This is a genomic window from Pseudomonas sp. PB120, from assembly GCF_009761815.1.
In the GTDB taxonomy this organism is placed as follows: domain Bacteria; phylum Pseudomonadota; class Gammaproteobacteria; order Pseudomonadales; family Pseudomonadaceae; genus Aquipseudomonas.
In genome coordinates this window covers 1-57671 of the sequence record NZ_RWIN01000015.1, presented here as the reverse complement: position 1 = coordinate 57671, position 57671 = coordinate 1, and the positions used below count along the sequence as shown (strand labels likewise).

Annotated in this window: 49 protein-coding genes (1 of these 49 running past the window's edge); 21 read left to right on the top strand and 28 right to left on the bottom strand. The window is 59.0% G+C overall.

What is annotated here, in order from left to right; all coding sequences use genetic code 11:
* The 4 genes from EJA72_RS01955 to cysD form a co-directional block, all read right to left on the bottom strand.
* Positions 1 to 270: the beginning of a sulfotransferase gene (locus tag EJA72_RS01955; RefSeq protein ID WP_157709855.1), read on the bottom strand. 918 nt of this gene lie to the left of the window's left edge; only the first 270 of its 1188 coding nucleotides appear in the window; its start codon is at positions 268 to 270; its stop codon lies beyond the left edge, outside the window.
* Positions 267 to 1379: a DUF1214 domain-containing protein gene (locus EJA72_RS01950; protein WP_157709854.1), complete on the bottom strand. Its 1113-nt coding sequence runs from the start codon at positions 1377 to 1379 to the stop codon at positions 267 to 269. Before EJA72_RS01950 ends, EJA72_RS01955 begins: the two co-directional genes overlap by 4 nt.
* Before the next feature lie 75 nt (positions 1380 to 1454).
* On the bottom strand, positions 1455 to 3368 hold the full coding sequence (gene cysN, locus EJA72_RS01945; RefSeq protein ID WP_157709853.1) for a sulfate adenylyltransferase subunit CysN: 1914 nt from the start codon (positions 3366 to 3368) through the stop codon (positions 1455 to 1457).
* On the bottom strand, positions 3368 to 4354 hold the full coding sequence (gene cysD, locus EJA72_RS29075) for a sulfate adenylyltransferase subunit CysD (RefSeq protein ID WP_256679618.1): 987 nt from the start codon (positions 4352 to 4354) through the stop codon (positions 3368 to 3370). The genes cysN and cysD overlap by 1 nt, the downstream gene beginning before the upstream one ends.
* A gap of 1043 nt (positions 4355 to 5397) precedes the next feature.
* Between cysD and cysQ the strand changes: the two genes are divergently transcribed.
* Positions 5398 to 6162, top strand: coding sequence for a 3'(2'),5'-bisphosphate nucleotidase CysQ (gene cysQ / locus EJA72_RS01935; protein WP_178128968.1), 765 nt, complete (start codon positions 5398 to 5400; stop codon positions 6160 to 6162).
* Positions 6163 to 6220: 58 nt separating this feature from the next.
* Here cysQ and EJA72_RS01930 read toward each other — a convergent pair whose 3' ends face one another.
* Positions 6221 to 8293, bottom strand: coding sequence for an acyltransferase family protein (locus EJA72_RS01930; RefSeq protein ID WP_157709852.1), 2073 nt, complete (start codon positions 8291 to 8293; stop codon positions 6221 to 6223).
* Positions 8294 to 8631: 338 nt separating this feature from the next.
* On the opposite strand from EJA72_RS01930, the gene EJA72_RS29070 reads away from it, so the two are divergent.
* The 8 genes from EJA72_RS29070 to EJA72_RS01895 all read left to right on the top strand — a co-directional run bounded on the left by EJA72_RS29070 (position 8632) and on the right by EJA72_RS01895 (position 17826).
* Positions 8632 to 8982, top strand: coding sequence for an epoxide hydrolase N-terminal domain-containing protein (locus EJA72_RS29070; RefSeq protein ID WP_256679615.1), 351 nt, complete (start codon positions 8632 to 8634; stop codon positions 8980 to 8982).
* Positions 8954 to 9793 carry an alpha/beta fold hydrolase gene (locus EJA72_RS01925; protein ID WP_256679614.1) on the top strand — a complete coding sequence of 280 codons (840 nt, stop codon included), beginning with the start codon at positions 8954 to 8956 and terminating at the stop codon, positions 9791 to 9793. The genes EJA72_RS29070 and EJA72_RS01925 overlap by 29 nt, the downstream gene beginning before the upstream one ends.
* A 91-nt stretch (positions 9794 to 9884) precedes the next feature.
* Positions 9885 to 10718 (top strand): oxidoreductase, encoded by an 834-nt coding sequence (locus EJA72_RS01920; RefSeq protein ID WP_157709851.1) that lies wholly within the window; start codon positions 9885 to 9887, stop codon positions 10716 to 10718.
* A 19-nt stretch (positions 10719 to 10737) separates the two neighbouring features.
* Positions 10738 to 11676 carry an AraC family transcriptional regulator gene (locus tag EJA72_RS01915; protein WP_157709850.1) on the top strand — a complete coding sequence of 313 codons (939 nt, stop codon included), beginning with the start codon at positions 10738 to 10740 and terminating at the stop codon, positions 11674 to 11676.
* 149 nt (positions 11677 to 11825) lie between these two features.
* Positions 11826 to 13535 carry an aspartate-alanine antiporter gene (gene aspT / locus EJA72_RS01910; RefSeq protein WP_157709849.1) on the top strand — a complete coding sequence of 570 codons (1710 nt, stop codon included), beginning with the start codon at positions 11826 to 11828 and terminating at the stop codon, positions 13533 to 13535.
* A gap of 36 nt (positions 13536 to 13571) precedes the next feature.
* On the top strand, positions 13572 to 15257 hold the full coding sequence (gene aspT, locus EJA72_RS01905; RefSeq protein ID WP_157709848.1) for an aspartate-alanine antiporter: 1686 nt from the start codon (positions 13572 to 13574) through the stop codon (positions 15255 to 15257).
* Between the two features lie 77 nt (positions 15258 to 15334).
* A complete protein-coding gene (locus EJA72_RS01900) occupies positions 15335 to 17014 on the top strand; it encodes a bifunctional aspartate transaminase/aspartate 4-decarboxylase (RefSeq protein WP_157709847.1) in 1680 nt (559 codons plus the stop codon).
* 146 nt (positions 17015 to 17160) lie between these two features.
* On the top strand, positions 17161 to 17826 hold the full coding sequence (locus tag EJA72_RS01895) for a M24 family metallopeptidase (protein WP_157709846.1): 666 nt from the start codon (positions 17161 to 17163) through the stop codon (positions 17824 to 17826).
* Between the two features lie 37 nt (positions 17827 to 17863).
* Here the strand turns inward: EJA72_RS01895 and EJA72_RS01890 are convergent, their stop codons facing one another.
* Positions 17864 to 18670: a lytic transglycosylase domain-containing protein gene (locus tag EJA72_RS01890; protein WP_157709845.1), complete on the bottom strand. Its 807-nt coding sequence runs from the start codon at positions 18668 to 18670 to the stop codon at positions 17864 to 17866.
* A gap of 278 nt (positions 18671 to 18948) precedes the next feature.
* On the opposite strand from EJA72_RS01890, the gene EJA72_RS01885 reads away from it, so the two are divergent.
* A complete protein-coding gene (locus tag EJA72_RS01885; protein ID WP_157709844.1) occupies positions 18949 to 19362 on the top strand; it encodes a PaaI family thioesterase in 414 nt (137 codons plus the stop codon).
* Positions 19363 to 20058: 696 nt separating this feature from the next.
* On the opposite strand, the gene EJA72_RS01880 is transcribed toward EJA72_RS01885, so the two are convergent.
* Together EJA72_RS01880 and EJA72_RS01875 are read right to left on the bottom strand one after the other, a co-directional pair.
* Complete coding sequence (locus tag EJA72_RS01880; protein WP_157709843.1) at positions 20059 to 21537, bottom strand: DUF1254 domain-containing protein; 1479 nt, start codon at positions 21535 to 21537, stop codon at positions 20059 to 20061.
* Positions 21538 to 21730: 193 nt separating this feature from the next.
* The gene (locus EJA72_RS01875) at positions 21731 to 22846 is read right to left on the bottom strand and encodes an alkene reductase (RefSeq protein ID WP_157709842.1); all 1116 of its coding nucleotides are present in this window, start codon (positions 22844 to 22846) and stop codon (positions 21731 to 21733) included.
* A gap of 107 nt (positions 22847 to 22953) precedes the next feature.
* Here EJA72_RS01875 and EJA72_RS01870 point away from each other — a divergent pair, with 107 nt between their 5' ends.
* From EJA72_RS01870 to EJA72_RS01855, 4 genes are all read left to right on the top strand, one after another.
* A complete protein-coding gene (locus EJA72_RS01870) occupies positions 22954 to 23865 on the top strand; it encodes a LysR family transcriptional regulator (protein ID WP_157709841.1) in 912 nt (303 codons plus the stop codon).
* Positions 23866 to 24038: 173 nt separating this feature from the next.
* Positions 24039 to 24476, top strand: coding sequence for a VOC family protein (locus tag EJA72_RS01865; protein WP_218574345.1), 438 nt, complete (start codon positions 24039 to 24041; stop codon positions 24474 to 24476).
* A gap of 113 nt (positions 24477 to 24589) precedes the next feature.
* The gene (locus EJA72_RS01860) at positions 24590 to 25420 is read left to right on the top strand and encodes an alpha/beta fold hydrolase (RefSeq protein WP_157709840.1); all 831 of its coding nucleotides are present in this window, start codon (positions 24590 to 24592) and stop codon (positions 25418 to 25420) included.
* Positions 25421 to 25612: 192 nt separating this feature from the next.
* On the top strand, positions 25613 to 26362 hold the full coding sequence (locus EJA72_RS01855) for an SDR family NAD(P)-dependent oxidoreductase (protein WP_157709839.1): 750 nt from the start codon (positions 25613 to 25615) through the stop codon (positions 26360 to 26362).
* Between the two features lie 28 nt (positions 26363 to 26390).
* On the opposite strand, the gene EJA72_RS01850 is transcribed toward EJA72_RS01855, so the two are convergent.
* Together EJA72_RS01850 and EJA72_RS01845 are read right to left on the bottom strand one after the other, a co-directional pair.
* A complete protein-coding gene (locus tag EJA72_RS01850; protein ID WP_157709838.1) occupies positions 26391 to 27290 on the bottom strand; it encodes a LysR family transcriptional regulator in 900 nt (299 codons plus the stop codon).
* Between the two features lie 642 nt (positions 27291 to 27932).
* The gene (locus EJA72_RS01845; protein WP_157709837.1) at positions 27933 to 28967 is read right to left on the bottom strand and encodes a sensor domain-containing diguanylate cyclase; all 1035 of its coding nucleotides are present in this window, start codon (positions 28965 to 28967) and stop codon (positions 27933 to 27935) included.
* A gap of 232 nt (positions 28968 to 29199) precedes the next feature.
* Between EJA72_RS01845 and EJA72_RS01840 the strand changes: the two genes are divergently transcribed.
* Positions 29200 to 30303: an acyltransferase gene (locus EJA72_RS01840; protein ID WP_157709836.1), complete on the top strand. Its 1104-nt coding sequence runs from the start codon at positions 29200 to 29202 to the stop codon at positions 30301 to 30303.
* Here the strand turns inward: EJA72_RS01840 and EJA72_RS01835 are convergent.
* The 3 genes from EJA72_RS01835 to EJA72_RS01825 all read right to left on the bottom strand — a co-directional run bounded on the left by EJA72_RS01835 (position 30280) and on the right by EJA72_RS01825 (position 32375).
* Positions 30280 to 30861: a hypothetical protein gene (locus EJA72_RS01835; RefSeq protein WP_157709835.1), complete on the bottom strand. Its 582-nt coding sequence runs from the start codon at positions 30859 to 30861 to the stop codon at positions 30280 to 30282. The two genes, EJA72_RS01840 and EJA72_RS01835, sit on opposite strands and share 24 nt — an antisense overlap.
* 129 nt (positions 30862 to 30990) lie before the next feature.
* Positions 30991 to 31242, bottom strand: a complete 252-nt coding sequence (locus tag EJA72_RS01830) for a hypothetical protein (protein ID WP_157709834.1) — start codon at positions 31240 to 31242, stop codon at positions 30991 to 30993.
* Positions 31243 to 31466: 224 nt separating this feature from the next.
* Positions 31467 to 32375, bottom strand: coding sequence for a TetR/AcrR family transcriptional regulator (locus EJA72_RS01825; protein WP_372240663.1), 909 nt, complete (start codon positions 32373 to 32375; stop codon positions 31467 to 31469).
* On the opposite strand from EJA72_RS01825, the gene EJA72_RS01820 reads away from it, so the two are divergent.
* Together EJA72_RS01820 and EJA72_RS01815 are read left to right on the top strand one after the other, a co-directional pair.
* Positions 32359 to 33198, top strand: coding sequence for a TauD/TfdA family dioxygenase (locus tag EJA72_RS01820; RefSeq protein ID WP_157709833.1), 840 nt, complete (start codon positions 32359 to 32361; stop codon positions 33196 to 33198). The two genes, EJA72_RS01825 and EJA72_RS01820, sit on opposite strands and share 17 nt — an antisense overlap.
* A 51-nt stretch (positions 33199 to 33249) precedes the next feature.
* Complete coding sequence (locus EJA72_RS01815) at positions 33250 to 34020, top strand: class II aldolase/adducin family protein (protein ID WP_157709832.1); 771 nt, start codon at positions 33250 to 33252, stop codon at positions 34018 to 34020.
* Between the two features lie 35 nt (positions 34021 to 34055).
* On the opposite strand, the gene EJA72_RS01810 is transcribed toward EJA72_RS01815, so the two are convergent.
* Positions 34056 to 34940, bottom strand: coding sequence for an NAD(P)-dependent oxidoreductase (locus tag EJA72_RS01810; protein WP_157709831.1), 885 nt, complete (start codon positions 34938 to 34940; stop codon positions 34056 to 34058).
* Positions 34941 to 35058: 118 nt separating this feature from the next.
* On the opposite strand from EJA72_RS01810, the gene EJA72_RS01805 reads away from it, so the two are divergent.
* Positions 35059 to 35910, top strand: a complete 852-nt coding sequence (locus EJA72_RS01805) for a LysR family transcriptional regulator (RefSeq protein WP_157709830.1) — start codon at positions 35059 to 35061, stop codon at positions 35908 to 35910.
* Positions 35911 to 35963: 53 nt separating this feature from the next.
* Here EJA72_RS01805 and EJA72_RS01800 read toward each other — a convergent pair whose 3' ends face one another.
* The 8 genes from EJA72_RS01800 to EJA72_RS01765 all read right to left on the bottom strand — a co-directional run bounded on the left by EJA72_RS01800 (position 35964) and on the right by EJA72_RS01765 (position 42291).
* Positions 35964 to 36254: a hypothetical protein gene (locus EJA72_RS01800; RefSeq protein ID WP_157709829.1), complete on the bottom strand. Its 291-nt coding sequence runs from the start codon at positions 36252 to 36254 to the stop codon at positions 35964 to 35966.
* A gap of 164 nt (positions 36255 to 36418) precedes the next feature.
* Positions 36419 to 37015, bottom strand: a complete 597-nt coding sequence (locus EJA72_RS01795; protein ID WP_157709828.1) for a cytochrome c3 family protein — start codon at positions 37013 to 37015, stop codon at positions 36419 to 36421.
* 9 nt (positions 37016 to 37024) lie between these two features.
* On the bottom strand, positions 37025 to 37510 hold the full coding sequence (locus tag EJA72_RS01790) for a nitrate reductase cytochrome c-type subunit (protein WP_157709827.1): 486 nt from the start codon (positions 37508 to 37510) through the stop codon (positions 37025 to 37027).
* Positions 37511 to 37521: 11 nt separating this feature from the next.
* Positions 37522 to 40026, bottom strand: coding sequence for a nitrate reductase catalytic subunit NapA (gene napA, locus EJA72_RS01785; protein ID WP_157709826.1), 2505 nt, complete (start codon positions 40024 to 40026; stop codon positions 37522 to 37524).
* A complete protein-coding gene (locus EJA72_RS01780) occupies positions 40023 to 40283 on the bottom strand; it encodes a chaperone NapD (protein ID WP_157709825.1) in 261 nt (86 codons plus the stop codon). Before EJA72_RS01780 ends, napA begins: the two co-directional genes overlap by 4 nt.
* A gap of 33 nt (positions 40284 to 40316) precedes the next feature.
* Complete coding sequence (gene napE, locus EJA72_RS01775) at positions 40317 to 40484, bottom strand: periplasmic nitrate reductase, NapE protein (RefSeq protein ID WP_157709824.1); 168 nt, start codon at positions 40482 to 40484, stop codon at positions 40317 to 40319.
* Positions 40485 to 40723: 239 nt separating this feature from the next.
* Positions 40724 to 41344, bottom strand: a complete 621-nt coding sequence (locus tag EJA72_RS01770) for a LysE family translocator (protein WP_157709866.1) — start codon at positions 41342 to 41344, stop codon at positions 40724 to 40726.
* Positions 41345 to 41418: 74 nt separating this feature from the next.
* Complete coding sequence (locus EJA72_RS01765) at positions 41419 to 42291, bottom strand: patatin-like phospholipase family protein (protein ID WP_157709823.1); 873 nt, start codon at positions 42289 to 42291, stop codon at positions 41419 to 41421.
* A 139-nt stretch (positions 42292 to 42430) separates the two neighbouring features.
* On the opposite strand from EJA72_RS01765, the gene yddG reads away from it, so the two are divergent.
* Positions 42431 to 43330, top strand: a complete 900-nt coding sequence (gene yddG, locus EJA72_RS01760; protein WP_157709822.1) for an aromatic amino acid DMT transporter YddG — start codon at positions 42431 to 42433, stop codon at positions 43328 to 43330.
* A 14-nt stretch (positions 43331 to 43344) separates the two neighbouring features.
* Here the strand turns inward: yddG and EJA72_RS01755 are convergent, their stop codons facing one another.
* From EJA72_RS01755 to EJA72_RS01730, 6 genes are all read right to left on the bottom strand, one after another.
* On the bottom strand, positions 43345 to 44220 hold the full coding sequence (locus EJA72_RS01755; protein ID WP_157709821.1) for a phosphate/phosphite/phosphonate ABC transporter substrate-binding protein: 876 nt from the start codon (positions 44218 to 44220) through the stop codon (positions 43345 to 43347).
* On the bottom strand, positions 44211 to 46535 hold the full coding sequence (locus EJA72_RS01750) for an EAL domain-containing protein (protein ID WP_178128967.1): 2325 nt from the start codon (positions 46533 to 46535) through the stop codon (positions 44211 to 44213). The genes EJA72_RS01755 and EJA72_RS01750 overlap by 10 nt, the downstream gene beginning before the upstream one ends.
* A gap of 174 nt (positions 46536 to 46709) precedes the next feature.
* On the bottom strand, positions 46710 to 50984 hold the full coding sequence (locus tag EJA72_RS01745) for an autotransporter domain-containing protein (protein ID WP_178128966.1): 4275 nt from the start codon (positions 50982 to 50984) through the stop codon (positions 46710 to 46712).
* Positions 50985 to 51465: 481 nt separating this feature from the next.
* Entirely contained in the window at positions 51466 to 52992 is a 1527-nt protein-coding gene (locus tag EJA72_RS01740) for a DHA2 family efflux MFS transporter permease subunit (RefSeq protein ID WP_157709818.1), read from the bottom strand.
* Positions 52985 to 54172: an HlyD family secretion protein gene (locus EJA72_RS01735; RefSeq protein WP_157709817.1), complete on the bottom strand. Its 1188-nt coding sequence runs from the start codon at positions 54170 to 54172 to the stop codon at positions 52985 to 52987. Before EJA72_RS01735 ends, EJA72_RS01740 begins: the two co-directional genes overlap by 8 nt.
* Positions 54165 to 54617, bottom strand: a complete 453-nt coding sequence (locus EJA72_RS01730) for a MarR family winged helix-turn-helix transcriptional regulator (protein ID WP_256679613.1) — start codon at positions 54615 to 54617, stop codon at positions 54165 to 54167. Before EJA72_RS01730 ends, EJA72_RS01735 begins: the two co-directional genes overlap by 8 nt.
* Before the next feature lie 149 nt (positions 54618 to 54766).
* Here EJA72_RS01730 and EJA72_RS01725 point away from each other — a divergent pair, with 149 nt between their 5' ends.
* Together EJA72_RS01725 and EJA72_RS01720 are read left to right on the top strand one after the other, a co-directional pair.
* Positions 54767 to 55405 carry a dTMP kinase gene (locus EJA72_RS01725; RefSeq protein WP_157709815.1) on the top strand — a complete coding sequence of 213 codons (639 nt, stop codon included), beginning with the start codon at positions 54767 to 54769 and terminating at the stop codon, positions 55403 to 55405.
* A 94-nt stretch (positions 55406 to 55499) separates the two neighbouring features.
* Positions 55500 to 57359 carry an ABC transporter ATP-binding protein gene (locus EJA72_RS01720; protein WP_157709814.1) on the top strand — a complete coding sequence of 620 codons (1860 nt, stop codon included), beginning with the start codon at positions 55500 to 55502 and terminating at the stop codon, positions 57357 to 57359.
* Positions 57360 to 57671: the final 312 nt, after the last annotated feature.

The following is a 57671-nucleotide window of genomic DNA, read 5'->3' as shown; positions in this document are numbered from 1 at the left end:
ATCGTCGATCGACACCTCGGTTATTTCCGGATAACGGCGCAGGTAGTCTTCCATCACCAGACGGTTGACCAGTTGCCCCACCAGCCGTTCTTCCAGCAAATACAGGCCGGACGGCGACAGCCGGGCTTCTGCGGCCAGGGCCTCGAGCAACGCCTGCAACGACTCGCGGTAGTTGTCGTCGCCAAAATCACTCAGGCCGTTGGCGCGTGCGATGGCGCTGGTCAACAGCTTTTCGACGGTCAGGTCTTCAATGCGGGTGAGGGCGTTCATACGGCCTCCGCCACAGCAGACAGGTTGACGACGCGCGTGGTGGGGTGGCATTGCTCCTTGGCACCGACCCAGCGCAGGCACATTGTGCCTTGACGCACGCCAGCGGTTTGCAGCCAGTTGTTCACGCCCGGGTCGCGCTCGCTGAGCACCAGGGTCACGCCGCCGTTGTCGTCGTATTGGGCCTGGTGTTTGTTGAAGCAGATCTGGTGGTAGCGGTAGTCCAGCGATTCCATCCAGTAGTTGTTGATCTGCAGGTTCCAGAAATCGCAGTCCGGCACTTTATCGATGTGGATGACCAGTGCTTCGTCCTCGGCCAGCGCCCAGTGCGAGTGGTAATAGAAAATGTTCGGGTCGCCGCCCACGGACTGGCACAGCGCCTGGTTGGCCGGAGGCAGTTGATTGCTGTGCGGCAGGTAGCTTTGGCTCCAGTCGGCGAACAGCCTGGCGGTGTTTTCGACGAAGCTCGACACCCGCGCCAGGCCCTGCTGGAACGTCGCCGGGTCAAGTGCCTGCGGCTTGCTGTCGGTGCCGATGCGTTCGATGCTCAGCTTGGCCGGCACTTCGCTGCGACGGTCAAGAAACGTCTGGCGCACGATCAGGGCGTTGGTGGTGTCTTCCATCTTCAGCCAATTACCGGGTTGCGGCTCGGTGCTGAGGATGATTTCGAAATTGCCCTGGGCATCGACGTGCAGTTGGCTGGCGTCGATGAAGCCGGTCTGGATCAGGGTGCCGTCGGTTTCGTAACCGCCTTTCTGGGTGCCGAAGCTCAGGTAGGCCACGCTGCCGCGCTGGCCTTTGATGCGGTATTCCAGCGTGCCGTCCAGGCGCGAGTACTCGTAGAGGTTGTCCGGGTTGTCGGCACCAATCTTCGCGGTCTCGTGGGAGGTTTTGAAGAAGCTGGGAAACGCCGGATCGGCAAACTCGATGTGCATTTCCAGGCCGATGCGCAGCAGGCGCGTGAGGTAGCGGAAGCCTTCGGCACGGGTGGCCGCATCGGCCGGCGCTTCGGGGCGCAGGATCTGCTCGCCGCAGCGCTTGAGGTGATCGCAGAACGTGGCCCAGGTCTGGCCGGTCAATAGCTGTTGTTCGTCAATAGAGCTGATTGTCATTGTTAGACTCTCTTGAGTGAGGCGAGCACCGCCGCAGCGGTGCCCGTTTGAGGCCCGGCGTGCCGGGCAATGGGATTAGAGGTCCTTGCCGATGATGCCGCGCTCGGTCAACACGGCGAGGATGCGATCCACCGCGCCCTCGGGCGTCAGCTTGCTGGTCTCGATGTGGATGTCCGGCTTGTTGGGCACCTCGTAAGGCGAGTCGATGCCGGTGAAGTTCTTCAGTTCGCCGCGACGAACTTTCTTGTACAGGCCCTTGGGATCACGCTCTTCCGCGACCGATAGCGGCGTGTCGACGAAGATCTCGATGAACTCGCCTTCCTGCAGCAGGCTGCGCGCCATGTCGCGCTCGGAACGGAACGGCGAGATGAACGCCGTCAACACAATCATCCCGGCATCGACGAACAACTTGGACACCTCGGCCACCCGGCGGATGTTTTCCACACGGTCGGCGTCGGTGAAGCCCAGGTCGCGGTTGAGGCCGTGGCGCACGTTGTCGCCATCAAGCAAGTAGGTGTGGCGACCGCGAGCGTAGAGGCGGGTTTCCAGCAGGTTGGCGATGGCCGATTTGCCGGCGCCCGACAAACCGGTGAACCACAGCAGCACCGGTTGCTGGCCCATTTGTTCAGCGCGTGCCTTCTTGTTCACATCCACGTGCTGCATGTGGATGTTCTGCGAACGGCGCAGGGAAAACTCGATCAGGCCGGCGCCGACGGTGGCGTTGGTCAGGCGGTCGATGAGGATGAAGCTGCCGGTTTCGCGGTTGTTCTTGTAGGCATCGAACGCGATCGGCTGGCTGGTGAAGAGGTTGCACACGCCAATCTCGTTCAGCGCCAGTTCCTTGGCCGCCAGGTGCTCCATGGTGTTGACGTTGATCTTGTACTTGGGCACCGCCAGGGTGACCGACAAGGTCTTGCCGCCGATCTTCATCAGGTAGGGGCGACCGGCGAGCATCGGCTGTTCGTGCATCCAGATCAGGTTGACCTGGAACTGGTCCGCGACGCTGGCCGGGTCCTCTGCGGTGGACAGCACATCGCCACGGCTGCAATCGACTTCGTCGGTCAGGGTCAGGGTGATGGACTGTCCGGCCACGGCCTGTTGCAGGTCACCGTCGAGGGTAACGATGCGCGAGATGCGACTCTCTTGTCCGGCCGGCAACACGCGTACGCGGTCACCGGGATGAATCACGCCGCTGGCGATGGTGCCGGTGAATCCACGGAAATCCAGGTTGGGCCGGTTGACCCACTGCACCGGCATGCGGAACGACAGTTTCTGCTGGTGCGCCTCGTCGATCTCGACCGTTTCCAGGTAGCCCATCAGCGTGGTGCCGCGGTACCAGGGCATGTGTTCGCTTTGCTCGGTGATGTTTTCACCCCGCAGCGCGGACATCGGAATGGCGGTGACATCGTTCAGGTTGATCTGCTTGGCGAAGGCGCGGTAGTCGTCGACGATGGCGTTGAAGACTTTCTCCGAGTAGTCCATCAAGTCCATCTTGTTGACGGCCAGGACCACCTTGCGAATGCCGATCAGCGAAGCCAGGTAGCTGTGGCGCCGGGACTGAGTCAGCACGCCGCGTCGGGCGTCGATCATCACCACCGCCACATCAGCGGTGGAAGCACCGGTCACCATGTTGCGGGTGTACTGCTCGTGGCCCGGGGTATCGGCGACGATGAACTTGCGGCGGTCGGTGGAGAAGAAACGGTAGGCCACGTCGATGGTGATGCCTTGTTCGCGCTCGGCGGCGAGGCCGTCCACCAACAGGGCGAAGTCCAGATCACCGCCCTGGGTGCCGTCCTTTTTGGAGTCGGCCTCCAGTGCTTCCATCTGGTCTTCGAAGAGCATTTTCGAGTCGTAGAGCAGGCGGCCGATCAGGGTGCTCTTGCCATCGTCCACGCTGCCGCACGTGATGAAACGCAGCAGGCTCTTGTGCTCGTGGGCCTTGAGGTATTGCCCGATATCCTCGGCAATCAGGTCAGATACGTGTGCCATTAGAAATACCCCTCTTGTTTTTTCTTCTCCATCGATGCGGACGAGTCGTGGTCGATCATTCGCCCCTGACGCTCGGATGTGCGGGTCAGCAGCATTTCCTGAATGATCTTGGGCAGCGTGTCGGCATCGGACTCGACGGCACCGGTGAGCGGGTAGCAACCGAGGGTGCGGAAGCGCACGTTGCGAATCATCGGCACTTCACCCGGGTTGAGTGGCATGCGTTCGTCATCGACCATGATCAGCATCCCGTCACGCTCGACCACCGGGCGCGGCGCGGCGAAGTACAACGGTACGATCGGGATGTTTTCCAGGTAGATGTATTGCCAGATGTCCAGCTCGGTCCAGTTGGAGAGCGGGAACACGCGGATCGATTCGCCCTTGTGTTTGCGCGTGTTGTACAGGTGCCAGAGTTCCGGGCGCTGGTTCTTCGGGTCCCAGCGGTGCTGGTCGGAGCGGAAAGAGAAAATCCGTTCCTTGGCCCGGGATTTTTCTTCGTCGCGACGTGCACCGCCGAACGCCGCATCGAAACCGTAATGATCCAGCGCCTGTTTCAGGCCCTCGGTCTTCATGATGTCGGTGTGGATCTGCGACCCGTGCTTGAACGGGCTGATGCCCATTTCAATGCCTTCGGGGTTGATGTGGGTCAGCAGGTCGACGTTGAGCTTGGCCACCATCTGATCGCGGAAGCGATACATCTCCTGGAACTTCCAGGTGGTATCGACGTGCAGTAAAGGGAAGGGTGGCTTGGCCGGGTAAAAGGCCTTCATCGCCAGGTGCAGCATGACCGCGCTGTCCTTGCCGACGGAGTAGAGCATGACCGGGTTGTCGGCTTCGGCGACAACCTCGCGCATTGCCTGGATGCTTTCGGCCTCCAGTCGTTGCAGGTGGGTAAGCGTCATAGTTTTTCCTCTCGCTTTTTGTTGTTGTCGTTTATCAACGTACAACTGCTGCGATTCGGACTTATGCGCGACTTGATGTTTTAACATCAGGCGCAACATCTGCAGCATGGGGTCGCGAGGCAAGGGCGGGACGACCGCTTTTGGCGCGTCGTCATGGCCAATGCGCGCGGCTTGTGAATTGATCTGGGTCGCCAGTTCACGGGCGCCGCACAACATGGCGCTGGCTTCGGGCAGGTGAAACAGATGCAGGCGTTCGGCGCGCTCGCCGGCCCAGGTGATGAAGGTCGCGGCGCGTTGCCAGTGCATGCCCGAGAGCAGGGCAAACACTTTGCGGTCGGCCGAGCGATAGAGGCGGTCGAAGAAGGCTTCCAGGTGGGGCGCGCGCAGTCCGTCCTCGTAAGGCAGCCATAACACCTTGCCGCGATTGCTCACCGCGCGCAGCACGCCGTAACTGAGCTTGCCCTGGTCGTTGCGCGCACCGTAGTCATCGATCCAGTGAATCTCGCCGTTCTGCGCGCGGGACTGTTCGAGAATGTCCCGGTAAGTGCTGCGGTACCAACGCTGCACCGCCAGCGAAGCATTGGCGACGCGCTTGGCCGGGCGCTCGGCATTGAGTTGCCAGCGTTGCAGGTAATGGGCGGCGGTGCGCTCGGGCAAGTCGATACCGTGCAGGCGCTTGACCAGCGCCTGCATCGCTTCCAGTTGCCAGAGCAGGAACGGCAACTGGTGCCGCTCCGGCGGCGTGCTGACCAACAACAGGTAGATGTTCTGTTCCTGCTCGGCGGAAAGGCTGCGGCCTTCACCTTGTTTGCGTCCGCGCTCGCGTACGGGCACGGCACTCCATCCACCGGCTTGCCACGCCTTGTACGCAGAAATGATGGTCGGCGACGAGAGCCCGGTGTCCTGGTTGATGGCTTTGAGCGTGCTGCCGCCGATGCGCAGTTGCACGGCGCGCAGGCGCAGCTTGTTGATTTGCACAACGGACAGCTGATTACCGTGGGGCACAGGAACTCCTGTTAAACATCCATTTGCTGAGTGGCGAAGTTGTGGATGTCTGTACTGTTCCCGGATCCGGAAAACGGCGCATAGGCCGTATGGACCATACGAAGAACAAAAACAGGAGAAACCCCATGAACGCGTCAATGACTGTTCTGCTGGAAGACGTCATCGGCATTGCTCGCGCAGCGGGCGAACTGGTGCTGGAGGTGTACGGCACGGATTTCGAGGTGCGCGGCAAGGTCGACACCTCGCCGGTGACCGAGGCTGACGAGCGTGCCGAAACTTTGATTCTGCAGGCCTTGGCGACACTCACGCCGCAGGTCCCGGTGATTTCTGAAGAGGCTGCCGCTGCCGGTCAGGTACCGGAAGTGGGCCAGCGCTTCTGGCTGGTGGACCCGCTGGACGGGACCAAGGAGTTCATCAATCGCAACGGCGAGTTCACCGTCAACATCGCCCTGATCGAAAACGGCGAGCCGGTGCTGGGGGTGGTGTTGGCGCCGGCGCTGGAGCGGCTGTTTGCCGGTGCGCGCGGTTGCGGTGCCTTTATCGAACAGGCCGGAAAGCGTCGGGCCATTCAATGCCGGACGGTATCGGAAGAAGGGCTGGATGTGGTTGCCAGCCGCTCCCATGGTGATGCCGACGCGCTGGACAAGTTTCTCGACGGGCGCAAGGTGCGCTCACTGAAAAGCGCGGGTTCATCGCTGAAGATCTGCCTGGTGGCGGCGGGCGAAGCGGACATTTATCCGCGCCTGGGGCGGACCATGGAATGGGATATCGCCGCGGGCCATGCGGTGCTGGCCGCCGCGGGCGGGCAGATTTTTACGTTGGCCGGCGATGCGCTGGGCTATGGCAAGGCCGGTCTGGATAACCCGCATTTCTACGCGTGCGGGTTGTAGACCTCACTGGTTTAGCGCAGGAGGCCCGCTTCCGGAATGGGAGGCGGGCTTTTGATGCTTATCGGGAGACTTTCAGCGGGTTGCCGAACCTTTGCAGATAGGTCTCGCCGAACGTGTACGCGGCGTAGTCGGTCATGTGGCCGATGTCGCGATAAAGCGGAATTCCATTCGCCGTGGTCGCACACGTATCGCTGTCGCACTGAAGATCCTTGGGATCGATCAGCAGCAGATTCGGGTATTCAACCTGAAGCTGAGCAAACACCGAATTCATCCATGGGTTTTCTGAATCAACCCTGGGCACTCGCTGACAAGACTCGCTCCGTTCGAGACTGCCCAACTGCCCTCGCAAGACATAACGTTGCAACAAGCACTCATTGACCCCCGCTGGCATCCCATACATGGCCTTGATGAAAATCGGTGCGGCGCCTGAGGCCTTGATGATGTCCAGCGCTTCCCGAATCGCGACCTCAAAACGCTGGTGAGACAGTTCAACACTGCGCGGGTCATCCAGGCTCGTCACGATTTCAGCGTCGGCGTAGCTGTCCCAGATCTGCCCAATCAGCACGTACCGGTAGTGGTTGTTTTTGATGAGCTCGTAGTAGTTCGCGACTTTGTCGTGGCATTTTTTATAAACGGTGCCTTTGGTTTTGCTCCAGTCGTACAAGTAAATGCCAGGCAGTGCCAGGCAGGCCGATTCACTTTGCGCGAGCACTGACAGGTTGGCGTCTTTCGCCAAGGTGTCGACAAAGCCCCAGTACTGATTGGAGAACGAATCCCCCATGAGGAAGGCCCCAACCTGCGCATCAGGCGCCCCGAAAATACAACGCTTATCGGAGCCATCGCTGGCTCCCCCCAGGCAGTCCTCACGGGTGGGAGGCGTCGTTGCCTTGAGCCTGTCGAACACCTGCGACATATCTGCGCCGAAACGCTGGGGCCATCCACCCTTGGCAACGCTCACGGAATACAGCGCGGAAAGGGCGATCGCCGGCAGCACCATCAGCACCGCAAGGGTCATTGGGAACCCCCACTTCGGCTTGCGGAATTTACGCTCGATCGTGACGTAGGAAAGCGCGGCCAACACAAAGGTCGACACCCAATAGGCAACGGTCAGCTCTGTGCTGTGTTTGAAGCCCAGGTAGCTGGCCGTCGCCAGGACCGGCCAGTGCCAGATGTAGAGCGAATAGGAGAGGGTGCCGACAGTCACCAGTGGCGGGAAAGACAACACCCTGGCGGTGATGCTCCTTTCAGAACCGCTGCGCCAGAGCAGCAGCGCGGTGGCCAGGCAAACAACCACCGCGTGGTAATCCGGGAACCCCATGAGAATGTTTTCACGGGTGGCGCAGTAAAACAGCGCAAACACGGACACCGCTCCCAGGATGTTCGTCCAGGTTGAATTGAGCTTGACCTTGTCGGCGTTGAACACCACCGCGCAGGACCCAATCAACAGTTCGAAAATTCTGGAGGTGAAGAAGTAGTAACTCTTGTCCGGGAACTTGCTCGACAGGTAGAGCGACAAGGCGGCCGCGCCGATGGTCAGGCCCAGTACGACGGCTTTGAATACACTTTCCGTGCAGTAACGACGCAACAGCCAAACACCCAGTGGCAACACCAGGTACCACTGCCATTCAATGGCCAACGACCAGGTGTGCAGCAACAGCAGGCTCGACGTATCGTCAGCGGCATACGCGGTGGTGGTGCGCTCGAAATACTGGTTTGAGATGAGCAGCGAGGTGTATCGCTCGCTTTTCAGGAATTGGATGAAGTCGTTCGGCAGGTAGAAAAACGCCGCCAACGCCAGGGTCACCCACATCAGGGCAATCATCGCGGGCTGCAGGCGCCAGATGCGACGCGCGTAAAACCCCGCAAAACTGAACGAGCCACGCTCGATGGATTTCAGAATGATCGAGGTGGTCAGGTACCCGGAGATCACGAAAAAGATATCGACGCCGATGAATCCGGAGGGAAACAGCGACAACCCGCCATGGAAGATCAACACCAGCAGGACGGCGATACCCCGCAAGCCATCGATGTCGGATCGATAGGCCAGGGAGGTGTTTGCGGCTGCGGGAATCTGCTTGTTATTGGATTTAATTCTGTCAGCAACTGCTGAAACTTCCGTATTTTCTAACACCCAAAACTACCTTGGAATTACTGTGATAAATGGCTTAACTTCGGCGTTACAGGCGGCAAAGTAAACCAAGTGCGATATGCCGCGCTACTGGGTTTTTTTGGCGCCTGAAAAGTATTGTCGACGTTCGGTACGAAAATGCCAGTTGGTTAAGCGTGACATCTGGATTGTGGCGAGGGAGCTTGCTCCCGCTGGACTGCGCAGCAGTCCCCTCTTTTTGAGCCGCTACGCACCCGGCGGAAGCAAGCTCCCTCGCCACACGGTACGCGTCGTTTGTTGTATCTCTTTGCTTACTTGCATCAGCCCCGTACTCTGGTTTTTTACATTGATTGGGAACCGTCATGCCCATCCGCCCCTTTACGCTGGCTGTCACTGACGCGCAGCTAAGCGACCTTCGCCAGCGGCTTCGTCATGCCAATTTTGCTGATGCACTCAGTCCGGACAGCTGGGAAGACGGCACTCAATCTGTTTTCCTGAGGCGTTGCCTCGACTATTGGTGCAACGAGTTTGATTGGCGTAGCCAGGAACGGCGGATCAACCAATTGCCGCAGTTCATGACGGAGGTCGACGGCCAGGCCATTCATTTCCTGCACCAGCGCGGGAAGGGGGGACAAACCGATTCCTCTGGTGATCACGCATGGCTGGCCGGGTTCCTTCCTGGAAATGGAACGGTTGCTGCCGCTGCTCACTGACCCAGCGGCTCACGGTAGTGACGCCGCCGATGCTTTTGATGTCGTGGTGCCGTCGTTACCGGGCTACGGTTGCTCACCGGCACCGAACCGGGCCGGCGTCAGTTCAAGACAGATTGCCGGCCTTTGGAAAGGGCTCATGGGGCAGCTTGGGTACGAACGTTTCGGCGCCCAGGGTGGCGATATAGGCGCAGGTGTTTCGATGTGGCTTGCTCGGGATCACGGCCCCCAACTCATTGGCGCGCACGTTAATTACATCCCCGGCAGCTATCGGCCGTCCGTAGGCAATGGCCAGGCTGTTGTGAGCGAGGAAGAACAGGGTTTCCTCGATCGCAGCAGCCATTTTGCGGCGACTGAAGGGGCGTATGCGGCGTTGCAGAGCACGAAACCTCAGACGCTTGCTTTCGCACTGTCGGACTCACCGCTAGGGCTGGCAGCCTGGATGATCGAAAAATTCCAGGCGTGGGTCGATCACCCCGGCGACCTTGAACAGGTGTTGTCGCTCGATACGCTTCTCACCGACATCGCGCTGTACTGGTTCAGCGGCAGCGTCCATGCAAGCTTGCGTCTGTACAAGGAAAATCGACAGAACCCGTTGGCGTTCGCGCCAGGGGAGCGCGTTGTTCCGCCACTTGGTGTCGCGCTGTTTCCCAAGGAAATCCCGATGCCCCCTCGTAGCTGGGTGGCACGGGTGTTCGATGTTCAGCGTTGGGAGCACGTCGACCGTGGTGGGCATTTCGCCGCGTTGGAGCAACCTCAGATCCTGGCTGAGGAAATCAGGGCGTTCTTTCGGCCTTTACGCGGGGCGGCCTGATAGGAATAGGCAATGCTCTGAGATAAACCGGCATAGGTGAGCGAGTTATCGAAAGCTACCATCGCCTCGACCTCACTGATTGGATTTCGCCATGAACAGCAGAAAAACACTATTGATTACGGGCGTGAGCAGCGGCTTCGGCAAAGCGCTGGCGCAAGAGGCGCTCGCATCGGGCCACCGCGTCATTGGAACGGTGCGTAATGAAACCGCATTACAGGCCTTTCAGGCGCTCTCCGTAGATCGTGCGCATGGGGTGATTCTGGATGTCACCGACTTCGCCCGGATTGACAGCGAAGTGGCCGCTGTCGAGGCCACGTACGGCCCGGTCGATGTGCTGGTCAACAACGCCGGTTACGGCCATGAGGGCATCCTTGAAGAGTCGCCGCTGGAGGAAATGCGTCAGCAGTTCGACGTCAATGTGTTCGGCGCGGTCGCGATGATCAAGGCGTTCCTGCCGTATTTTCGCCAGCGTCGTGCCGGTCACATCCTCAATATCACGTCCATGGGCGGCACCATCACGATGCCGGGCATTGCTTACTATTGCGGGAGCAAGTTCGCCCTCGAAGGCATCTCCGACACGCTGAGCAAGGAACTGCAGCCTTTCAACGTCTTCGTGACTGCCGTGGCGCCGGGCTCGTTTCGCACTGACTGGGCCGGTCGTTCGATGCGACGCACGCCCCGAAGCATTGCCGACTACGACGCCGGTTTCGACCCGGTGCGCAAGGCGCGTGAAGAGAAGAGCGGCAAGCAACTGGGCGACCCACAGAAAGCGGCGCAGGCCATGTTGCAGGTCATCGACAGCCCGACGCCACCTGCGCACTTGCTTCTGGGCAGTGATGCGTTGGGCGTGGTACGTGACAAACTGCGTCGTGCGCTCAGCGAAATTGACCAATGGGAAACGCTGACCCGTTCTACCGATGGTTAAGCGCTCCGGGGAGGCGTCAATGGCTCATACCGATTCATGCACCTCACACATGGTGCGCTTGATGGAAAAGCTCGCACCGGTCGAGGGCTACAACCTCAGCGCGCTGGAAGACATCCGTTTCCTGCGCTCGAATCGGCCATTGACCCGCACGCCCGTGTTGTACGAGCCGGGTATCGTGATCCTGTGCCAAGGGCGCAAGCGCGGCTATCTGGGTGAAGATGTTTATGTCTACGACGCCCAGCACTACCTGGTGGTGTCCGTCCCCGTTCCGTTCACCATGGAGACGGATGCCAGCGAGGAGGAGCCCATGCTCGCGGTCTACCTGCGCCTGGATCTGCAACTGGCCAGCGAGTTGATGCTGCAAGTCGATGAAGCGTTCGGGCCAAATGATGCCGAGCCCAAGGGCATGTATGCCTCGCCGATGGACGATTTGCTGCAAGCATCGACGCTGCGCTTGCTCGAAGCGATGAGCCGTCCGGGCGATGCGCACATACTGGGACCATCGCTGGTACGGGAGATTTACTACCGCATCCTGACCGGCGAGCAGGGCGGTTCGATGCGCGCTGCGCTCAATCAACAGGGGCACTTCGGCAAAGTGAACCGGGCGATTCGCAAGATCCACGATTGCTATCAGGAGCGTCTGGGCGTCGTGTCCCTTGCTGAGGAAGCGGGGATGAGCGTGCCCAGTTTTCACCTGCACTTTCGCAGCGTGACGGACTCGTCGCCCATGCAATACCTGAAATCGACGCGCTTGCACCAGGCGCGACTGCTGATGCTGCGCAACTCGATGACCGCATCGATGGCCGCGTTCAGCGTCGGCTACGAAAGCGCCTCGCAATTCAGCCGCGAATTCAAACGGTTCTTTGGGCGGACACCCAACGCAGAGATCGACTGGATGAAGGCGACGTATGCATTGCCTGCGCCTTCCACTCCCTCGATGTATGTCTCTTCGCATTGATGAGTAGCCATCGACCTCACCGGTGATATTCGGCGTTCACCTTGCAGTCCTGCGCTTATCTGCTATTCCTCAACGCTCACCTGTGAAGCGCCTGAACAGGCAGGTTTCACATACGACGAGCGCAACTCGTCTCCCAAGGAACGGATGTCATGGGAAGCGTCGTAGTCGATCTGATCGATCTCTTTGTCCAGGCGTTGCAAGACGTCCCAGGGCTGGCGATTTTCCTCGCCCTTGCGTTCGGGTATGCCATCGGGCAGGTGCGTCTGGGGCCGATCCAGTTGGGCGGAGTGTGCGGCACGCTGATCGCAGCGCTGGTGATTGGCCAACTGGGTATTGCCGTCGACTCCGGCATCAAGAACGTGTTCTTCATGCTGTTCATCTTCGCCCTGGGCTACAGCGGCGGCCCGCAGTTTTTTGCCAACCTCAATGCCAAGGGCATGCAGTTGGGCGTGTTCTGCCTGATTGAAGTCGTGGTTGTGCTGGGTTTGGTGTTATTGGCAACGGCCGTCATGCACCTGGACCCTGGGACCGCTGCCGGCATGATGGCCGGGGCCGCTACCGAGTCAGCCGTGGTCGGCACGGCCACCGATGCCATCTCGCGCCTGCCGCTGCCGGCCAGTGAAATTACCCGATTGCAGGGCAATGTGGTCACTGCGTATTCCATTACGTATATCTGCGGCCTGATCACCATTGTGATTGTCACCAGCCAATTGTTTCCGTTGTTTCTGCGCGTGAATTTACGCGAGGAGGCCGAGAAACTCTGGCTGCAAATGGGCGGCACTGTGGAAAGCGCCGGTGTATCGGCGGTGCCTGCGGTTGTGGGTCGCGCTTACGTTGTGAGGGCGGGCGCCGGCCATACCGTTGCGCAGATTCATGAACGACTGGGGCAGCAGTCCAGCGTGGTTCGGGTGCAACGCAACGGCCACGCATTGTCTGTGTCGCCTTCGCTCAAGTTGCGCCGTGGTGACCAGGTTTTGATGGTGGGCTACCGAGGATCAATTATTGACCTGGGCGCCTCGCTGGGCTCTGAGCTTGCCGATACCAGCACACTGACGGTTGCGCTGGACACGTACGAGGTGGTGTTGCAAGCGCCGGAACTGGCCAACCAGCCTTTGCAAGCATTGACCCTGCCGCCGGGCGTGCATGTGGCCGCCGTACGGCGAGGCGATTCCTTGTTGGCGGCGCTGCCCGCGACGCGATTGAAATTGCACGACGTGCTGCAAATCTACGATGCCAACCATGGAGGAGGGCGAGTGACGGCCCCGATGCTCGGCAGCATCGGCAAAGCGCTCCCCGACAAGCTGACCAGCAACATTGGCATCGTCGGGCTCGGCATCGCGCTGGGCACCTGGCTCGGCAGCTTTACGCTCAAGATCGGCGGCATTCCTTTTTCAGCCGGCACCGGCGGGGGCGTGCTGGTGGTCGGGCTGGTACTGGGCTGGTATCACGCCCGACGCGCGGACCTGCATACGGTCAATGCCGACGCACTGGCCTTGCTCAAGGACCTGGGGTTGGCGGGTTTCATTGCCGGGGTGGGATTGTCGTCCGGCCCGCAGGCCATCGCCCTCATCAAACAATACGGCTTCACGTTGCCGATGCTGGGGGTGGCCATCGCGCTGATACCCGCTTGTGTGTCGCTGTTGGCTGGCCATTTTCTCCTCAAGCTCAGCGCCCCGGTGTTGTTGGGGGCCATTGCCGGGCAGCAATGCAGCACGCCTGCGCTCAGTGCCATCCAGAACGCCTGCGGCAATTCCACGCCGCTGTTGGGTTACACCATTACCTACGCAATTTCCAATGTCGTATTGCCCTTGATGGGACCGCTTATTGTCGGTTTGGCCAGTTCAATCCAGAGCGGTTAGCCGAACGTCTTTCCAACTATTCAGCCGAGGGCTGCCATGAGCTGGCTACACGATCTGTTCCACAAGTCGCCGGAAATTGCGCTGTTTCTGTCCATTGCCGTGGGCTATTACATCGGCAAGATCAAGTTCGGCAAATTCCAGCTGGGTGGCGTGGCGGGCTCTTTGCTGGTCGCCGTGCTGGTCAGCCAGGTGGGTGTTCAGATAGATCCCGGGGTCAAGTCCGTGATGTTCGCGTTGTTCATTTATGCGGTGGGTTATGAAAGCGGACCGGATTTTTTCCGCTCACTGGGCAGGCAGTCGATCAAGGAAATCATCCTGGCAATTGTCCTCGCCGCAACGGGCCTGTTGACGGTCGTGCTGCTGGCCAAATGGTTCGACCTGGACAAGGGGTTGGCCGCAGGCGTAGCGGCGGGGGCACTCACACAATCGGCCATTATCGGCACCGCCGGCGACGCCATTGCCAAGCTGGGGCTGGCTGCCGATGAGGTTCAACGCCTGCAGGGTAATGTCGCCATTGGCTATGCGGTGACCTATGTGTTCGGTTCGTTCGGCGCCATCCTGGTCTGCGTCAACCTGCTGCCCAAATTCATGGGGCGCAGCATCAAGGAAGACGCTTTGCGCGCCGAAACCGCAGAACAGGCCGGCGTGCATGTCTATGGCCAGGGTCAGGAAGCGGCCGCGCCGGATCTGGTCGGGCGGATTTTCCAATTGCCGGCCAATACGGCCACCAGTGTACGGGCGCTGGAGAGCACGCCAGGCGTGTCTATCACGATCGAACGGGTCAAACGCGACAAACAGATTCTGGAGCCCAGCCCGGACATGCTGCTGCAAGGGGGCGATATCGTGCTGGTGGTGGGCCGACGCCCCGCCGTGGTGACGGCGGCGCCCCGCATGGGCAAAGAACTGGACGGTGTGGAAGGCATGGAGCTGACCATGCTGCGCCGCGATGTGGTGATCACCAATGCGGCGTATGACAAACGCAGCATTGGCGATATCCGCGCCGATGCGGCACAGGATGTGCGCCACGGCGTGTACGTGTCGCAGATTTCACGCCAGGGCAAAGCCTTGCCGTTGGCGTCCGACACGCTGGTCACGCTGGGCGATGTGGTCACCGTTGTTGGCGCGGAACAAGATGTGAAACGCATCGTGGAGCAGGTCGGCCACGCCATCGTTCCCAGTGCCAAGACCGACTTTGTGTACATGGGCGCGGGCCTGGTGGTCGGTTTGCTGGTGGGCTTGCTCACCGCTCGCATCGGCTCCATTCCCCTGACATTGGGCAGCGGCGGTGGCGCGCTGCTGTCGGGCCTGCTGTTTGGCTGGTATCGGTCCCGTCGTCAATCCTTCGGCGAAATGCCCAGCGGCGCCGTGCAAATCCTCAAGGACCTGGGGCTGGCGGGCTTTGTGGTCGTCGTCGGCATTTCCTCCGGTCTGCAAGCGGTACAAACCGTAAAAGATCAAGGCGTGAGCCTGTTCGTCATTGGCGTGGTGGTCACGATTCTGCCATTGGTCCTGACCATGCTGTTTGGCCGTTACGTGCTGCGCTATGAAAACACCGCGATCTTTGCCGGCGCGCTCAGCGGCACGCGCAGCGCCAACCCGGCCTTTGGTGAAATTCTGGATAAAGCTGAAAACACCGTGCCCACGGTGCCGTTTGCCATTACCTACGCTTTGGCGAACGTGTTCCTGACGTTGTTGGGGCCGCTGGTGGTGGCACTGGTTTAGATCTTTCATTGGAGGCCAGCCCACCCCTGAGCGGGATTGGTCGTTTGCTTATCAAACAGGCTGCAAGGAGTAGTGACATGGATTTTAGCGACCCGGACAAACTCGCACTGCTGAGCCCCTTTGAACTCAAGGACGCGCTGATGGAGCGGGCCGTTCAGAGCCATCAATTGATGCTGAACGCCGGCCGGGGAAATCCCAATTTCCTGGCCACGACCCCGCGTCATGGTTTTTTCCAGTTCGGCGCGTTTGCCATGACCGAAGCCGAGCGCTCCTATCGGTACATGGAGCACGTCGGCGGCTTTCCGCAACGCGAAGGCATCGAGGCGCGATTCGAGCTGTACACCAAGCAGCACGAAGGTGCGCCGGGCGTGCGTTTTATCGAAGCGGCGGTGTCTTATGTCCGCGACCAAATGGGCCTGAATGCGGGCGATTTCATCTATGAACTGTGCGAAGCGATCCTGGGCTGCAATTACCCGGTGCCCGACCGCATGTTGAAGATGAGCGAGGTCATCGTCGGCAAATACATCCACAAGGAGATGGTGGGGACGTACCCCTTTGTCGGCAAATTCGACATGTATGCGCTCGAAGGTGGCACCGCCGCGATGACGTACCTGTTTGGCAGCCTGAAGGCCAATCACATCATCAAGGCGGGCGATACCATTGCGTTGGGCATGCCGATCTTTACGCCGTATATCGAGATCCCGCAGCTGAGCGATTACAACCTCGTGTCGCTGTTTGTCGAAGCCCCGCAATCCAACAAATGGCAGTTCACCCATGAAGAACTCGACAAGCTGCTGGACCCCAAGGTCAAGGCGTTCTTCCTGGTAAACCCGAGCAACCCGCCTTCCGTCAAGATCGATGACGATACCCTGCGCTACATCGCCGAAATCGTGAAAAAGCGCCCGGACCTGATCATCCTCACCGACGATGTGTATGCCACGTTCGCCGACAATTTCGTCTCGCTGTTCGCCATCTGCCCCTACAACACCATCCTCGTTTATTCGTTCTCCAAATACTTTGGCGCGACGGGCTGGCGCATGGGCATTGTGGCCACGCATGAAGAAAACGTGATCGACGCCATGATCGCCAAACTGCCAGAGGCCAAGCGCAAGGACCTGGACCGACGCTACAGCTCGATTACCACGTCGCCGCGCACGCTGAAATTCATCGACCGACTGGTGGCCGACAGTCGCACGGTGGCGCTGAATCACACCGCGGGCTTGTCGACCCCGGTGCAAGCGCAAATGACGCTGTTTTCGTTGTTCTGCCTGATGGACGAGCCGGGCGCCTACAAGGCGGAAATGAAGCGCATCGTGCTGCGACGAAAAGAAGCCATGTACCGCGAACTGGGCCTGCCCATGCCCCATGACGGCAACTCGGTGCGCTACTACCACCTGATCGACCTGGAAGAGCTGGCGGCTCAGATGTACGGCACCGAGTTTGTGCAGTGGATGCTGGGGCGGCTCAAACCCAATCAGGCGCTGTTCCGTCTCGCCGAAGAAACCGGGGTGATCCTGCTGCCGGGCAAGGGCTTTGGCACACCGCATCCGTCATGGCGGGTGTCGCTGGCCAACCTCAACGAGTACGACTACGCCAACATCGGCAGGGCGATACGCAAACTGGCCCAGGAGTATTACGACCTGTTCGTGCAGGCCACGGGGGCCAAGGTGCCTTCGCCGGCGGCCAAGGCCGTGGACAATGCGAGTGCGAAAGTCGCGGCCAAAGCCAAACCCAAGCGTACGAAAAAGGCAGAGTGAAGACGGGGCGGGCGTAAGGGCTCTTGATGGCGCTGGTCGGGCGACCGATCAGCGCCTGGGCCATGGCTTTATCTTTGGTAATCAGTATCGCAATATACAGTTCTATATAGCGCGTACCCTGCGCTTTCTTACCAAGGGAATGAATGATGAGTACGGTTTTGACCCGCAAAGAAGCGGTAGGTGAGCGTTACGTGCTGGAAACGATGCGCCACGCGCAGCAGATGACCTGGAAGGCTATCGATCAGATCGCCCGTGTCATCACGCCGGGAATGCGCGAGTCCGAGGCGCAATTGCGGGGTAAAGAGATTCTGGCGCAACTGGGCATGGATCGGATCTGGCATCCGCTGCTGATCCGCTTCGGCGCCAACACACTCAAGACCTTCAAGCAGCGCTCCGATGGCGACCCCGAGCTGGGGGCCGAAGACATTTTCTTCATCGACATGGGCGTGGTGTGGCAAGGGCACGAAGGAGACGCCGGCGCGACCTTCACCACCGGTTCAGATCCGGAAATGATCGCCTGTGCCTCGGCGGCCAAGGAGCTGTTCGACAGGGTCGAAAGCTTTTGGCGCAGCGAGCGGGTTTCCGGCGTGGCGCTGTATGACTTTGCCGCCGCTCAGGCCAAGGCCATGGGCTGGACGCTCAACCTCGACATCAAGGGCCACCGGGTCAGCGATTTCCCCCATGCGATTCACCGGGGCGGCGACCTCGGGGATCTGGATCAATACCCGAATACTGGCCTGTGGATTCTGGAAATCCAGTTGGCTCATCCCGAGCGTCGATTTGGTTCGTTTTATGAGGATTTGTTGATCTGAATTTTTCCGGGTGATGCGTCCTGTAATACTGACGGTATCAGCGACGGTCGCGATAGCGTTCGGTCAAGGACTGCACAAGGGTGACGTAGGATTGCGTTTCGGCGTACGGCGGCACCCCGTTGTATTGGTCCACGGACGCTTCGCCGGCGTTGTAGCCTGCCAATGCCAGCCTCTGGTTGCCATTGAAGCGTTTGAGCAGCCAGGCCAGGTAGCGCACACCGCCACGAATGTTCTGTCCTGCGTCGAAGGGATTGTCCACGGCGAAGCGCTCGGACGTGGCGGGCATCAACTGCATCAGTCCTTGGGCGCCTTTATCGGAAATGGCGTTGGGGCGAAATGCCGATTCCGCATGTATCACGGCGCGGATCAGCTCCCTGTCGACACCATAATGACCTGACGCGGCTTCGATCTCCCGCCGATAGGAGTGCGTGTCCAGGCGCAGCGAAGCGACCTTGAAACCCCTCGGCGCCGCACACAGATAGCAGCCCTTGATGTGATAAACCTCAAGGACATCGACCCGTGCCGAGATCCCTTCGGGGCGTCGGCTCACGTACTGACGAACACCGTTGTGCATGAAGGTGTACACCCGAATCCGCATCGCACCCGGGTCATCGCTCCTCACAACGCGTGGCTGGACCAATGCCTTGGCGCCGACACCGCCGCCCGCCGTGCCATTCATACGAGTGCATCGGGCGCCGGCGATGGTGTGGTTGGTGTAGCTGATGGCTCCGTCCCTGGCTTGGCACTTGAACGCGGCGCTCGCGCACAATGGGACAATCAGCAAGGCCAGCTCGATGCCGCCAAGAAAGCTGTTGCGCGCCCATCGCCGTGCTTTGGAACTCATCACATTACTCCGCGCTTGGGGCGCCTGGTCTGGGCGCTGCCTTTGGAGGGTCATTCACGGTGACCCTCTTTTGGATCTGATAGTTATACCCCTCGTAACGAGCCTTTGAACGTTGCGTTGACGTACGGGCTGCCGGCGGCCCCAGGGCGCTCGTTTATCAAGGCAAATTCCACACACGCATAGTCCTTGCCCCACTGCGCGATTACTCATAAACCCTCAAGTTGAATTGAAGTATTCAGGTCAATGACGCCGGTTAGTAACCGGCACAAGGAGAGACCATGAACACCGCCGCAATTCCTGAGGGCTTCACCCCGTTTTCCCGCAGTAGTCCGTTGCTTGATCTGCTTGGCCCGATCTACGCGAGGGGCAGCGGACTGCAATTGGAATTGGGATTACTGACGGACTTACGACATGCCAATGGCCGCGGCACTTTGCATGGTGGTGTATTGGCGACGCTGGCCGATGTGGGTATGGGTTACGCCATGGCATTTTCCAGCGACCCTCCGCAACCATTGATCACGGCGAGCATGACCCTGGACTATCTCGGCGCAGTACACATCAATGAGTGGCTGGAAGTGCGTCTTGAGTACTCTAAAAAAGGACGTCAACTGGCGTTTGCTGCGGTCAGCTTGCATGTAGGTGAGCGAACCGTTGCGCGCGCGAGCGCGGTGTTCGCTGTGCCGATGAGTTGAAATGCGTATTTATCGAGGCATGGGGAGTCATTAGGCTGAGTCATGATGCTCAGTGGGCGAGTGTTTTCGAATCTCTTTGAATGACTGTTTCTGGCCGATTGCTGCCTATCGCGAGTGGCAGAAAACGACCCTTAGCGGACGTTGTCAGTGCACTGAGCATCTAGTAAAAAGGTCATCTCCAGTTCCAGGGACTGAAACGAATTTATGATTACTGGCTATGGTCAACGCGTTTGTAATCGATGCGGCGAGTCAATTACTGCTTACTGTCCATCAATTGAAACACTAGCGATCATCGGGGTTTTCCACGAGAAGGGTGATCAGGCAGTAGTAGATGAAATAGTCCGCCGAGAAAATATTGATCCGGATGTTGTCTGGGAGTATTTCCACCATCGGATGAAGCCCCTGTGCGAGCAAAGCTTGCCCACTGCTCATTCTGCGGAGGGCAGTTGAGGACTTGGCGTGCGCGTCAATGCATACACTGTTTTAGAGACTGGCACTGACGCACAGCGATTATCGAGCTGAGTCTTCATGTTCTGAACCGCATTCTGACGATTTCTGACTGACCGCTTCTGGCCGCTATCTGCCTGTCGTGAAGGCTGCATCCGACACTGAGCAGCACTTTTCAGGTACCGACCAAGCTAATGATGCCGGGAAAAAATGGCCTGTCAGAGTGACCATTAGCGCGGTGTTTGTGCATCATTCCGCTTGCACAACCCCCGGAGGTGCCCAAGTACCGGACCCGGCCGGAAGAATGGAGGGCGCGCCGGTTTTCGGCCAGTAAAGACGCATGACGAGATAGATGGGCCCATCGGGCGCGGGCAACCAGTTCGCTTCTTTCGTTTTTCCGGGAGAGCTTTTCTGGATGTAAAGGGTGAGCGATCCGTCCTGGTTTTTCGTCATGACGGGCAACATCGGCGAGTTAATGAGATAGCGATTGATCGGGTTTTTGATCAGCAGCTGACTTTTGCCGTCATACATCGTTACCGACCAGAAGGCATTGACCGGGGGGAGTTGGCCAGCAGGGAAGGTGAGGGTGTAATTGTGTTTGCTGCCATCCAGTACCTTACCTTTCGTATCCGCGCGGGCAATCGGGTACATCGCTTCGGCGGCATCATTGCCGTAAATGCCGGCCTTTGCAGCAGCGGCACGCTTGAGCCAGTCTCCGTTATAGAAAGCTTCGTCCCCCATCAGTGAACCCACTTTCCAGCCGTTGATTTCCTTCATCCCGCTCGCAAGATACGCCGATACTTTGTCGTCACCTTCCTTCATGCCGAGCAGAACGGCGGCTTTGCGTTCCAGGGAGAGATCTTTTAATTCAACGGTTTTTCCGGGGCCGATGCCGATGCTGGCGAGCCGTGCGCGGACGTCTTTATCGACTGAGGTTTGCGGCACGAACTGAAGTGCGGCGTCGAGGTATTCGTAGAAGTTGTCCTTGATACCTTTTGTTGTCGCCGAGGGGAAATCAATAGGAGGGGCGGCGGCCGGAGCGGGTTGTTTCAGGAACGCAGAAAGTGGCTGCGCTTTGTAGCCTGCCTGAACTTTCACAACACTTGGCATATCGGCAGCGTTGAATAGCTGGGTGCGGAAAATAGTGAGGGCAAAGGGCGTTGTCGAGTGAAAAACTTTTTTGATTGTCGCCGGTACCGTACCCTTCCATTCAGGGCCGACGACCAGATAATCGCCTGATTTACTTCCAGTCGCGCGGCTACCGATATAGCCGAAGTTATAAGTGTTTCCATCGCAAAGCTGTACTGAGTAATAGCGTCTTTTGTCGACGTTCGGCACCGAGATAACCATGGGTTCAGCACGCAAATCGAGCCAGAGCATGGAATAGGGCGTATCGCTGTTCGGCGTAACGACAGCGGTATCCTCGTAGGTAAAGACGCGCGCGTCACTCTTGATTTGATTGAACGGACCCTTGTATTGCCCTGAGTTCTTGTTCAGCGTGAAATCATTCATGACGGCATAGTTCATCACGATAGGCAGGCCGTAGATGAACGCCTCTTCAGCGATGGCTTTAGTCTCGGACATGCCGGGCTCTGCAGTGGCGGACTTTTGGCTGGCCTGAACGGCAGGCTTCTCCGGTTCATTCTTATCGCCACAGCCCGCCAGCAGTACGACAACAATGGCGCTGTACAGCGTGCTGTAAAAAATCCTGCGTGCTGGTGATTTCATAGGGCCCTCTTTGTTAAAGCTGCCTACCGTGGACTGCCGCTCGCCTGTGGGTGAATCGCACCACAGCGACTCACCCGTTTCAAATGAGGGTAGTTCAATCCACCTTCAGCAGCTGCCACGCCAACCCCATGTGCGTAGAACGCTTAATCACACAATGGGCACCCCCCATTGTTCGCGGCCAGCAGGCCAGTGATCAAAGCGCGTACTGGGTTTCTCCGCGGGTGAGGGCGGGGTAGTCGCTGTATCCCTGGGCAGTGCCGCCGAACAGGGTGGCGGGATCAAGGGCCGCCAGTGGCAGGTCTTCTTCCAGGCGCAGCGGCAAATCAGGGTTGGCCACGAACGGTCTGCCGAACGCCACCAGGTCTGCATAGCCTTTGCTGATGACCCACTCGGCGCGTGCGCGATCGTAGTTGCCAGCGACGATGATCGGGCGGCTGAAGCGTTGGCGAATCGCCTGACGGAAGGATTCGGTGAACACCGGCGCATCGTCCCAGTCCGCTTCGACCAGGTGCAGATAGCCGATGCCTTTGGCCTGCAAATACTCGGCTGCCTCAAGGATGGTCGGGAGGATGTCCGGGCAGGCCATGCCACGGGCGGTCAGGAACGGTGCCAGGCGGATGGCCGTACGTTCGGCGCCGATTTCGTCACTGATCGCGTCGACCACTTCCTTGAGAAAACGCAGGCGATTGCTGCGTGAACCGCCGTATTCATCGGTCCGTGTGTTGGACGTGGTGCGCAGGAACTGGTCCACCAGGTAACCATTGGCCCCATGGATTTCCACACCATCAAAACCGGCGCGAATAGCGCGGCGTGCGGCCTGACGGAAGTCGTCGACGATCTGCGCAATCTCGATCCGGGTCAGCGCCCGGGGTGTCGGTGAATCGTGCATGCCGCCCAGTCCAGTGACAGGGTCGACTTTCCAGATTTGCCCTTCAAACGGTTCAGCGGACGGCGCCACCGGCAGCTCGCCCTGATGGAAGTCTGGATGGGACAAGCGCCCGACGTGCCACAGTTGCAGGAAGATGCGGCCACCCTCGGCATGCACCGCCTCGGTCACGCGCTGCCAGCCTTGCTCTTGCGCGTCACTGTAGATGCCGGGTGTAAAGGAGTAACCCTTGCCCTGCGGGGAAATCTGCGCGGCTTCGGTCACGATCAATGCCGCCGAGGCACGTTGTGCGTAGTACTGCGCGTTGAGGCTGTTAGGGATGTCGCCGGGCTGGCTGCTGCGTGCTCGGGTCATGGGCGCCATCACGACCCGGTGAGGGGCATTCAGGCCGGCGAAGGTGATCGGTGTAAATAAAGTGGTCATGGTGTCAGTTCCTGGGCTGATGAGTTGATGGGCTCAGTCTGCAACCGGGGATGAGATTTGATAATTAGGCTAGTCTTTGATGGATTTTCAAAAATACTGGAAGAATGATGGATAACCTCGAAGCGATCCGCCTGTTTGTCGAAGCGGCCCAACTGGGTGGGCTCTCGGCGGCAGGGCGCAAGCTCGGCCTGTCGCCAGCCGCCGCCAGCGCTCGTTTGCTCAAGCTTGAAGCATCTCTCGCCACGCGTTTGTTCGAGCGCACCACGCGGCAGTTAAGGCTGACCGATGAGGGGCGGATTTATCTGCAACATTGCCGTGACGCGTTGCAGTCGCTGGACGATGCCCGAGCGGCGTTGTCCGCGGAAAAAAAAGAAATTCGCGGCAAGATCCGCGTGTCCGCGACCTCGGATTTCGGCCGGCATGTGCTGAACCCTTGGTTCGACGAGTTCACAGCCCGCTATCCCCAGGTCGTTCCGGCGTTGCTGTTGTCCGACTCGCTGTCGCACCTGATCGCCGACGATGTCGACCTGGTGATCCGCTTCGGCGTGCCGCCAGACAGCTCGTTGATCGCACGACCGCTGGCCGCCAATCGCCGCGTACTCTGCGCCGCACCCAGCTATCTGCAGCGCAAGGGCACGCCTGATCACCCGCATCAATTGGTCGAGTTCGATCACATTGTCGCCGGCCAATCGGGGTGGTCCAGCGAATGGCGCTTGCACCGTGGCAAGGAAACGATGCTGTTCAAGGTGCCCATGGAGGCTGCGCGTGAAACCAACGACGGCGCGTTGGCCCGCCAATGGGCGATCGATGGTCACGGCATCGTGCTCAAGTCGATCTGGGACGTGAGCGCTGACCTGGCGGCGGGGCGCTTGAGCCTGGTGCTGCCGCAATGGCAATCGGTCGAAGCGCCGGTGCATGCGCTTTACCCGCGCAGCCGTTACCTGGCACCACGGGTGAGGGCGTTGCTGGATTTTTTGAGTGAACGTTTCGAACAAGCATCCCGTGAGATTGCGTCGTGACACCGACTCTGTAGGAGCGAGCTTGCTCGCGATGGACCTGAGACCTCCACGTTTAACCTGTGCACACGCGTAATCGTTAGCGTCCATCGCGAGCAAGCTCGCTCCTACAGGGATTGGTGTGTGGATATTTCCAAAATTTTTGATAATCCATCAATGGCCAGGCAAATTTTCAAATGCATGCCGTGTTTGCACAATGGATCACTTCATTGGCATCACAGGGCATCCTCATGCATCTGGATCACGTCAACATCGTCATCGCGGATCTCGGCAAAGCCGTTGGCTTTTTCACCGGCGTGCTGGGATTCACTAACGGGCACCGCCCCGACTTTCGGGTGCCGGGTGCCTGGTTGTATAGCCAGGGTCGGCCGCTGATTCATCTATCCCAGGCCACAGGCGGGTTACCGGCCGGGAAGGTGTCGCCCCGGATCGACCACATTGCATTGCGTGTCGCCGACTTTGAAGAGTGGCGCTTCGTGCTCGACCGCGTGAAAGCCCACGGCCTCGATTATGAAGTCAATGCACCCAACGACGGCAATGACGTTCAGCTGTGGGTATCACTGGCCCCGGGCGTCATCGTTGAAATCATCAGCATAAAGGCGCCCATCCGCTGATTTTCGCCAGTTCGCCTATGCTCATATTCCGCTCCAAACAAGCCATGACCTTAACGGTCACGATCAGAACACGATTCTGATCGTGACCTCCATTTCATACAGGAGATGCGAACATGGGGTATGTCACTACGCAGGACGGTGTCGAGATTTTTTACAAAGACTGGGGGCCACGCGACGCCAAGGTGGTCTTCTTTCATCACGGATGGCCACTCAGTGCGGACGACTGGGATGCGCAGATGCTGTTTTTCCTGGCGAACGGCTACCGGGTCATTGCGCACGACCGGCGCGGTCACGGGCGATCCAGTCAGGTCTGGGACGGGCACGACATGGATCACTATGCCGATGACGTCGCGGCCGTGGTCAACCATCTTGGCGTGCAGGGGGCTGCCCATGTGGGGCATTCCACTGGCGGTGGCGAAGTCATCCATTACATTGCACGCCATGGCGAGGACCGGGTGTCGAAGGCCGTCATCATCGCCGCCGTGCCACCGCTGATGGTCCAGACCCCGAGCAATCCAGGCGGTTTGCCGAAGTCGGTGTTCGATGATCTGCAGGCACAGCTGAAGGCCAACCGCGCACAGTTCTACCACGACATTCCTGCGGGACCTTTCTACGGTTACAACCGCCCAGGTGCAAAACCGTCCGAGGGCACCATCTTGAATTGGTGGCGCCAAGGCATGATGGGCTGCGCAATTGCTCACTATGACGGGATCGTGGCCTTTTCCCAGACCGACTTTACCGACGATCTAAAGAGCATCACGATCCCCGTGTTGGTGATGCATGGTGATGATGATCAGATCGTGCCTTATGAAGACTCCGGGCCCTTGTCAGCCAAACTGTTGCAGAACGGCACGTTGAAAACTTACGCGGGCTACCCACACGGAATGCCTACAACGAACGCCGATACCATCAACGCCGATTTGCTCGCTTTTCTGCGAGGCTAGGCCACCCTCCGGGGCGGGTGAAATCCTGCCCCGACTTTCTCCCCTTGTCTGTGCATTCTAATTATCCATGTCCATGGATATAGAAATCGGATTCATCCTGTTTTTCCGCGCAATCCGCAAGCATAGAGTGGCTTCACCGGTTCGAAACACCGAGCTGAAATTCCCACTATGCAATCAATCGGAGATTCAACGATGAGCCACAAACTGGCAGGTAAAGTTGCACTGGTCACCGGCGGCACCACCGGCATTGGCCTGGCCTCAGCACAAGAGTTCGCCGCGCAGGGCGCTACGGTGTTCATCACGGGCCGCCGTCAGGCGGAACTGGACGCAGCGGTTGCTTTGATTGGCGATAAGGCGGTCGGGATCAAGGGCGATGTGGCCAATCTGGCCGATCTGGACAAGGTGTTCTCGGTGATCTCGGCGAAGGCCGGGCATCTCGATATCGTGTTTGCCAATGCGGGTGGCGGCGATATGCTGCCGCTGGGTTCGATCACGGAAGAGCACTTCGACCGCATTTTCAGCGTCAACGTCAAAGGCCTGCTCTTTACTGTGCAGAAAGCGCTTCCGCTACTCAAGGACGGGGGCTCTGTGATCCTGACCGCGTCCACCACCGCCACCCAAGGCACCGAAAACTTCAGTGTCTACAGTGCGAGCAAGGCCGCCGTGCGTAACTTCGCCCGCTCCTGGCTGCTGGACTTGAAGCCGCGAAACATCCGTGTAAACGCCATCAGCCCTGGCCCTGTCGCCACCCCTGGCCTGGCAGGCCTGGTGCCGGCAGAACATCTTGATGGCCTGCATGCGCATCTGGCCAGTCTGGTGCCAATGGGGCGTCTGGGCGATCCGAAAGAAGTCGCCAAGGCCGTGTTGTTCCTGGCCTCGGATGACAGCAGCTTCATCAACGGCATCGAACTGTTCGTTGACGGTGGTGCAGCACAGATCTGATTACCGAGGCTAACACTGGCGGGCTTGTTCACGTTAACGTGGAAAAGTGCTCCACCAGCCAGTCGATGAAAACGCGCACCCGATTGCTGAGATTGCGGTTGGGTGGGTAAGCCACATGAAAGGGGTACGGGGCAGGGCGCCAGTCTTGCAAGACGGGCACCAGCGCCCCGGTCTCGATGAAGGGTTGCACCGCATAATTGAACGTGTGGATCACACCCAGGCCCGCCAGCCCGGCAGCAATGTGCGCGTTGCTCTCATTGACACTCAGTACACCCTTGCCGATCACTTCGATTTTCTCGTCGCCGCACTGAAAAACGGCCGGTACCACTCGACTGGTTCGAGCCGAGTGATAGCTGATGATGCGATGTTCATGCTCCAGATCCCACGGGTGGCCAGGCGTGCCGAAGCGTTGCAGATAGGCGGGTGATGCGCAGGTGGTCCAGGACGCTTGCCCCAGGAACCTTGCCGCCAATGACTGTTCCTGGATGGCGCCACCGCGAATGACACAATCGACGTTGTCGCTGATCAGATCGACATGCCGATCACTCACACCCAGTTCGATCTCGATGTCGGGAAACCGTGCAAAAAACTCAGGCAAGGCCGGAATGATCAGCGCGGTCGCCACGGAGCCGCCGACATTGACATGGATTTTGCCGCGAGGATTGAACAGCGCACTTTGAAAGCCGGCGTCGATCTCTTCCAGGTCCCTGATGATGCGCGCGGTTTGTTCATAGTATTTGGCTCCGTCTAGGGTGACGGTCACGCTACGGGTGGTACGTTGCAGCAAGCGCACGCGTAAAAAGCCTTCCAGATCTTGTATCAGTTTGCTGACGGTGGCCTTGGGCATTTCCAGTGAGTCGGCTGCCTTTACAAACGACCCGGCCTCGACGACGCGGGCAAACACGCGAATGGCTAACAATTGGTTCATGTTTCGTGGGGCCCGGTGAGGTGAGGTGGGTGGCAGTTTAGTAAGTGAACACCGACGATTAGCATTAAAAGCCGTCGGTCACCTACCGTCACACTGTTTGCTCAGAGGTTCAAACTGCGTGGTGCGACTCTAACGGAGGCGTACGACAATGAGCACTATCCTACTGAGCGCGATGACCGCAGCGCTACTCACCGTAGCTTGCCAGACCGCGTTTGCAGACTCATCTACACCGAAAAACTGGGTCAGCACCACGAGCGAACCCACGGCCGACAACACATCGGGATACATCCAGGCCGTCGGGAGAAATGGATCACACTCGATGCACCCCAACGCGCCGTTGGCAGCCGGGCCATTCGCTGACGATGACGCATTTGGGTATACCCAGGCCGTCGGGCGAAACAGTTCTCACTCGATGCATCCCGACGCACCTTTAGCCACCGAACAATTCGCTGACGATGACTGAAAGTTGCTTAAGCTAACTGGAGATAACGAGTCGCCCAGAAGCTATTGAGACCACCACTTGAGTGTTCGAAGCCCGGAGCCGTCATCGGTCGTTGCTGGAGAGATACTCACCCAGCACGGCACCCACAACCCGGTCTTCCCGGGCTTCGATCACTCGCAATCAGCTTTCCTCTATCTTTTTTACAATCGCTGATGTTTGCGCTGCTGTTTAACCTTATACATTTCGCGGTCTGCCAGTTTCGTGGCCTCGTCCACGGTCACGCTACCCGGCATCACAGCCACAACCCCGACACTCGCGCCGGTGTATTCAACGTCCCCCAGACCGTGGCCCAGCTCATAGCGTCCAATTGTCGCTTTGGACAGGCGATCCTGAAGCAATTCGGCGGCATGTTGCCGGTCTTTTTCCGGGTCCGAGTGTTCGGCGGGTGTGCCCAGCGCGATCACGATGAACTCATCACCGCCCGTACGCCCGATGATGTCGCTGCTTCTGAGTGCGTGCTGCAGTTGGGCGGCCACGCCACGCAGTAACTGGTCTCCGGCCAGGTGGCCGCGGGTATCGTTGATGGACTTGAACCCATCCAGATCGATGACACCCATCAGGATGTATTTGTGCTCCCGCTGGGCCAGGGCGAACAGGCGCGCGGCCTCGTTCAGAATGGCACGCCGGTTGGACAGGCCGGTCAGCGGGTCTGTCAGGGCCAGTTTGGTCAATTCGGCGTTGGCAGCCTGGAGTCGTTCAACAAGCAGCCCGCGCTCAAGGGCATATCCCAACAACCCGGACAGCAGCATCAGCAAGGGTTCCACTTCAGAAGAGCGGGCCACCTGATCCGAACTGGCGGCACATACCGTCCCCAGCACGTGCCCGTCCTGGGATCTGATGGGCGCGCTCACGTAAGTCCGGATGCCCAAGGCCGCGGCCGCCTCTGAATCCCCCCAACATTCGGCAACGTTGTCCGAGTACATGCGATTCTCGTCCAGCGCCCGCTTGCACAGCGTATCGGCCCAAGGCACAACCAGCCCTTCAGGAATCACCATGTCGCCGACGTTGCGAGCGAACTCGACACGCTGGACGCCCTCGTCGGTATCGATGGTCGTCAGGTAGGTCGACTCCATGCCAGTGATCTGGCTGAGCAGCACCAGCAGGGGGCGTGTGAGCTGCTCCAGGGTTTGCGCTTTGGGAAGGGTATCGGAGAGAAGAGAAAGAATCTGATCCATTGAGGCGTGCCGATCGCTAAGGGGTAAATCAATTATCGACTAATCGGCGGATTACTGAATATGGCGGCGATGGTCTCGAGGCGGCGTGAGGGTGGCCTTGCACCCGGCAACATGACTTTATTTTCATGTTCAGCAGTCGCGTTAATGTGCCGTCTACACTCAGACCGTATCGGGTACACCCAGCGTAACCGGCAAATTGCCTGCCATTGCGCACCATTCCGAGAGCCATTCAATGAAACTGAATAACGCTCTGCACAGGGATAATAACAATGCGGATTTGCTCCGCCTCGTCGCGGCATGTGCGGTCATCTGGGGGCACGCTTATGCGCTTGTTCCCGGGCCGGTGACGACAGAGCCCATCAGGGGTTTGCTTGGATTCGACTATTCTGGATCGCTGGCCGTTGAATTCTTCTTTTTCCTGAGCGGCATTCTTGTTACCAATAGCTGGCTCACTAATAGCTCTCCACTGAGTTTCATTCTGGCTCGTTTTTTCCGGGTGTTCCCGGCCGTCCTCGTTAGCGCGGTCGCTTGCGTGTTCCTGCTTGGACCGATGCTCACCACACTGCCGCTGAATAGTTATTTTGCTGACAGCTCTGTTTTTGCAGCCATATTTCGGCACCCCTACGTCGAGTACTCGTTGCCTGGTGTGTTTGAACACACCAACAACCCGCTGACCAACGGATCTATCTGGACGATCCGGTATGAACTGATCATGTACGCGATGCTGCTGGCAGCAGGGCTCTGCGGGGTATTCCGTCATAAGATTTTTGCGACGGTGGTGCTCGTTGCAATACTTGTCATTTCAATCGTATTGCCAGACGAAGTTGAAGTGATTGGCCTGATGAACGTGGATATTGGCGGTCGCCTGCCGGCCTTTTTTGCCTTTGGCGCGCTTCTTGCGCTTTATAAAGACCAGGCAAGTATCAACTTCAGTATCGTTTGCGGCTTGATTCTCTTTGCCTGGATCTGCCGGCACGGGCCGGCGTTCCAGTTTGTGTTTTATCCGGCATTCTTGATGACGGCGCTTTGGCTGATGACTACTGCCCCCATCAAGGCATTGCGGTTACCGGGCGACTTTTCGTATGGCGTTTATGTCTTCGGATGGCCCATACAAAAGGCCGTAGTCGCCGTCTTTCCGGCTTTCAGCATTCATGAAAATCAGGCTGTTTCGATTGCCGCTGCTTTGGCGTTGGCCAGTATTTCCTGGTACGTCGTTGAAAAGCCCTGTATTCGATTTGGGCGTCAGTTAAGTCAGTATTTTGCGGCGTATGGCAACCGTGAAGCCAATTCAGAGGCGACGCTGGTGCCGACATTAAGTGAGCGCAAGTCGCTCTAACGCATAATCCTTACCTGCCAACGTAAGTTCAAACGTGGTGTAGCCGAACGTGCCCCTTGTCACCTGATGCTTCACCAGACGTTTGGCCTGGAGTTGCTTCAGGCCGATTTCGACTTCTAACGTACTGAGTGAGACAAGTTTGCAAAGCGAGTCCAGGTTTGCAATTTTTCTGAAGCTCGCATGGTAGGCCAGCGCTTCCATCAGCAGCGTTTCGTTATCGGTCAGCTGCGGAAACTGAGGGTTGTTCTTTTTGTAAATTTTTCGCTCTATCTCGTGTAACTCGCTATAGGCGCCATCCGTGATGCGGGCGTAGTAAATCGCGACAGACAGCGTGCTGATCAAAATCGCGATGATCATCACCAGCGCCCAGTTCGGCATTGACGTTTCCAGCAACACCCAATCTCCAAGACGGAGCAGCCAGGCCGTGGTATCGGCCCACAACGTCGTGTTGAAGTGAGTGTCGAGCAGTTTTATGGAAGCACCAGCGACAAGGCAAATCCCGGCCGAGCAGGCCGCAGCCTTGAACATGAACGGGGAATGATTGCCTTGTTCTGCCATGCTGCTCGTCTCGAATTTAGAAACAGTAGCTATCAGCATAGCAGCGCAAAAGTGGTCGTCGTGAAGCCGACGTGCAAGGTCAGCTTCTGACGGTTCTCTGGCGGTCCTGTTCGCGGACTGGCGCGCGACTCAGTATTTGATGTCCCGGGCTCTTTCCCGCCCTTGCTGTTTGGTCTGGCGTTTGGTCTGGCGGCATTTGGAGTTGCTTTGCTGGTCGGCCGCGCGGCAGTTCTGCTTGGTCTGGCGCGCATCCTGGCGCGTTTCCTGGCGAACGTCTCGTGCAGCACGTCGCTGTTGACCTTGCTCTGTCGCCCAAGTGGTTCCCGCCGAGCACACCAGCAAGGTCGCCGCGATCAAAGCGCAAAGTCGAAGAGTGGGCATGAAATGATCTCCTGCGGGCAAGGTACCGGGATTGTTCGGTACCGCTGATTTTTCTTTCGCTTGAATGGGAGCAATACAGGTGAGGGAATGCCCCATGATTGTAGATCGCATTCCAAGCGCAGCATGAAGCCGACGCCAAGCGGTTGATCGATCATCCGGAAAAGCCGACGTTCTCTCTGCCTTGCCGAGAAGCGTTTGCCAAAGGGCCGCGCAAGGTCAGTGTGTTAATCAACTCCCGACGGCCGTAAACAACCAACCGCCATGGCAACAAGACTATCGAGCAAGGCCGGTTGCTCCAGCTGCGCCGGCATGTCCTCCAATACCGACCGGATAACACTGCGCAGCCCCTGCCCGAGCAAATAAGCCGCCAGGGCAGGGTGCTCTGTGGTGATCTCGTGCTCGTACAGATGCAGGAGCGGCAGCCAGGTCGCCTCGATGAATTCAGCGGTCGTGCGGTAAGGGCCGCGCCACATACCCAGGTGAAGGGCAGAGTGGTAACGCAAGTGAAAGGCCTTGTTCAGTTTGAACAGGCGTGTTTCGACACGAATGATGTTGGCCAGAATATCGCGCAGCGCCTCTTTCAACGGCACGCCCACCAGCTTTTCGCGCACCCGCAACAGTTCCTCGGACTCCTCGTCGAGCATGCGCTCGTACAGCAAGGCAACCATCGCGTCCTTGTTGGGGAAATATTGGTAGATCGAGCCGACCGCGACCCCGGATATTTCTGCGATGCGGGCGACGGTCAGCGCTTCCTCCCCGGCCTCATCCAGTATCCGCAGGCACGCCTGTTCCACGGCATCGACCAGTGCGCGAGAGCGTGACTGGGTCGGTCGTTTGCGTAACGCGGGTAACTGCTCTGGTGAGGACTTTGAGCTCATTGTGGTTTCGACGCCTTTCTTGTTCATGAAATCCGAGTGCTGCATTTTACGTCGCACCAAAAAACAATTAATTATCAATTGAATCAATCGGTTGCTAGCGGTTTTGGTCGCATGCCGAATGCGAATATTCGAGCCGTTGCGCCGTGAGTATGATCGTTTTCGTCGATCAGACAACGTCCAAACGCGTAGTGATACGCCCCATAAGATCGGATGTTCCAACCCTGCCGGGAGATTGCCCATGTCTTCATCTTTCACCGTCTTGCCCCTTGGCCCAAGCCTGGGTGGCGAAGTGCTCGACCTGGATTCTGCTTCAGTCGTTTTGCCAGAAACCCTGGCCGCCATCGAGGCGGCACTTGTCAAACATGAAGCCCTCGTCCTGCACGTCCCGGGGCTAAGTCCCGAGCAACACCTGGCGATTGCGCGGTATTTCGGCGAGCCGGAAGTGCACACCTTCTATCCCAACCTGGGTGAGGGCTTTGAACAGATCACCGTGATCGACTCCAGACTGGGTGATCGTGCAGACATGTGGCACCACGACGAGAGTTTTCTGCCCAGCCCACCGATTGTCACCATGACCCATGCGCAGATCCTGCCACCCTGTGGCGGAGACACCTGCTGGATCAGCATGACCACGGCCTACGACGCGCTGTCCGAGCGCATGAAGCACTACCTCGAAGGCCTCAGCGCCTGGCACGACATGAACGGCCCCATGACCGCAGCGCTACGGCAAAACGTCGTCACACACGAGCGCTATGTGGAGGTCATCAGCGGGAACCGACGGCACCTGCATCCGCTGGTGATTCAGCACCCGGTAACAGGTCGCAAGGCGCTGTACCTGAGCCCGACCTACACCACCCATATCGACGGCCTGGCCACTTCCGAGAGCGATGCCATCCTTGGCTACCTGCATGCGCATTGCCAACACGTTCAATTCGGTTTCCGCCATCGTTGGCGTGTCGGCGACATGGTGCTCTGGGACAACCGAAGCGTGCTGCACAACGCCATCCTGGACTATCAACCGCACCAACGGCGCATGCAGCGCACCTCGGTCTTCGCTCGCGGGCCTTTCCACGCCTGATGTATTGATGGGTCATCACCGTTTGCGACTGTCGCTCAAGAGGAAACCGCTATGTTGAAGGATTCGCTGAACAAGGATTTGCTGGCCCGCTACGCACCCAAGCCAGGTCGCTACGCGCTGCTGCCCGAACTGACACCCCGCCAGAGCGTGGCACTGCTGTGTCGGGTGTTGTATCGCGAGGGCTATAACGATCACATTGCCGGTCACATTACCGTTCGCCAGGACGACGGCACTTACCTGGCCAACCCGTGGGAACTGACCTGGGGTGAAGTGACCGCCTCGGATATCCTGCGCCTTGATCAACAAGGCAAGGTGATCGAGGGGGAGTGGAACATCACCCCGGCGATCAACCTGCACATCGACGTGCACACCGCCCGGCATGATGTCGGCGTGGTCATCCACAACCATCCCCAGTGGGGATCCGTGTGGTCGGTGGCCGGGCGTATTCCGCCGATCTATGACCAGACGTCTGCCTTGGTTGACTCTGACCCGGTGCTGTATGACGAGTATCAGGGCACGGTGGAAGACACCGAACGAGGCCGCGCCGTCGTCGACGCCCTCGGTACGCAAAAATGGGCGTTGCTCGCCAACCACGGCGTACTGGTGGTAGCCAACGGCATTCGCCAGGCACACTTGCGCGCCATCACGCTGGAGTGGCGCAGTCGCCTGGCCTGGCATGTCGAAACACTGGGCGGCGGCTCACCGTTGCCCGCCAGCGTCGCGCTCGCTACGGGGGAACGCACCGATGCCAATGGCTTCCCGTTCCTGTGGGAAGCCATGGCCCGCGAGGAAATCCGGCGCGATCCAACGGTTCTTGAGTAAAAATCCCTCGTCAATCACGGCGGCGTGGCAGATGTTCACGTCGCTTGTTCGTCGTCCGTCTGCACGCGCATCGGGGCTGTCACGGAAGCGAATGCCGACCAGTCCCTGTTTCCCAGCCCTTGGGCCACAGCCGCCATCATTCTCGATTGCACGACGCTGGCAGCGGGCAAACCGAGGCCTTTGGGGCTTGCGGCATCGAGCGCGAGATTGATGTCCTTGAGGCCCAACGAAAGCTTGAAGCCCGGTTCATAGTGGCTGTTCACGATGTTCTGTCCGTAACGTTGATAACTGGGGCAGGCGAACAGTGTCTGGGTCACCACGTCGGTAAACGCCGCAGGCGCCAGCCCGTAGTGGTCGGCGAGGGCGTTCGCTTCGGCGAGGGACTCGATGGCCTGGGTGATCATCATGTTGGCGGCGATCTTTGCGATGCAGGCATGAACAGGATGGTTGCCCAGCCTCCAGGTCTTTTTTCCAAGCACATCAAAGACGGGCTGGGCTTTAGCGATGGCATCCTCAGGCCCGGCGACCAAAATATTCAGTTCACCCCTGGCCGCCACCGCAGGGACACCCAACACCGGCGCGGCGATCAACCCGATATCCCGTTGGGCATGGAGCGTTTGCAGTTCCTCCATCAACCGGGGTGAAAGCGTCGACATCACGATATGAACACAATGCTTGTCCGCGGCCTGCAATGCATCGCAAGACAGAAGCACTTCCCGCACCGCTGTATCGTCCGCCAGCAGACTGATGACGATGTCCTCCTTGAACGCCGCCGCTGGAGACTCCAGCACGCGCACGCCCGGCAGGCCAGCCAGCGCGTCGCGGTTGCGATTCCACGCAAAGATCTCATGGCCCGCCTTGATCAGCACCGGGATGATTGCCCGGCCCATGCTGCCGACACCGATAAACCCAATGTTCATTCGCTTTCCCCTTTATGGAATGCTGCGCAAAAAAGTGGGGCCCAGTGTGCGAGCGGGGGGCTTGCGAGGGGAGTGCCATTGCTGCAACCTCGGCGTTCATTTTTGTACGAGGTGCGCCATGGACTGGAATGACTTGCGCGTCTTTCTCGCCATTGCCCGAAGCGGATCACTGGGCGGGGCAGCGAAGCAACTGGGCGTCAGTCATCCCACTGTCGGTCGGCGCCTTCATGTGCTTGAAGAAGCGGGTGGTCAAGCGTTTTTCCGTCGCACGGGACAAGGGCTGGTACTCACTGACAGTGGCGAGAAAATCCTGTGCCTGGCTGAAGAAATGGAACGCAGTGCATTGGGCATTGAGCGGCAACTGGCGGGCGATAGCGATCAACCCGAAGGCCTGTTACGGATTTCGTCCGCAGACTGGTTCGCCAGCTATGTGCTGTCGCCCGTGCTCTGTGAACTGTCGCGGCGCTTCCCGATGATCGTCCCCGAAATAATGGCCGGGCACCGACTGTTCGACCTGACGCGAAGGGATGCCGACATTGCGTTCCGAATCGTCCCGTTCACCGAACCCGACATCGTTCAGCGCCGCCTGACAACGATGCCCTACGGCCTGTATACCGGGGCGGCGATGCCGTCTCCCAAGGCAGGTGGCGAAGGCCTTGGCTTGATCACCATGAATACTGCCCAGGCCCATTATCCCGATGTGATTTGGCTTCAGCAGTTGTACCCACGGGCCCGAACCGTTTTCACTAGCAGCAGTCGCACGGTTCAGGCGCAGATGTGTGCGAACGGGCTTGGTGTCGCCGTGCTGCCCCGCGCACTCGGTGACCAGTTGCCTGCGCTTCGGCTGCTTGACGTTGAGGAAGCGCCGCCCGGTCGAGATATCTGGATGGGGTATCACCAGGATATGCGGCAAATGGACCGGCTGCGTGCGCTTGCGGAACTAGCCGTCGAAATGCTTGGGGGCGACTGAGTGGCAGGTGTGGCGCCGATTTAGGCAATCACCCACAACAGCGGGTGGTTGCGCTAGTTGATCTGCACAATAACCGGACCCTCCGTCACGATCGGCGGGTTCGCGTGGATGTGGGATGCATTTTTCTGAATCCAGTCACGTGCGACTTTCAAGCTCGCATCGCTGCCGGCCTTGTCCGTGCAGACAGTCACTGCCGTACCGCCATCACCCGTATTGAGCAGTGTGTAGCTGACGAGACCTGGCACCGCCCGCAGGGTCGCTTCGACGTCGGCATGGCGCGCTTCCAACTCCTCGAAAAGCTGCTTTGCGCCCGTACCCAGGTAGGTTCTTATGACTGCATACATGATCGTCTCCTTTGGGCGGCCCGTCTTGATGCCGATAAAGGTTCGCCGGTAACGGCTATCGTCCAGGTTTCAATTGACCTCGATTTAATAAGTTTAGCCACCCGCTTTCGATCAGCGAAATGCCACGACCACTGGCTGCATCATGGGCTCGGGACCTTGAATAACTACCAACCCTTCACCCCACTCATGTCCGGCAGTTTGTGTGCAATGCCTTTGTGGCAGTCGATGCACGTGGCTTCGCCGTTGGCCAGCGATGTCGAGTGCATCGCCGCGGCACGTTTGCTCTGACGGGTGAAGTCCATGAATTCGAAGTTGTGGCAATTTCGGCATTCGCGCGAGTCATTGGCCTTGAGCCGGGCCCATTCATGTTCCGCCAGTTCACGGCGAAGGGTGAGGAATTTGTCGCGGGTGTCGATGGTGCCGAAGAGCTTGCCCCAGACTTCTTTTGAGGCCTGCATCTTGCGCGCGATCTTGTGGGTCCATTCGTGGGGCACGTGGCAGTCCGGGCAACTGGCGCGTACGCCGGAACGGTTGGTGTAATGGATGGTGTCCTGCAGTTCGACAAACACGTTGTCGCGCATCTCATGACAGGACACGCAGAATTTTTCGGTGTTGGTCATCTCCAGCGCCGTGTTGAAACCGCCCCAGAAAACGATCCCGGCGATAAAGCCTCCCAGTGTCAGAAAGCCCAGGCTGAAGTAAACGCTTGGCCGGCAGAGGATGCCCCAGTAGTCCTTAAGCAGGGCGAACAATGATTTCATGGCGCGTCCTCAAGGTTTCTGCGCGGCGTTGGCGTCGTCTTGCAGGATTTTGTCGATGGTCTCGAAGCTGTTGCCCACCAGTGGCTGCACTTCTTTTTGCGCGACGTGGCATTGGTTGCAGAAGTAGCGGCGCGGCGAGACCGCCGCCAACGCCTGGCCGTCGCGGTCCATGTAGTGGGTGATGCTGATCATCGTTGCCTGGGTCCGCGCGCTGTTGGCCCGGCTGTGGCAAGTCAGGCATTTGTTGCCGTTCTTGTCGATCTGATAGCCACGAATGCTGTGGGGAATGGTGGGCGGCTGGTCGGGGTAGTTGCGTTCGCGTTTGAGGTCCTTGTTTTCATCGTTGGCAATCGGCGGCGCGGGCATGCTCTGGGTGAGGGTGCCGCCGGGCCGGCGCCCGTCCGGGCCGGGTGCATCCAGCGGGTAATCCACCTCGGCGGCAATGACAGCGCCCATCACGGCGAGCAAAACCAACGGCAGAATTCGAAAAGTCATGACGGTTCTCCTCAAGCCACGCTGACCAACTCGATGCGAATGGCGCATTTTTTGTAGTCCGTCTGCTTGGAGATCGGGTCGGTTGCGTCGAGCGTGACCTTGTTGATCAGTTTGTTGGCATCGAAAAACGGCACGAACACCAGGCCCCTCGGCGGCTTGTTGCGCCCTCGGGTTTCGATGCGCGCGCGGATTTCCCCGCGCCGGCTGATCAGTTTCACTTCACTGCCGCGCCGCGCCTTCATCGCCCGGGCATCTTCGGGATGCATGTACACCAGCGCATCGGGCACGGCCTTGTACAACTCCTCGACCCGTTGGGTCATGCTGCCCGTGTGCCAATGCTCCAGGACCCGGCCGGTGCTCAGCCAGAACGGGTAGTCGGCATCCGGCGCTTCTGCCGGAGGTTCGTAGGGCAGGGCGAAGATGATCGCTTTCTTGTCCGGGTAACCGTAAAACTGCACGCTGCTGCCCGCTTCCACATAGGGGTCGTAGCCTTCGCGATAACGCCAACGGGTTTCCTTGCCATCGACCACCGGCCAGCGCAGCCCGCGCTCGGAGTGGTAAAGGTCGAAAGGAGCCAGGTCATGACCGTGGCCACGACCGAACTGGGCGTATTCTTCGAACAGCCCTTTTTGCAGATAGAAACCAAACGCCTTGGCTTCGTCATTCTTGTAGTTGGCCTCGATTTGCTCGACCGGAAACTGGTCGACCTGGCCATTTCTGAACAGCACGTCGTACAGGGTTTTACCCTTCAATTCAGGAGACTTGGCCAGCAGGTCGGCGGGCCAGACTTCGTCGGTGGTGAAGCGCTTGGAAAATTCCACGAGTTGCCACAGGTCCGACTTGGCGTCCCCTGGTGCACTCACCAACTGATGCCAGAACTGTGTACGTCGTTCAGCATTGCCGAACGCTCCTTCCTTTTCCACCCACATGGCACTGGGCAGGATCAAGTCGGCGGCCTGGGCGGAAACCGTGGGATAGACGTCCGAGACGATCACGAAATTCTTCGGATTGCGCCAGCCGGGCAGGGTCTCCTGCATGATGTTCGGCCCGGCATGCATGTTATTGCTGGCTTGGGTCCAGTAGACGTTGAGCACGCCGTCCTTGAGCATGCGGCTTTGTTGTACGGCATGAAAACCGACTTTCTCCTGAATGGTCCCTTCGGGCAGCTTCCAGATTTTTTCGGCGGTGGCGCGGTGTTTTGGGTTGGTTACCACGAGGTCGGCGGGCAAGCGATGGGAAAAGGTGCCGACCTCGCGCGCGGTGCCACAGGCCGATGGCTGGCCGGTCAACGAGAAGGGGCTGTTGCCGGGCTCGCTAATTTTGCCGGTCAGCAGGTGAATGTTGTAAATCAGGTTGTTGGCCCACACACCGCGAGTGTGCTGGTTGAAACCCATGGTCCAGAACGACACGACCTTGCGCTTCGGATCGGCATACAGCTCGGCGAGGCTCTTGAGCCGTTCAGCCGGGACACCGGTTTCCTTGGCCGTGCGCTCCAGAGTGTAGGGTTTGACGAACGCAGCGAACTGCTCAAAGGAGATGTCCGTCCAGGTGTTGGCCTTGTCGGCATTCTTCGCCTTTTTTTCCCGAGGGTCGTCCGGCCGCAAGCCGTAGCCGATGTCATCGGCGCCCTGGGCGAACCGCGTGTGCTGGCTGATGAAGTCCTTGTTGACCGCGCCGCTTTCGATGATGTGGTTGGCGATGTAGTTGAGGATCAGCAGGTCGGTTTGTGGCTTGAACACCATGGGAATATCGGCAAGTTCGAAGCTGCGGTGTTCGAAGGTCGACAGCACCACGACTTTTACATGCGGGTAGCTAAGGCGCCGGTCGGTGACCCGGCTCCACAGGATCGGGTGCATTTCGGCCATGTTCGAGCCCCACAGCACAAAGGCGTCGGTGGCTTCGATGTCGTCGTAGCAACCCATCGGCTCATCCATGCCAAACGTGCGCATGAAACCCATCACCGCCGAGGCCATGCAATGGCGGGCATTGGGGTCGATGTTGTTGCTGCGAAACCCGGCCTTCATCAGCTTGTTGGCAGCGTAGCCTTCCCACACCGTCCATTGCCCCGAACCAAACATGCCGATTGACTCGGGGCCTTTGTTCTTCAAGGCTTCCTTGTATTTCGACGCCATGATGTCGAAGGCTTTCTCCCAGCTGATCGGCTGGAACTCGCCCTGTTTGTCGAACTCACCGTTTTTCATCCGCAGCAACGGCTGGGTCAGCCGGTCGACGCCGTACATGATTTTCGACAGGAAATAGCCCTTCACGCAGTTCAGCCCGCGATTGACTTCGGCCTTGACGTCACCATGGGTCGCGACCACTCGGTTATCCCGCGTGGCGACCATCACGCTGCACCCCGTGCCGCAGAAGCGGCAGGGCGCCTTGTTCCAGTCCAGGGTGACCATGTCCGCTTCGGTCACCAGATTGCTGGCCGTGGTGAAGATCGGCAGGCCCGCCGCGGAGGCTGCAATGGCGGCGGCCTGAGCCTTGACGAACGCTCGACGTGACAGGCTCATTGGACGTCTCCGGCAGGATCGAGGACTTCGTGATAGATCAATGCGGCGTTCAGTACGCCCGGCAGATTGTTGATTTGATCGATGCGTTGCAGGATCTGGTTTTCGTGTACGGTTTCAAGTACGACCACCAGTTTGCCGGCAGCACTTTCCTGATGCAGTTCAACACCGTCCAATAGACGCAAGTTGGCTTTAACAGCTTCAAGTAGTTCAGGTCGGGCCAGTACAACCAGGCTTGCGATGTGCAGGATTTCGTCCATGGGCTGACTCCAATAGTCTCCAGCAAAGAGCTATCAGTTGGGCGGCCCCGGTGGGCCGTAGATCATTTGGAGGAACCAGACGATGAAGCCGTAGCCGCCCACGATAACGACCGAGAGCAGCGGAAACAGGCAGACGACAAGAAACAGGAACAACAGGGTTTCCTTGCGCCGCTGTAATTTTTGATCATCAGCCAGTGACATTGAATTCACTCCGCCAAAACTCTAGTGAGACTAGATCATAATTTTTGCGGAGTTCTTGTGACGCGAATCAATGCGATCAGTGGCGAGCCAAGAGGCTTAATTAAAGGGATTTAGCTATAACGCGATAATTGCTTACAGCGAAAAGTCGTTGCAATGCCGTCTATGAAGTTGTTCAAAACAGAAAATGCAATCGACGAGTTAGTTGATCAGTGCGGGACATATAACGGCGGCAGTTACTCTTAACGTTTACTGAAAGCCAACCGAGCCGCAAACAGCACAAAAACCATGCCGGTTATGCGATCCATCCACTTGATCACATTCCCACGCCGCAGAACGCCGGCCAGTGGTTGGGTCGCGCCAATCAGCGTCGACGACCACAGCAAACCAAGCACGACATGAATGCTGACCAAACCGAATGTCCAGACAATGAGGTCCTGCCCTTGGGGAATGAACTGCGGGAGAAAGGACACGTAGAAAACCCCGATCTTGGGATTGAGCACGTTGCCCATCATGCCCCTCAGGAACCAGTTTGCATTCGGCTTTGCGTCTGCTTCAGCGGGCGACAATGAGCGACGTGGGCGCAGCAGCATGTTCAATCCGAGCCAGGCCAGGTAAGCGGCGCCGCAATACTTCAGCAGGCTGTACGCCAGTTCAGACACCGCAATCAGGGCACCCAGGCCAAAGGCGACGGCGGCGCCCCACAACAGGCAGCCGGCGTTGATACCCAGTGCTGCTCGGAACGCCTGCTGTTTACCTTCCACCGTCGCGGTTCGCAGGATCAGGGCGGTGTCGAGGCCGGGCGTGAGCGTCAGCAGGGTGGCGGCGAAAGTGAAGGCGAGGAGATTGTCTGCAATGGACATCGGCATAGGACTTCAAAGTGATGACGCGCGAACGTTAGCACATCGCTGGCGGTTTCAAACCGGGTGCGGGTTACTCAATGCTCATGCGCGTGGTCATGCGAATGGATGGTCAGGGCCCCCGGCACCTTGGTGCGTTCGAGTCCCCCACGGTCCAGCCACCGCAGGGTTTGCTCATAGGCACGCTGCAGCAACGACTCGGTCTGGTCGAAGTTGAACACCGAGACATCCACCGGGCACAAGGGCGGGACGATGTGCAGGCTGGTGAGCGTGCGGAAGTGTTCGATGTCGCTCACCAGCTGGCGCATGCTCATCAGGTTGACGGTGTGCAGGGCCAAGGCGACGAGGCCCCGGGGCGGTTGCTTCAGGTCGCAACTCACCCCGGTGGGGATGACCACGACCTTGGCGGCACCCAAGGCAACGGCCGTCGCAATCGGTGTGTTGCTGGCCACGCCGCCGTCAATCAGGAACTGATCAGCGATTTGCACGCTGGGGAACACCAGCGGGATGGCAGCACTGGCCAGTAACGCTTGGCCAATTTCGCCACTGGACAGCACCGTCTCGGCACCGCTGAGCAGGTTGGTGGTGACGATGTACAGGGGCAAAACTGCGTCCTCAATGCGGTGAATGGGCAGTGCCTGACCCAGCAAACGATTCAAGGCTGCTGGCTGCAACAGATAGCCACGCCGCTTGATCAGCCCTCTACAGGTGTCGAGCCAGGAGAGGGGGAAGATGTCGGTTTTACTCAACCCGCGCCAGAAGCCGGCCAGCGCCTCGACGCCAGCGGCATCGGGCCTGGCGGCAAAATAGGCACCGTTGATAGCGCCGACCGAAGCACCGACCACCAGGTCGAAATGAACACTGGCCTCGACCAAGGCACGCAACATACCCACCTGCACTGCACCCAGACTGCCGCCGCCAGCGAATACGATTGCGGTTTTGCTCGCCATGGCGGAGACCTCTGTGCGCAGATGGTGTGAATGAGTGTAGTTGGCGGGTCAGGGTTGCTCGGGCGCTTCGACGTTCATCTCACTGCTTGGGCGATGGAGATTCCAGTAGACTCGCCACTTTTTCAGGCGAGGAGGGCCCATGCGGGTCACAAGTGAACGTGCCGCGACAGCATGCGGATTGTTGGCGATCCTTTTATGGAGCACGGCCTCAGGCTTGATCAGGAGTGTCAGCGAAATCTTCGGCCCTTTGGGCGGCGCGGCAATGATCTATTCCTTGGGCGCTCTCTTGCTGGTGAGCCTGCTGGGAAAACCGCGCCTGCGCTCGACGCCCAAGCGTTACCTTGTGCTGGGCAGTGCGCTGTTTGTGGCATACGAGGTGTGCCTGTCACTCGCCCTGGGATTTGCGACTACGCGCAATCAGGCGATTGAACTGGTCGTGGTGAATTATCTCTGGCCCTGCCTGACCGTTGTGCTGGCCATCGTCATGAATGGCCAGAAAGCCCGGTGGATTATCATTCCTGGCACGGCGCTCGCGCTGTTCGGCATTTTGTGGGTGGTGAGTGGTGATGGATTGTCATTGCCCGGCATCGTCGCCAATGTGTCATCCAATCCGCTCAGTTATGGCCTGGCGCTGGCCTGCGGGATCACCTTCGCCCTGTATTGCAACGTCACTCGCCGGTACGCGGGCGGGCAGAATCTGGTGGTGCTGTTCTTTGTCCTGACGGCGATCGTCCTTTGGGTGAAATACGCCTTCAGCAGCGAAGTGATCCCTGCGTTCAGCGTGAGTAACAGCCTGGAACTGGCTGCCGCCGCCGTCGGAATGGCGGGGGGCTACGCGCTCTGGAACATAGGCATCCTGCGCGGCAATCTCACCTTGTTGGCGACGGCTTCCTACCTTGCACCGGTGCTGTCGTCGGCGTTTGCTTCAGTCTGGTTGGGCGCCGTGTTGCAGGTGCAGTTTTGGCAGGGGGCCGTGCTGGTAACGGCGGGGTCGCTGATGTGCTGGCAGGCGACACGGCAGCGAACCCAGGTCGGATAACGTTGAGAGAGCAATCATTGCTCGACGGGAACCGACTGCATCATCCGCAGCAGTGGCGCATATTCGGCATGGCTGACCGGGACGATGCCCGATGCCTGTTGAGAGGCTAAAAAGCTGGCCAGTTTCTCTTGATGGTTCAACACGGCCTCACGAATTGTCTTCTTCAGCTTGGGGCACAGCGTTCCGCTAAACACCATTGGGTCATAGTAAATCGGCGCTGAGCGCCACAGCACGTGCAGCGTGTCACGGCCTATCTGGCCGCTGTTCAAGTAGGCATCGGCCTGAACACTCGCCACAAACGCTGCGTCCACTTTTCCATCCAGAACAGCATCCAGCGACTTGGCGTGAGACCCGGAATAGACGACGGAGCCGAAAAACCGGGTGAGCGGCTGCTGAACCAGCGCTGAGAATTCGGCATTAGGCACCACACTGCCGGAAGTGCTGGCCGGGTCGCTCAGTGCGACCTTTTTATTGCGCAGCGCTTCAATGTCCGTGGCAACCTCGCGGCGCGCCACTAGCAGTGCCTGGTAATGGTGGCCCGCGGGGGTGAAGTAACCATGATTGATGGTCAGGCTCGCAAAGGGCTGGATGCGCGGGTCGCGCTGATACGCGAGGAGGTAAGACGCCGGCCCCAACCAGGCGATATCAACCCCACCGGAGACGACGGCATCGACAACGCTTTCATACGAGGAGGACGGCACAATTTCGACGGGCATTCCCAGCTTCGTGCCCAGCAACTCGACCAGGGGCTGAAGGTCACTGAGCAGTTCGTCCATGCTTTTCTTGGGAACCACCGCCATGCGCAGACTTTGCTGAGTGCATTGGGCATTCACGGTGGGCGTCAGCATCAAGGGCGCCAGGACGGCGGCTATCCACATCATCAGGCGCATGTCGGTTCCACCAGATTAATGAAGGGGGCGTATTCGCTGAGTTGTTGCAACGACAGCGGTCGACTGAAGTGATAGCCCTGAGCGATGTCGCAGCCGGCCAGCTTCAGGCAGACGACCTGCTCGCGCGTCTCTACGCCTTCGGCCACGACTTCTAGCCCCAGACGTTTGGCCAGGATGATGGTCGACGTAACAATTGGGCTGTCATCGGGGCTGTTGGACAGCGGGGCAATGAGCGAACGGTCGATCTTCAGTTTTGTCAGCGGCAGCGATTGAAGGTGAGCGAAGCCGGAGTAGCCCTTGCCGAAGTCATCCAGGCTGATGTTCATGCCTGCACGGCGCAAACGGTGCAGGTGCTCGATGGCTTGACCTTCCGGATCCAGCAAAGTGGTTTCGGTTATCTCGAGTTCCAGGAACTGCGGCTCGATGCCATGACGTCTCAACTCATCGAGCACCGTGTCACTGAAATCCGCCTGGCGCAGCTGGATCGCCGACACGTTGATCGCAAGCCGTAGCCATCGTCCCTCTGCCTGCCAGTGCGCCAGGTGTTCACACGCCAGGCGCAGCACTTCCCAGCCGAGCGCAATGATGAAGCCGCTGCGCTCGGCCAACGAGATGAAGCGGTCCGGGTAGAGCAAACCGAACTCGGGATGCTCCCAGCGCACCAGCGCCTCGTAGCCACAGACAAGCATGGATTCCAGACGAATCTGCGGCTGATAGTGAAGGATGAACTGCCGCTCCTTGAGCGCGGCGCTGAACGCCTGCTCCAGAATGAACTCTTCGACATCGGCGATATTCAGTGAGGGATCGAAGAAGCGGTACTGCCCGCGACCAGCACGTTTGGCGGAGTACATCGCGGCATCGGCACTGCGAATCAAGCCATCGATGTCTTGGCCATCCCTGGGGCAAATGCTGACGCCGACACTGGGGCTGGTCACCAGTTCGTGTTCATTCAGCGAGTAAATGGCCGACAGTTTTTGCACCAGCGACCGAACCCAGGCATCGATTTGCTCTTCTGCGCGCTCTCCCGCCAGCAGCACCACAAACTCGTCACCGCCGAAGCGCGCGGCTTCGTCGCCGGGCTCGAGCATTCGCTTGATTCGCCCGGCGACGGCTTGCAACAACAGGTCGCCGACCTTGTGGCCCAGTGAGTCGTTGATCGACTTGAATCGATCCATGTCGATGAACAGAATCGCCACCAACCGGCGCTTGCCACGTTGCAGGGCCAGGGTTCGCGCGGCGACCTCCAGGAATTGCCGGCGGTTGTGAAGGCCGCTCAAATGATCGGTCGCCGCCGCGTGGCTGCTGCGCCGATGCTCCTCTTCAAGTCGACCAATCAGCGTCTGGTTTTCTATCTGCGCTTGTTCCAGCGCCAGGAACGCTTCCTGACGCCTGCTCAACACGCGCAGCGTCCAGAACAGGCCAGCCAGTACGAGCGCGGTCATGCACAGGTTCAACCACAGTTGGCGGCGATAGGTGAGCTGCGAAGATTTGAGGATTTCATCTTCATCCTGGCTGACCACCACGCTGAACCCGCGCTGCGGCACCCGCAGGTACATGCTCTGGTAGGACTCATCACCGGCATGCTGGGTGGTTTTGCCAGTCAGATCACCCGAGTTTGGGATCTCGGGCCTCATGATGGGACCGGAAATGACGACGCCGCTGTTGCTGATGCGCAGGCGTTCCTGGCCATTGTTATCCAGCAGCCGCAGGATGCCGCTTTGACCCAGGTTGATATGTTCGAAGAGTGCTGCCAGGTAGCCAACGTCGAGCTGCACGACGAGGATGCCGTTCATTTTTCCGGTACTTGCATCGAGCAGAGGCAGCAGGAAAGGCAGGCGCCAGTTCGGGATCAGTGATTTGTTTTGCGACGGCGTAATGCCCGGCAGAACAGGTTTGAAGCCGTAAGCGGCGGCATGTTGTTGCAGTTGCTTTAACCAGTCGGCCGACAGCTCTCTGGATTCATCCGAATGACTGGCGGAAATCAGTTGCCCATCGTTGCCATACAAGCTCATTCGTTTGAACACGGGGTCTTCGGCGAGCATTCTCACCAGACCATCCTGGCGTTGCCCCAGCTCTTCAACGTCGCTGCGCGTGACCCTGCCAATCGCCTGCGCGCGATCCACCAACTGGCGCAGGTTTTCTGCAGCGATGGTTGCGAGGTTGAGGTGTTCTGCGGATTTGGCGGCGAGGGCGTCGTGGATGGCGGTCGCTTTCTGCTGGCAGTACAACGTCCAGAGAAAAACGAGTGTCGCTGCGCACAAGGTAATGAGCAGGGATCTGAGAAAGCCGGGCGAGGAAAACGATGGGCGCATCACTGCATGCTGATTCCTGCTCCTGTGTAGTGGCAAACTAATATCTAATTGTGACCGAATGATGACCGCGTGGTCGACCCCCATTTCATCCTTGCTGACGACAGGCCAGGATGAAAAAAGCCCCCACACGACGTGCTGTCGTGCAGGGGCCTGATGTTTAAGCGCGTTGTCGGACGCTTAGAACGGTTTTCTCAGGTTGAACAGCATCGATTGTGCCTTCTGTGCGGCGGAACTCAGGGTGTATTGATACTCCATGTTCAGGCTCAAGGTGGATTCGGTGAGCAGGCCAAGCCCCACGCCGAACACGCCACGATCCTGGCCAAGGGCGTCGAGCTTGACCTGATACAGCGCGCCGTTGCCAGCGACGCCGGCATAGCGCATCGCCGCATCGCCAGCACCCTGGAAGTCGTGCTGGTATTCAACACGCAGGCTGGGCGTGAGGAGGCCGATCCCCGTGGCGCGTGTGTACGAGCTGCGAAGGCCCAGGCTGGTGCTGGTGGTTTTCACTGTCTGCTGGTCGTAACTCAGGGCAAACAGGTCATCCCCACGTTCCCGGTACTTGTCGAGCGTCGCGTGGGAGAGATCAAGACGTGCGTAGGGCGATAGCATCCAGTTTTCCAGGCGGTATTCATAACCGGCGGCCAGGGAGAGGAAGGTCTGGTTGCCGTCGCGATCACCATTCACCATTGCGGCGTTATCGGTGACATAACGGCGGTTATCGAAGGTCAGGCGCTGGTAACCCAGCACACCGTCCAGATAGACGTTCTCGATGGGCTGGTAGCTGCCGTATAGCGCCAGGCTGTAGCTGTCGGCCTGGCTGCGGCTGCCGTTATCGCCGATGTCGGTTTTGTCGTGGCCATAACCAAACCCCAGGCCCACCGTCAGGTTCGGTGCCAGGCGATAATCCGCGCCCACGGACAAGCCCGAGGTGACAAAGTCCTGACCCTGGCCGGATTTGCCGCTGGAGTCGTCACCCATGCTGATCGTGCCGCTGGTCCAGAACGCCAGCGCAGAAGTCGGCTCGTCAGCAGACGGGCTTCCGAGTTCGGGGGCCAGCTCACTGAGCGGGTTTGCGCGCAAGGCTTGTGTCGACTTGCTCGCCGAATTCAATCGCAACGACTGATCGGACTGCAGTTTGGCGCTTTGGATCTGCAACCACTGTTCAATGCCCGTGGGGTCATCGTTCAGGCTTTGGCGTTGACGCTGGCGTTGCAGGCTGGCCGACGTCAGGGTGAAACCATTGCTGAACGAGCTGACATTACCCGAGTGCAGCGCTTCCAGGCGTTGCTGAAAGTTACTGATCTGCCCACTGGCGAAGCGTCGGCTGCTGCTGGCCTGGGCGTTGATCATGCCCTGCACCTCGGCATCCTTGGACGGATCACTGCGCGACGTCAGGCTGATGGTAATCACGCCCGGGCTTGAGGTGCCGGTGGCATTGCTCAGGGTATAGGTCAGCGTGACAATCCCGCCCACATCGGGATTGGGGGCAAAACGCAAGCTGTAGTTATTGCCGAGCGCAGCACCTGCACCCACGGTATTGATCGTAGGGGTGCCGGCGTTGGCCGGGGTCATGGACATCAACCGGGCGCCCGTAAACGGACCACCCGTGGCGTTCCCCGTCAAATTGATCACCACTGGCTGGCCAGGGCCGGCACCGGTGATGGATTGCGACGGCGCCACCGGAATTTCACCGACCACTTTCAGGAGGTAGTTCTGGGTGAGTGTCTCCGGTGTTCCAGGGGTGTTATCGGAGGCGGTGAGGGTGAACGCAAAGTCGCCGCTCTCAGTGGGCTGGCCTGCCAGTGTGGCCGTCGCCGCATTCCAGGTCACCCCGGACGGCAATCGACCGCTCTGGGCAAAGGTGTACGGTGCCAGGCCACCGCTGGCGGTAAACGTCTGCGAGAACGCAGTGCCGAACGTTGCGTTAAACGTCGTTGCTCCAGGGCTCAGGGTTAACGCTGAGGCCGCGTTGACGACGAGCGTGAATGTTGATGTCTGGGTGAAAGGGCCCTGGCCGGTGCTGCTGTCTGTCGCGCTGGCCGTGATGCTGAAACTGCCAGCCTGAGTTGGCGTACCGGAGATGGCGACGCTGTTGGCTGTCGAGGGGGTGAAACTCAGCCCATTGGGCAAACCCGTCACGGTGTAGCTGGAGTAGGGGGCCATACCGCCACCCCAGACCAGGTTCTGGGTATAAGGCTGGCCCTTGGTGGTCGTCCATGAACCGGTCGCCGCGAGGGTCAGCGCCGGTGGCGATACGGTGATGGAAACGGTTGCAGGGCTCGAGGTGGTCCCGTTCTTTGTCGCGGTATAAGTGAACGAATCGGCGCCCGCGAAACCCGCCGTCGGGGTGTAAGTGATGTTAGTGCCAACGGCGGTGGCCGTGCCATGTGCAGGGTTCGAAGCCACGGCCACTGATGTGGGCGACCCGCCTTGCAGGTCCAGCGCAATCGAATTGGCCGAGCTGCTCCAGGCTACGGTCGCCGCGACCGGGCCGACGGCAACATCGGAATAAGTGTACCGATCCGCTGCATTGCTGGCGCTGGTGCCTATGCCCGGCACCGTCACGTATACATCGACAACACCAGTGCCGGCAGGCGCAGAGGCGGTGAGCCGGGTGGTGTTGATGAACGTGACACCTGTGGCGGCAGTTGCGCCAAATGTCACCGTCGAGGACGGGGTAAAACCGCTGCCGTTGATGGTCACGCTGGTGCCGCCAGCGATTGGACCTGAAGCCGGTGAAAGACCGGTCACGGTCGGGGCATTCGAGTAGGTAAATTGATCCGCCGAACCGGTGGTGCTGGTGCCGGAAAACGTTGTCACCACCACATCGACGATGCCGGCGCTGCCGGTAGGCGAGCTGGCAGTGATCTGGGTGTCGCTGTTCACCGTAAAGGCGGAGGCATTTACAGAGCCGAACGTTAGCCTCGTGGCCCCGGTAAAACCGCTCCCGGTGATCGTCACAATGGTGCCGCCCGTTGTCGGCCCGCTATTGGGCGACACGGCAGTGATCGTCGGTGCAGCCCCCACTGGCGTAACCGCGGAAGAAGCCGCCGACGGACTGCTTGAACCAATCGCGTTGGTGGCCACGACCTTGAAGGTGTAGGCAGTGCCATTGGTCAGGCCGGTCAAGGTGATCGGGCTATTGCTGGCCATGCCAGTGACATTTCCAGGGGTGGACGTGACGGTATAGAGGGTAATCGTGCTGCCCCCGTCGTTGGTCGGCGGGGTGAAGTACACCGTCGCCTCGCGATTGCCGGCAACGACTGCGCTAATTGTGGGGGCGAGGGGAGCAACTGGCATAACGGTGATTGTGATGGTGCCCGGGCTGGAAGTACCCCCAGTGTTGGTCGCGTTGTAGGTAAAACTGTCCGGGCCGGCGAAACCGGCGGTCGGCGTGTAACTAATGGTGGTGCCGCTGGCCGTGACGGTGCCATGGCTGGCAGCGGTCGCCACCGCAACGCTCGAAGCGACGCCACCGCTCAGGTTCAGGGTAATCGGGTTGGTGGTGCTATTGGCTGCAACCGTTACATTGGCTGCCCCTGCAACGGGTGGCTGGAGAGCAGCGGTGATTTTCAGGTTGAAGCTCTTTGACTGGGCATACGGGCCGAGACCGCCAGTGGTATCCGTGAATTTAACGACAAACGTGTAGTCGCCGGCGACGCTTGGCGTTCCAGACATCAATCCGCTGGATGACAGCGTAGTCCCCGGCGGAAGGCTGCCGGATTCGACCACAAACGTGTACGGCGCCGTGCCACCAGTGATTGCGAAGGCGTGGGTGTACGCCTGCGAGACAGCACCATCGGGCAGCGTTTGACCATCCGTCAAGGCAAGCGAGGGGTGGCTGATCGTGGTGGAATATGTCTTGGTGGTGCTAAAGGGTGTTGGCGAGGTCGAGTCGGTCGCGGTGACCCCGAAACTGAAGGAACCGGTTTCCGTCGGGGTACCGGAAATGATCCCGTTCGCAGCCAACGTCAGGCCCGCCGGCAATACATCGCTGGTCGTATAGGTGTAGGGAGCAACACCTCCCGACGAAGTCAGACTCGTGCTGAACGTTGAACCGATCACCGGCGTGGGTAAGCTGGCCGGCGACACGGTAATGGGCGAGGCTGCGCCCGTGATGGTGACCGAGAAGCGGATGTCGTTGGAGTCTTCATCCTGCAAGGTAAAAAAGTCGCTGGTGGCCCCGTCGTTATTGTTTGTGTAAGTCGCGATGCCATCGCCGTTGTTGAGCAGCCCACTGATCGTGCCGTGCTGGGCGGTGGCTCCGTTATCGGTCAGACCAAAAATGCTGCAGGCTGAAAGGTCGATGGTATACGTGCTGCCCCGGGCGACGGTGATGGCTCTGTCGGCCGGCGCACATTTCACGCTATCGACGGCCAGCGCCGGGCGTGCACCCAGCGCGAGCATCAGCAGGCATAACCCGCCCAACAGCAGTGAAATGCCGTGGCGCATTTTTGCGGAGCCGACTCGGCGCTGCCGGGATGTCATTGAAAAAGCGGTCGGTAACGACCACGCAAAATCGTCAGCTATCGCGCTGTCAGAACGCAACATACGTACTCCAATACAGATTTTTTTGTTGTTAAAGAAGGATGGAACGGAGTGGGAGTAAGGTGCGTTTCAGCCTGGGGCCGGCAGAGGGGGGCGGTAGGCAAAGGTGGGCACAATCACCCTTTCGCAAGCGTGGTTCGATCCTTGAAGCATTGCATTTCCCATCCTTGGTAAGTTCATGCGCGACGCGGCGTGTGCCCGTCCAAATGATCGCCCACTCGCGGAGTCAGCCTCATTCAGTGCTGGCTTTTTGCGACTGTTTAGCGCGAAAGCGCCCGATTGTGGGGGTGTAAGAAGCGTTTGTCAGCAAGTGGATCCAATTTATTGAGATTTTTTTGAACCACTGCTGGTTTTTTCAGTCCCGCGGATCTCAGGTTCTCCTGAACTACTCCAACACGGGCACAGGCTCTTCATTCGTCTGAAGTTTCGGCGGCCTCATGATCAGCAGCAGCGGCATGACCGCCAGGGACAACAGCATCAGCAGCTTGAAGTCATCGAGGTAGGCGATCCAGCTCGCTTGCACCGTGACCATGGCGTCGAGCGTCGCGCGACCGGACGCAGCCATCGGGTCCAGAAAGCTCTTGATCGGCCAGGCCTCGAAAGCCCGGTTGAAGGGCGTGATGTAGGCACCAATTTGTTCATGGTTGGCCTGGATGTTCTGGGTCAACAGCACCGTCACAATGGAAATTCCGACGCTGGAGCCGACATTGCGCGCGAGGCTGTAGAGCCCGGTGCCTTCTGCGCGCAAGGAGGGGGGCAAGGTTGCGAAGGCCACGGTGGTCAAAGGCACAAACAGCAGGCCCAGGCTCGTGCCTTGAATGAAACCGACGTAGATGATGGTTTGCATCGACACCTGGGGCGTCCAACCGGTCATCAACCCCATCGACAGCGCCGACAATCCCAGGCCGGTGAGCAGCAACAGACGAGTATCGATTTTGCCCAGCAATCGACCGGCAAGGAACATGGTCAACATCGTCCCCAGCCCGCGGGGGCCCATCACCATGCCGGCGGTCAACACCGGATAGCCCATCAGGGTTTGCAGGTAAGGCGTCATCAATGCCAGCGAGGCCAGGTAGGTAATGCCGACGATGAAAATGAAGATCACGCTGATCGAAAAATTACGATCCTTGAACAGCAGGGGGTTAATGAAGGGGGAGTCGGTAGTAAAGGTATGGACCACAAATACATACAGGGCGGCGGCTGCGACGATGGCTTCGATCAGGATTTCACCGGAGGCGAACCAGCCCAGTTGTTCACCTCGGTCCAGGAACAGTTGCAGCGCCATGATGGCGACGGTCAGCGAACCGAATCCCAGCCAGTCAAGGCGTGACGACGTGTCGGTGGTGGTTTCGCTGACGTAGTAGACGATCCCGGCCAACGCCAACAGGCCGATGGGCAGATTAATGAAGAACACCCACCGCCAGCTGAAGTTATCGGTCAGCCAGCCGCCGAGCATCGGACCCAATACCGGGCCGACCATGACCGACACCCCGAACAGCGCCATGGCTGAGCCGCGCTCCTTGAGGCTGTAGATATCCAGCAAAATGCCTTGGGACAAAGGCACCAGGGCGGCGCCCGCCAAACCCTGGAGCAGGCGGGCCAGGATGATTTCTTCCAGCGACTGCGCCAGGCCGCACAGCATCGACGACACGACAAAGCCGATGATGGCCCAGATCAGCACGCGTTTGCGCCCGAAGCGCTTGGCGAGAAACGCCGAGGGCGGCGTCATGATTGCAGCGGCGACAATGTAGGAGGTCAGCACCCAGTTGATCTGGTCCGAACTGGCGGAGATGCTGCCTTGCATGTACGGCAGGGCGACGTTGGCGATGGTGGTGTCCAGCGCTTGCATGATCACCGCCAGCACGACGCAGGCGGTGATCATTCCGCGATGGGCCACCGCCACGTTACTCATGGGCTGTGGACTTGCCGGCCAGCAGCCCCGAGAACGGAAGACCGCGGGCCGAGCCGGTATCGATCTGCGCCTGGACGCTCATGCCGGTGCGCAGCGGCGGTTTCTGATCGGCATCGTCGATGCTGATCCGCACGGGAATCCGTTGCACGACCTTGACCCAGTTGCCCGTGGTGTTTTGTGCGGGCAACAACGAGAAGCTGGAGCCCGACGCCGGGCTGATGCTCTCGACGGTGCCGTGCCATTCGACGCCTGGGTAACTGTCGACACTGATCTTCACCGGCTGACCGGGTTGCAGGTGGGTCAGTTCGGTTTCCTTGGGCGAGGCAGCGACCCACAGATGATCGGCCGACACCAGGCTGATGCCCGATTGTGGTGGTTGCAGGTAAGAGCCGACTTGCAGCGAATCAACGTTGGTCACCACTCCATCAAACGACGCCCTGACCACCGAGTTATTGAGGTTGCGCTGTGCTTCGTCGACGGCGGCCTGTGCCTGTAGAAACGAGGACTGTTTTTCGACCGGGGTGTCGATGTTCCCGCCCAACTGCGCCAGCACCATTTGCGCGGAGGCCTTGGCCACGGCGATTTTTTGCCGGGTGCTGTCCAGGGCGTGCTTGGCGTCGTCGAAATTGGTTTTCGACACCGCCGAAACGCTGAGCAGCGTTTGCTGACGCTGGAAGCTGGTCTGGTAATACGCGAGGTCGATTTGCGCCTGATCGATCTCTGCAAGTGCCTGGTTGTAATTGGCCTTGAGGTTGAGGATCTGATTACGCACGTTACCGAGCTGCGCCTGGGCGCTGGCCAATGCAATCTGAAAAGGCTCGGGCTTCAGCGTGAACAGTACCTGGCCTTTGACGACTCGCTGGTTGTCTTTGACATCGACTGAAGCGACCAGGCCCGACACATCCGTCGAGACACCGACGTGATCCGCTTGTATGTAGGCATTGTCGGTGGAAATGATCTGCCCGCCAGTGACATATATATAGCCGCCGAGCAGCAGCGCGATGGGGAGCAATGCAAACAGGGCCACCCGCAGCCGTTGTCGCGTCGGGCGGGCAGGGGGCGCAGGACTTTGCCCTTTCCCGTTCTGCCCGTGATCGGGTTGGCGAGCCTCGGCCTCCAGCCGTGGCGCTGCCGGTTTCATGGGGTGCTCGACAGGAGACTTGAGACGTTGATCAGTCATGACGACGCGACTCCTCGTCGATGGGAAGGTTGCAAGCCTCGATCAGGTTGGACCGCATGCGCCTCATCATCTGCAGGAGCAGTTCTCGCTCTTCTTCAGAGAATCCTTCTGTGGCTTCCAGTCGGGTGGCTTTGCCCATCTCACGCATGAGCTCCAACAGCGGATGGGCCTGTTCCGTCAGAAAAAGCAGCGACAGGCGCCGATCCGTGGGGTGACGCCGCCGCTCCACCAAACCACGCTCGGCCATCTTGTCGAGCAGGCGCACCAGGGTGATCGACTCCAGCTCCAGCAAATCCGCGAGCCCTTTTTGATGGATGCCTTCATGCTTCGACAACATGGCCACAACCTGCCATTGCGAACGAGTCAGCCCCAGATGCCGCGCCCGTTGCTCGAATCGTTTGCGCATCAGCCGGGCGCTGTCGTGCAGGGCAAAACCCAATGTCAAAGTGTCAGTCATGTCGAGGCCGATCGCGGTAAAGTTAGCTCATCATAGTTTAGCTTGTGATTAGCAGGCTATCTAAATATGCAGGAATTTCAGCGCACTCGGAAACTGGGTTAGAGTGTTAAAAACATCCATCAATCGTTAAGTGAAGAATGAATCGTCCGCTGTTTATTTCTCTGGATGGGCCCAAGGGGACCGGCAAAACCACACTGTTGGAGGCCGTTACGAGAGCACTGCGGGCGGACAACAAAAAGGTGATCCGCCTTTGCGAGAAAAAAAGCGATCCGTATCGGGGTGAAACCATGGCCTTGGTTAACCAACTCGTCAGACACCCAGACCGGGATCTGGAACGGCGGGTTTGTGAGCGCTTTGCTGATAGCCGCACCTGGATCTCCCGGCACGTGCTGCCTAAACAGCCACCCGGCAGCATCGTCTTGATTGATCGCTGGTACCCGTCCGATGCCGCGTTTCGCCGCACGGTCCCGTTTGCAGAGATTCTGCAGCTGAACATCGATCGTGACGTGCAAGTGCCAGACCTGCATGTCGGGGTTGTCACCGATCCGGATATTTCATGGGCGAGAGCGGCGGCACGAACGCGTGGGCTAAGCAGCACGGTGATGCATAAGCTGGAAGAACATGTCGCGAGTACCCTGGCGTTCGAGCGGGCGAGCGCAGAGCAGGGTTGGGTTTTGTGCCGTAATGAAGGCACGATCGAAGACGCCACGATGCAGGTGGTTGCTGAAATTTATAGAGTCCTTGGATGCCGCGCAGATCAAGTTCGCTGCGGTTAGATCTGCCAACAGCGCAGTGCCTCACCTTCGCAAAACCCTCAAGGCAACCGTTCGATGGCAGAATCTCCTCAACTGGATTGTTTTGGAGAACACCATGCTTCGTGCGTTTGAACGAAGACTCGACCCCTTTCCGCCTGACGAGGTACCACCGCCGCCCAACGGCCTGGTCCGCTTTCTGTGGGCCTGTACGCGGGGTGCCCGCGGCTACATCCTCGCGCTCGCATTGGTCAGTGCCAGTGTGTCGATTTACGAAGCCTGGCTGTTTTCCTTCCTCGGGCAGGTCGTGGACCTGCTGTCGACCTGGCAGGCAGGCGGTGAAGCGGCGGCGCAGGAAAGTCGTGTGTTGTGGGGCATGGGCATCGTCATGGTGGCCAGTGTCGGGCTGGTGGCGTTGCGCACCATGGTGCAGCACCAGATATTGGCGATTAACTTGCCGTTGCGGCTGCGCTGGGACTTCCATCGTTTGATGCTGCGGCAAAGCCTTTCGTTTTTTTCCGATGAGTTTTCCGGCCGGGTCACGACCAAGGTGATGCAGACGGCACTGGCCGTGCGGGACATGCTGTTCACCCTGATCGAGATCGCTCCGGGAATCGGGGTGTACTTCATCGCGATCATTGCACTGGCCGGCGGCTTCGCGCTGAAACTGATGCTGCCGTTCATTGCCTGGGTCGCGTTGTTCGGGCTGGCCATGTGGTATTTCGTGCCCCGCTTGGGGGAAGTCGGGCAGGAGCAGGCCAATGCGCGGTCGATGATGACCGGGCGTATCTCCGATGCCTACACCAACATCACAACGGTGAAGCTGTTCTCCCATTCCAACCGTGAAGCGCACTTCGCGCGTGCGGCGATGGAAGATTTCAAGCAAACCGGCTTTCGGCAGATGCGTCTGGTCAGCCAGTTCGAGATCGTCAACCAGGCACTGGTGGTGGCGTTGATCATGGCGGCGGGCGGTTATGCGCTGTGGCTATGGCACCAGGGTGAGGTCGGCGCGGGTGCTGTGGCGGCCATCACCGCCATGGCGTTGCGCATTAACGGTATGTCGCACTGGATCATGTGGCAAATGACCTCGCTGTTCGAGAGCATCGGCACCGTGCAGGATGGCATGGCCACCTTTACCCGTGGCCCGAAGGTGCAGGATGCGCCGGGCGCGGGCGCGCTCGTGACCTCCGGCGGCGCGGTCACCTTTGATAAGGTGCGGTTCAACTACGGTGGCGAACGCCAGGTGCTTGATGGCCTGAGCCTGAGTATCCGCCCGGGCGAAAAGATCGGCCTGGTCGGCCGCTCTGGCGCTGGCAAGTCCACGTTGATCAATTTGTTGCTGCGCTTTTATGACGTCGACAGCGGGGAGATTCGCATCGACGGCCAAAACATTGCACACGTGACGCAAGACAGTCTGCGCGGCGCCATCGGCATGGTCACGCAGGATACGTCCCTGCTGCATCGCTCGATTCGCGACAACATTGCCTACGGCCGTCCCGATGCGACTGACGCGCAAGTCCGCAGCGCCGCGGCCAATGCCCAGGCCGACGGGTTCATTAGCCAGCTCAGCGACCGACAAGGCCATACCGGTTACGACACCCTGGTGGGTGAGCGCGGGATCAAACTGTCGGGCGGCCAGCGCCAGCGCGTCGCAATTGCCCGGGTCATGCTCAAGAACGCGCCGATCCTGTTGCTTGACGAAGCCACCAGCGCGCTGGACTCGGAAGTCGAAGTGGCCATTCAGGAAAGCCTTGATGAAATGATGCAGGGCAAGACAGTGATCGCCATCGCCCATCGGCTGTCCACGATTGCAGCCATGGACCGGCTGATCGTTATGGATGATGGGCGCATCATCGAACAGGGCACTCACTCCGAATTGCTCGCGAAGAACGGCGTCTATGCGCGGTTGTGGCAGCATCAAAGCGGTGGTTTTCTGGGTGAGGACCAGGGCGTGGTCGAAACTATGGATCAGGTATGAGTGTGAAGTGGGTGGGAGGAGAAAGAATTTCGTAGAGGGGGTTGACCGAGTATTTTAATGCTGTAGTATTCGCCTCCCGCTAACGAGCATATTGATGTTTGTTCGGGCTTAAGTAGTTGATTTTATTAGTAAAATCAAAAATATTTAAGGTTGCAATTTGAGAATGTGCGTTGTAGAATGCGCCGCTCGGTTGAGACGAAAGATCTTAACCAACCGCTCTTTAACAACTGAATCAAGCAATTCGTGTGGGTGCTTGTGGAGTCAGACTGATAGTCAACAAGATTATCAGCATCACAAGTTACTCCGCGAGAA

Coding starts and splice junctions, on each gene's coding strand:
- EJA72_RS01950 (WP_157709854.1), bottom strand. CDS start 1,379: ATGACAATCAGCTCTATTGACGAACAACAGCTATTGACCGGCCAGACC.
- cysN (WP_157709853.1), bottom strand. CDS start 3,368: ATGGCACACGTATCTGACCTGATTGCCGAGGATATCGGGCAATACCTC.
- cysD (WP_256679618.1), bottom strand. CDS start 4,354: ATGTTAAAACATCAAGTCGCGCATAAGTCCGAATCGCAGCAGTTGTAC.
- cysQ (WP_178128968.1), top strand. CDS start 5,398: ATGAACGCGTCAATGACTGTTCTGCTGGAAGACGTCATCGGCATTGCT.
- EJA72_RS29070 (WP_256679615.1), top strand. CDS start 8,632: ATGCCCATCCGCCCCTTTACGCTGGCTGTCACTGACGCGCAGCTAAGC.
- EJA72_RS01925 (WP_256679614.1), top strand. CDS start 8,954: ATGGAACGGTTGCTGCCGCTGCTCACTGACCCAGCGGCTCACGGTAGT.
- EJA72_RS01920 (WP_157709851.1), top strand. CDS start 9,885: ATGAACAGCAGAAAAACACTATTGATTACGGGCGTGAGCAGCGGCTTC.
- EJA72_RS01915 (WP_157709850.1), top strand. CDS start 10,738: ATGGCTCATACCGATTCATGCACCTCACACATGGTGCGCTTGATGGAA.
- aspT (WP_157709849.1), top strand. CDS start 11,826: ATGGGAAGCGTCGTAGTCGATCTGATCGATCTCTTTGTCCAGGCGTTG.
- aspT (WP_157709848.1), top strand. CDS start 13,572: ATGAGCTGGCTACACGATCTGTTCCACAAGTCGCCGGAAATTGCGCTG.
- EJA72_RS01900 (WP_157709847.1), top strand. CDS start 15,335: ATGGATTTTAGCGACCCGGACAAACTCGCACTGCTGAGCCCCTTTGAA.
- EJA72_RS01895 (WP_157709846.1), top strand. CDS start 17,161: ATGAGTACGGTTTTGACCCGCAAAGAAGCGGTAGGTGAGCGTTACGTG.
- EJA72_RS01890 (WP_157709845.1), bottom strand. CDS start 18,670: ATGAGTTCCAAAGCACGGCGATGGGCGCGCAACAGCTTTCTTGGCGGC.
- EJA72_RS01885 (WP_157709844.1), top strand. CDS start 18,949: ATGAACACCGCCGCAATTCCTGAGGGCTTCACCCCGTTTTCCCGCAGT.
- EJA72_RS01880 (WP_157709843.1), bottom strand. CDS start 21,537: ATGAAATCACCAGCACGCAGGATTTTTTACAGCACGCTGTACAGCGCC.
- EJA72_RS01875 (WP_157709842.1), bottom strand. CDS start 22,846: ATGACCACTTTATTTACACCGATCACCTTCGCCGGCCTGAATGCCCCT.
- EJA72_RS01870 (WP_157709841.1), top strand. CDS start 22,954: ATGGATAACCTCGAAGCGATCCGCCTGTTTGTCGAAGCGGCCCAACTG.
- EJA72_RS01865 (WP_218574345.1), top strand. CDS start 24,039: ATGCATGCCGTGTTTGCACAATGGATCACTTCATTGGCATCACAGGGC.
- EJA72_RS01860 (WP_157709840.1), top strand. CDS start 24,590: ATGGGGTATGTCACTACGCAGGACGGTGTCGAGATTTTTTACAAAGAC.
- EJA72_RS01855 (WP_157709839.1), top strand. CDS start 25,613: ATGAGCCACAAACTGGCAGGTAAAGTTGCACTGGTCACCGGCGGCACC.
- EJA72_RS01850 (WP_157709838.1), bottom strand. CDS start 27,290: ATGAACCAATTGTTAGCCATTCGCGTGTTTGCCCGCGTCGTCGAGGCC.
- EJA72_RS01845 (WP_157709837.1), bottom strand. CDS start 28,967: ATGGATCAGATTCTTTCTCTTCTCTCCGATACCCTTCCCAAAGCGCAA.
- EJA72_RS01840 (WP_157709836.1), top strand. CDS start 29,200: ATGAAACTGAATAACGCTCTGCACAGGGATAATAACAATGCGGATTTG.
- EJA72_RS01835 (WP_157709835.1), bottom strand. CDS start 30,861: ATGGCAGAACAAGGCAATCATTCCCCGTTCATGTTCAAGGCTGCGGCC.
- EJA72_RS01830 (WP_157709834.1), bottom strand. CDS start 31,242: ATGCCCACTCTTCGACTTTGCGCTTTGATCGCGGCGACCTTGCTGGTG.
- EJA72_RS01820 (WP_157709833.1), top strand. CDS start 32,359: ATGTCTTCATCTTTCACCGTCTTGCCCCTTGGCCCAAGCCTGGGTGGC.
- EJA72_RS01815 (WP_157709832.1), top strand. CDS start 33,250: ATGTTGAAGGATTCGCTGAACAAGGATTTGCTGGCCCGCTACGCACCC.
- EJA72_RS01810 (WP_157709831.1), bottom strand. CDS start 34,940: ATGAACATTGGGTTTATCGGTGTCGGCAGCATGGGCCGGGCAATCATC.
- EJA72_RS01805 (WP_157709830.1), top strand. CDS start 35,059: ATGGACTGGAATGACTTGCGCGTCTTTCTCGCCATTGCCCGAAGCGGA.
- EJA72_RS01800 (WP_157709829.1), bottom strand. CDS start 36,254: ATGTATGCAGTCATAAGAACCTACCTGGGTACGGGCGCAAAGCAGCTT.
- EJA72_RS01795 (WP_157709828.1), bottom strand. CDS start 37,015: ATGAAATCATTGTTCGCCCTGCTTAAGGACTACTGGGGCATCCTCTGC.
- EJA72_RS01790 (WP_157709827.1), bottom strand. CDS start 37,510: ATGACTTTTCGAATTCTGCCGTTGGTTTTGCTCGCCGTGATGGGCGCT.
- napA (WP_157709826.1), bottom strand. CDS start 40,026: ATGAGCCTGTCACGTCGAGCGTTCGTCAAGGCTCAGGCCGCCGCCATT.
- EJA72_RS01780 (WP_157709825.1), bottom strand. CDS start 40,283: ATGGACGAAATCCTGCACATCGCAAGCCTGGTTGTACTGGCCCGACCT.
- napE (WP_157709824.1), bottom strand. CDS start 40,484: ATGTCACTGGCTGATGATCAAAAATTACAGCGGCGCAAGGAAACCCTG.
- EJA72_RS01770 (WP_157709866.1), bottom strand. CDS start 41,344: ATGTCCATTGCAGACAATCTCCTCGCCTTCACTTTCGCCGCCACCCTG.
- EJA72_RS01765 (WP_157709823.1), bottom strand. CDS start 42,291: ATGGCGAGCAAAACCGCAATCGTATTCGCTGGCGGCGGCAGTCTGGGT.
- yddG (WP_157709822.1), top strand. CDS start 42,431: ATGCGGGTCACAAGTGAACGTGCCGCGACAGCATGCGGATTGTTGGCG.
- EJA72_RS01755 (WP_157709821.1), bottom strand. CDS start 44,220: ATGCGCCTGATGATGTGGATAGCCGCCGTCCTGGCGCCCTTGATGCTG.
- EJA72_RS01745 (WP_178128966.1), bottom strand. CDS start 50,984: ATGCGCCACGGCATTTCACTGCTGTTGGGCGGGTTATGCCTGCTGATG.
- EJA72_RS01740 (WP_157709818.1), bottom strand. CDS start 52,992: ATGAGTAACGTGGCGGTGGCCCATCGCGGAATGATCACCGCCTGCGTC.
- EJA72_RS01735 (WP_157709817.1), bottom strand. CDS start 54,172: ATGACTGATCAACGTCTCAAGTCTCCTGTCGAGCACCCCATGAAACCG.
- EJA72_RS01725 (WP_157709815.1), top strand. CDS start 54,767: ATGAATCGTCCGCTGTTTATTTCTCTGGATGGGCCCAAGGGGACCGGC.
- EJA72_RS01720 (WP_157709814.1), top strand. CDS start 55,500: ATGCTTCGTGCGTTTGAACGAAGACTCGACCCCTTTCCGCCTGACGAG.